The organism is Flammeovirga sp. MY04, from assembly GCF_001682195.2.
Taxonomy (GTDB): domain Bacteria; phylum Bacteroidota; class Bacteroidia; order Cytophagales; family Flammeovirgaceae; genus Flammeovirga; species Flammeovirga yaeyamensis.
The window spans coordinates 57,672-115,342 of the sequence record NZ_CP003561.2 but is presented as its reverse complement, the minus strand read 5'-3'; the positions used below and the strand labels follow the sequence as shown (position 1 = coordinate 115,342).

Genomic DNA, 57,671 nt, shown 5'->3' with positions numbered 1-57,671 from the left:
ATAGTTTTGTACTGCTGCATTATCCTGAAAAATAACATCCGACATTTTCGTATTGTTGGTAAACGTCGCCGGGTTTTCTGAGATAGGTAACCACAAGTTTTCTGAATGTGCATTGGGATCGGTGTTTTCTATACGCAACATTTCGGCATATATGTACTCCTCGAAGTTCATAAGGTGTACTCCGTTAGTAATTCGTTGCACTCCGTAATACCCATCGAAATTAATTTTCATCTCGCCTTCATGACCTTTCTTTGTGGTAATTAAGATGACACCGGAAGCACCTCTTGTACCATAAATAGCTGCTGAAGCGGCATCTTTTAATACATCAATAGAAGCAATTTCGTAAGGTGATAACCCTGGGTCACCATCAAATGGCACGCCGTCTACTACATATAATGGTGTACTTGATCCTGTGATAGAGCTCAAACCACGAATCATAATGTTGGCTGTTGCACCAGGCTGACCCGATGAAGCTTGTACGTTCACACCTGCAATTTGTCCTTGCAAAGCACCACCCACATCAGAAGTAGATACATTCAGAATTTCTTCTCCAGAAACTCGGCCTACAGCACCTGTAACTTCTTTCTTTTTCTGTTCGCCATAACCAATCACTACTACTTCGTCCAATGCTTGCACATCCAACTCCATTTTTAGATTGATTATTTTTTTTCCTTCTAACGCTATTGTTTGTGTTTCATAGCCAATAGAAGAGATTTCTAGTTTTGCGTTCTTGTTAAATACTTGCAGCTTGAAGACACCACTAAAGTCAGTGATCGTACCTTTGCTTGTTCCTTCGATTACTACATTCACGCCAGGTAAAGGTTGGTCGTTTTCATCAACTATTTTACCTGAAATTAGATTTTGGTTTTGTTGTGCGGATACCTTAAATGATAAGGTAATTGCCAATAGCAACGTCCATAGATAGAGAGATCTCGAGCACAACATGTTTGTAAAAAATTTCAACATGTTCAGTTAATAATTCATTAAAAATACATTTCGATTCAAATGTAGTTTCACGAAAATTAACAGTACGGAATAATGATTCAGAAATTGTGGGGTAAAAATAAAATCTAAAAAAGGGGGTATTTCTGTTTCATTACCCTCCCTTTCGATGTCGTTTTAAAGGATGTTATACAAATACCCCACTTCTACTTTTCACTAAAAAGTGCTTATTTCTCTTTTTGTTGATGAATACTCGATTCAAATGTGCACAAATCAATCAAAAATTAATGTTTTTGATACGTTTTAGTGGAAATGTTTAGTTCGTGTCTATATCAAATAATTTGATTTTAATATAGTAGTATTTTCCTTTGAATTATAAGAAAAGTGGGGGAAACTCATCAATTTATATACCCCTTGATTTTCCCATTATCCCCCCTCACCACATCACATCAATAGATTGTATTTTTATAAAGAACTTAAGTATTGAAAAAATGAATTTTAAAACACAAACAAAACTTGGCTATCTGCTATTATTCATCTTGTGCAGTAACTTTGGTTGTCAGTCTATAAAAGATCAACCAGAAAATACGTCGGCCTTTCCGTTTATTCTTCCTAAAGAAAAACCAACGGATAGAATGTTAAGTCGATCGATGGAAAGAAACTATTCGTATTCCGCTCCACGACCAGAACACAACGAATTGTATTCTCAATTTAAATACACCGAACTAAAGGGATTCGATTATAACGATCATGATGGTACAATTTCGAGAAGAGACCCATCAAAAGTCATTTTTGAGAATGGTCAGTATTATGTATGGTATACTAAACGACATACACCTACTTCTCCAAAAGGAGCTAAGAATTGTAACGACACTATTCCTTCTAGCGATTGGGATTTATCCGATATATGGTATGCTACAAGTAAAGATGGCTTTACTTGGAAAGAACAAGGTGTAGCTGTCCCTCGTCCTCCAAAACCAAATGTGGGTTGGAGATCGGTCACTACCACAGATATTTTAAAATGGAAAGGAAAATTCTATTTGTATTATCAAGGATTTATGGAGGCTAGTGGAAAGCGTGGTGACGATTGTCCGGTAGCCGTTTCTTACGCCGATTCTCCTGACGGTCCTTGGACACCAGCAAATAAGATTGTGATCCCGAATGGTAAAAAAGGGGAATGGGATCAATACTCTATCCACGATCCATATCCTTTAGTATACAAAGGTAAGATCTATCTGTATTATAAATCGGATTTCGATGGTGATCCAAATTTAGTTAGAATGCAAGGTTTAGCTGTCGCTGATAATCCACTTGGTCCATTCGAAAAGCATCCGCTAAACCCGATCATTACTTCTGGGCACGAAACCACTTTATTTCCTTTCAAAGACGGTATTGCTGCTTTAGTGATTAAGGATGGTAATGAACATTTCACTATTCAGTATGCCGAAGATGGGGTGAATTTTGAGATTGCGTCTATTAGTTCTTTAATGCCAACAGCAGCTGGTCCGTATATTCCCGATGCATTTGATAGTAATGGCAACGGTAGAGGAATCACTTGGGGTATTTCCCATTTTGTAAATGCAACTACATGGTCGCATAACCACTCTATCCTTACTCGTTTTGATTGCGATTTAAGTTTGGATGTGGATGATCCTGATATGAAGAAAACCTTTGAGTATTGGAAACCTGAAACGTATTATAAGCAAGGGTTGACGAAGAAACAGAAGGAGAGGATTTTGAAGGAGAATCAGAAGGTGAAAGTAAGTAAATAAACAATAAAATAAGGCCACAATTCATTGAATTGTGGCCTTATTGTTTCTATAAAAATATAATATTATTCCACCTCCTTCGGCTTCAAATCTTTCACAATCAAAATCACATCTGCTTCTCCTTTCCATGGACGCTCATACCAGAAATCAAAAGGGTTGGTATTGTAAGGTTCTTCATCAGAAAATTCTCCCGTGAGTGTATTGAACCACTGTTGTTTTGCTTCTGAAGCATCAAACTTCTTGACCACATTGGCAACACCTATCCACTGACATTCTTTTGGTGTATACATCATCACTACTCCATCTTTTTTATTAGTGAGGTTGTAACCGCTAGAATTAAACCATGATAAAGGTTCGAAGTTCTCAAAGTTGAATTTCTCGAAAAGGTTGGCCATATGAGTGAAGTATTCAAAATGAGGCTTTTCAAAATCATCTCCTTGTTCAAACGGGTTATGAATTACGACGTTCCATGATGCCGATTGCCAATAATAAGTAGTGTATCCACCTGCAAAAATACATTCGTAGTTTCTTCTTAAACAAGCTTCTGCATTGGTATAGGCTCCAGGAAAGACTTGTAAAGGGGCTTCTTCGTAACCTCCATGTTCAATATTAAAAATAGGTTTCTTCTTAAACTCATTTTTTGCATCCAACATGCGTTGATATAAAGCTCTCTCCCAATTTTGCATCGAAATAAAATCGACTTCATCGGGATGTCTTTTACAGAAACCATAATCGTGAACGGATATCATACGATCGTAGGCATCCAAAGATTTTGCTCTTTGAATCCTTTCTGAGATATACTCATTCGTAGCCCTACCATATAATAATGCTTCCTTAGATACATCCCACACAATGTTTGGAAATGCTTGATACCTTTTGATGACATAATCATAGTATCGATTATCCTCTTCAGTATTCATATCGGGCCAATTGACTCTTTTGTTCCAAACGTATATCATTAAATGACTCACGATTTCATGATCGTGCATTTCTGATATCACTTGATCTAAATGTTGGAAGAAATCGACATTTAAAGTGCTGAAATCAGGTGCTGAATTCGATCCTAAAAACGGGTAAATATCTTCTCTACTTCCATATTCAAACTGTGGGTAATCCTTTAGTTTAGGATCCTTTGGCCAAGAAACATCGTAAGAATAGACGTTCATTACGATCTGATTAAACTTATACTCATTCAGTACTTTCAACAAGTGTTTTGTCTTCGATAATTCTTCTTTTCCATAGTCCAAAGCAAATAACCAATCGCATTCAAAAGCCAAGTTGAAGTAGTGTTTCCCATCTTCGTAAAAGAAATGCTGAGGAGATTCTTCTTTCAATACAATGCTTCCATGTCGGTCGTCTTTCTTGTTTTCTGTGACGATAATTTCGCCTTTTCTTCCATCAAATAGTCGATCTGATGAAGTGATTTTATAAGTATTTCTTCCTATATCACTACTCGAAAAACGGAATACCCACTCTCCATTTCCATTGTAAAATAATGGCACTTTTTTTACTACTGACTGATCATTGGTGACTTCAGCATATACCTCTATATCAAAAGGTGAATCCAATTTCTTTTTCGTCTTAAAGACCAAGTCATTTACCTCCCATTGTGAGGTAGTTATTTTTTTTAATTCATTTTTTGATTTCCATACTTTGATCTGCCCATAACTCAGTGGCATGATCAAAAAGATGAGGAGTGTGAGGATTAATGATCTCATACTTAGTTTAGCTAATTTAAAAATTCTAGCGCAAGAATTTAGCGTAGCGATTCTTGTGCTTTAATAACTTTAGAGGTCTCCCGACCTCGTTTACAATACATAATACCCGAGGTCGGGAGACCTCTAAAGTTTTTGGGTCCGAGTGCCGCTATCGCTTAACACTCGAACCAGAAAAGTTCTTAATTGACTTTCGTCTTGAACGATTTTTTATCGGATATCACTTGCAAGATCATAGAACTAATGTGTCCTCCTCCGTCAGTGAAAGTAACGCTTACTTCATTTTTCCCATTTTTGATCATCGAATGAGGTACTGGAATTTCTAGTACTCCGAAGAATTTCTTTCTGTTGTGCTGATCGTATCCTCTGATAATATCATTTGGTAAATTGACTTTCTGACCGTTAACGAATACCGTAGGCTGCAAGCTTTTTCCTTTAGCTCTTCCTACACCCAATCTTAAAGTTGTACTTCCTTTTGTCCCCGCAGTAACTGATGCAAACTCGAAGGTATTTTTCTTATTGGGTTGAATAGGTTTTAAGTATTCTGAAGCATAATATTTTGCTCTGTATTCTTTCTGTGGTGTTTCAATTTTGTTGTTGAAATTGTAAGTTAAAAGAATCGTTTCTCCATATTCGATATCAATTGATTCTGGTGCCGTCTTTAAGGTTTTATTCACCATTTTTGGCATCTTATTCACATATGTCTTAATACGTTTTACCAATACGTTCTTAAAATCTTGATCGCCTACAACAGATAATGGAATACTTTGCGTTTCTTCATTGAGGTTATTCAAAATCACATACAATTGCTTTCCGTTTACGAAGGCTTGCGTTTGAATATCTACATTCTCCGAAGCAATATTTACACGTTTACCTTTGACTGATTTCCATAACTCAAAGAAGTACTTTCTTGAAGTTAGTTCCCATTCACCTTTATCATTTTTAGTCCATAAACCCGCCTTTGCATATTTCTTTGTGGGATCTTGTTTACCCGTTGAGAAAGGAGTTGTAGTGACTATATTATCTCCTCTTTCCATAAACTGCATAGCTAAATGTATCTGAGATCTTACCGCTTGTGCATTTTCTATCGGATGATAATTGGACGAACCATTGTTCGGTTTCCAGTTGGGTTGATCGTCTACCAAACGTCCATACTCAGTGATAGCGATAGGTTTTACCTCACCTAATTTGATATAACTGTAAGCTTCTATCATATCTAAGATCGCCTCTGCATTCGAACCAGATCGGCGACCACCTGAGTTATTCAATCCTTTTCCATCATACAAGTGAACGGAAAGGATATCCATGTCGGCTCCAGCGATATCAATAAATTGTTTGAATCTCTGATTCCATACGTCGAAATTATTGTGCTCAAACTCTGGCCATGCCGAAGCATACCCTGCCACTTTCATATTCTTTAATTCTGGAACGGCATGAATGGCTTTTCCTATTTCACTTAAAGACTCTGAAATCTTTTTGATAGCGATTTCCGATTTTTCTCCATTTCTTTTTCCAGGATACAAATCGCTTGCATGTACCATAGGTTCGTTGTATGGCTCATAAATAGCAGGCATCTCCTCCCAATCCTTTTTATAAGATTGAGCAATATAAGCAGCCACTTTTTTAGTGTAATCAGTAATATCTTCAACCGAGTAATCTACCTTTCTATCATAAAATAGATCTGTGGCTCTACCTGTTACTACTGTATAGGGTTTCACTTCTCTAACACCAGAATATTTATTCTTCACCTTTGGAATCTTCCCGTTTTTAATCATGTTCATCGGGCTCCAAAACCTTCTCGAACCTTGGTATTCTGGATTGATGTTGTATTTCTTTTTAAATGCTTCGAATTCGGCGTCTTTCTTCTCTCCAAACCACACATGTGCCTGAAGGTATTTATCTCTATCTAAACGTGTTGTTTTATTTCCTAAGAAGCGTTGTGTATTGGGATCTACAGTTACCTTATTTTGTGCAAAAGTAGTCGTCGAGAAGAGTGCAAGTCCTAAAATGGCGGAGCTTACACAATGTTTTAAGTTTAAATTCATTTCATTAGATTTTGAGAGTCCTAGCACAAGAATTTAGCGTAGCGATTCTTGTGTTTTAAAAACGTCAGAGGTATCCTGACCTCGTGTAAAAAAATACACGGTAAACGAGGTCGGGAGACCTCTAACGTTTGTGGGTCCGAGTGACGCTGTCGCTTAACACTCGAACCAGTTTATAGTTCCTTCTTTGATGAAGAAGACAGTTTAGTTTCTACTTTAATAGTAGCTGATTTTAAGCGCTTACCTTTCGCTGTAATTGTGATCGTTCCTTCCACTCCTTCGTTCGCTCTTGCAATCACCAAAGCCATTCCGTTGAAGAATTTCAGCTTTTTACTTTGAGGGACGATCGTAGTAATAGGGTCTCCATTTCCTGTCGCCTCGAACGTTCCTGCTCCTTGAACATCAAATGATAATTCTCCATTGAAAGTAGCACAGAAGTGACCCTTCTCGTCTAAGGCTCTTGCTGTTACATACACTAAATCTTCTCCATTATCAGCTGAAATCACTTGTCTATCTGCTTCTAATGCAATTGATTTTGCTTTTGATGTCGTGTTGATCACCTTTTCTCCAATCACTTGACCATTTTTATAAGCCACGGCTTTCAACTCACCTTCTTTGTAGGGAACATCCCAACGTAAACGGTAAGGTGATTCAAAATTGTTAGGGCCTTCATAGAAACGGAAGCTTACCGGAATGATCGCCTTATCGACACCTTTCACTTTTTTACCTAACGACTCACCATTCAAGTATAACTCTACCTCATCTGCATTGGTGTATACAAATACTGGAATGTCTTTGCCTTCATGACCTTTCCAATTCCAATGAGGAAGTAAATGTACCATTGGTGTATCGGTCCACTCGCTTTGGTAAAGGTAGAAACGATCTTTAGGGAAACCACATAAATCTACTGCACCAAAGTAAGACGATTTCGAAGGCCAATCAGCATCCCAGTAGCCATTTGTATCGTTGTCGCGACCACCGTATGGAGTCGGTTCACCATAATAATCAAAACCTGTCCACATAAACTCTCCCATAATCGAAGGGTTCTCTTTTTGGAATTTGAATTCCATATCTGGAGGATACGCCCAAACTGGACCCACGATATCATAACTTGTTACCTGCTTATCGTCGTGCTTTTTATATTTCTCCAAGAAGGTATCTTGATACACCCCTCTAGAACTTGTTACTGATTCCGTTTCAGAACCATAAATAATCCAATCCGGATGTTGCTCCACTAACTCAGAATATTTGGCTGGCTTGTAGTTGAAACCTACCACATCAATCTGGTCCGTTAATTTATTTTTAATCGAACCGCCATAGTTGTTAAAGCCTGCTGTGTTCGGACGTGATGGATCTTCTTCATGACAAATTGTAGCTAATCTATTCGCTACTTTCCAACCGTCTTTCGATCCTTGTTCTAAAATTTCGTTGCCAATACTCCATAAAATAATCGATGGGTGGTTACGATCTCGACGAATCATGTCTCTTAAATCACGCTCATGCCATTCATCAAAATATTTATGATATCCGTTTTCTATCTTTCCAATTTTCCACTCGTCAAATGCTTCATCGATCACGATTAATCCCATTTCATCACACGCTTCCAACAACTCTCTGCTTGGTGGGTTATGAGAAGTACGGATAGCATTCACTCCCATATCCTTCATGATTTGCAACTGACGTTCCGTTGCTCTTTTATTCACAGCCGTTCCCAATGGACCTAAATCATGATGCAAGCAAACTCCTTTGAACTTGGTTAGTTTTCCGTTCAAGAAAAATCCTTCTTTTGCTGTAAACTTGATGTCTCTTACACCAAATCGAGTGGTGTAAGTATCCATCAATTTTCCTTCTTGGTTTTTGATTTCCGTCACTACCTGATAAAGGTTGGGCTCCTCTTGCGACCATAAAGCAGGTGATAGTAAATTGAATGATTGTAAGGATTGAACAGTAGCTTCTTTTTCAGCGACCGTTTTAGTTTTCATCACCTTGACCACTTTACCCTCTGGCGATATCACTTTATTAGTGATGGATACGATCTCGTCTGATTTTAGGTGATTTTGTACCTCAATGGATACTTCAACAGTCGCTACTCTTGAGGTCACATTATTGGCTTTCACGAAAGATCCCCAATGTCCAACATGAATGGGGTTATTCACATTCAGCCAAACTTTACGGTACATTCCTGCTCCTGGATACCATCTTGATGATAAATCCTCAGGACTTACTTTCACTGCAATAACGTTCTCGCTTTTCTCGTTTAAGTAAGGTGTTAAATCGTATTCAAAACCGATATATCCAAAAGGTCTTTTTCCTAAGTAATGTCCGTTAATCCATACCTCAGAATTATTCATTACCCCTTCGAATTCGATGGCAATTTGTTTTCCTTTTTGTGCTTCTGTTAAAGTAAAATGCTTGCGGTACCAACCTTCGCCATGGAAAGGAAGTCCACCACTTCTTGCACTATATTCTTTTGAGAATGGTCCTTCGATAGCCCAATCGTGTGGAATACGAACCGTTCTCCAATTGTCGTCATTTAGGGCTAGTTTTTCGCCTTCATTTACACTCCCTTTAAAAAACTTCCAGTTTTTATTGAAGTCCATTTGTCCGTCTGACTGAGCCCAAAGCATTGGTACAGCCAACAGCCACATACATAATGTTAGTAATTGCCTTTTCATTTTTTACTTTATTGAAATGGAATAAATCCTTTTTGGTATTTCGAAATTACCGCTAATTATTCGATGATACTTCTCCAAAAATATCCGATTAAGATCTACCCCCTATCAAACCTAAATTTTCCCTCCTGTCATCTTTGGTTGTTGAGTTTTTATCATACAATTAATTTGACTATCACATCATTTCGTCTCACATTTATACTTGATGAAAAATTGAAATGATGATTGTAAACTACTTTAAGAAATGATGAATTATACAACTTCAAACCTACTTACATTTTTTCTATTACTACTTCCTACATTTTCATTTGGTCAAAAGAAACAAGCACCGAATGTTATTTTAATTCTAACCGATGATCAGGGAATCGGAGATTTGGGATGCCACGGAAACCCTTGGTTGAAGACACCGAATATCGATAAGTTTTATGAGCAATCGGTCCGTCTCACCGACTTTCATGTGAGTCCACTTTGTACACCAACAAGAGCTGCAATTATGACGGGGCAATATCCGATTCGTAATGGTGCGTGGGCGACATACAAAGGAAGAGATGCCTTATCAAAAGGACAGCTGACAATGGCCGATGTATTTAAATCGGCAGGCTATTCGACCGCTCTTTTTGGTAAATGGCATTTGGGCGATAATTATCCGGTTCGACCATCAGATAGTGGTTTCGATCATGTGGTGCAGCATTTGGCTGGAGGCATTGGGGAATTATCAGATTATTGGGGCAACAGTTATTTCGACGATGTGTATTATGTCAACAATCAACCCAAACAATTCCAAGGATATTGTACCGACGTTTGGTTTTCAGAAGCCATGAAGTTCATCAATCAACAAGAAAAAGAGCAACCTTTCTTTATTTATCTTCCATTAAATGCTCCTCACGATCCACTCATTGTCGATGAAAAATATGCCGCTCCCTACAAGAAATTTGAGGGATCAGAAATTATTGATGCCAACCTTTATGGGATGATCGCCAACATCGATGAGAACTTCGGAAAGTTTAGAAAATTCCTCAAAAAGAAAGGGCTCGATAAGAATACCATTTTGATTTATATGAGCGATAATGGTACTCGCTTTGGTTATTCAAGAGATGGAAAATTGGGGTACAATTACCACCTCAAAGGAATGAAAGGCGATAAGTTTGAAGGCGGACATCGCGTACCGTTTTTTATCCAATGGATGGATGGTGGAATTGAAGGAGGAAAAGATATTAGATCGCTTTCCGCACATGTCGATTTGATTCCCACTTTAGCAAAATTATGTGGAATACCTCTCCCTAAAAATCAAGCATTTGATGGCATCGACTTGTCGGGTGTACTCACAAAGAATGAAAAACCGAAAGATAGAAGCGTATTTGTGCATCACCGACAAGATTGGCGTCCTCCTTTACAAGAAAAAGGGACTTGCGTTTTAAAGAACGAATGGCGATTAATTAATGGATATCAGTTATATAATATGAAAACGGATCCCCTGCAAACGACGAATGTGGCCGAAGAAAATAAAGAATTGGTGGAGGCACTTTTGGAAGAAAATAAATCATTCTATCAACAAACAAAAACGTATCCTACTTTCTATGAATTGCCTTCTACAGTGATTGGTGCAACTCCTCAAAAAGAAGTAAAGCTTACCATCCAACATGCTATTGGTGAAGATAATGGCATATGGAAATGCGAACAGGTAGCTGATGGGATGAAGAATAAAAACAATACACACACTCTTGAGGTCCAGACCGATGGAGAATATTTGATATCCTGCCGTCGTTGGCCTAAAGAATGTGCTGGTCCAATGCACGGAATTCCTTCTAAAAACCCCAAAGATCTGTTTGACTATAAATCAATCCAACCCGAAAAGGTGAGGATAAAAATTGGAAATCAGATGATAGAGAAAGACGTAAATCCCGAAGCGGATGAGGTGGTGTTTAAAGTGACTTTGGAAAAAGGAAAGACATTGTTAGTGAATGATTTTGTGGAGGGTGATGAGGTGTATGGGGTATACTATACATATATCACGTTCATAAGCGAAATATAATCACAAAAAAATCAAGGGATTTTAAATCCCTTGATTAATATAAAGTCGCAGATCTCAATTCGACCTTTAACATAAAATCATATACAATTTCACCTGAAATATTTTACTTAACGATGGGTTTCAACCCATCGCCTTGGGAAGAACTATTGAAATCTTATATAATAACCCTACTCCACCTCCTCAGCTTCCTCAGCTCTCTTCTCCTTTGCATACTGAGACGGCAACAAACCAAACTCTTTCTTAAAGCAATTTCTAAAGTATTTCAGATCGTTAAACCCAACCTCGTAAGTCACATCACTCACGTTAAATCGACCGAGCTTAAGCAACTGTGCCGCACGTTTTAAACGGATATTTCGAATAAATCCTTTGGCTGTTTGACCAGTTAAAGCTTTTAATTTCTGGTTCAACCTCAAAGTGGTGACTCCATATTCCATTGCCAATTTCTCCACCGTAAATTCAGAATCGGAGATATTGTCCTCGACGATTTTCACTAATCTGTTTAGGAATTTTTCGTCTAATGAAGTGAAGGTAATTTCACTTGGTTGAATATCAATATCTACTCTGAAACGGTTTTGCTGATTCTTTCTGTTTTCAATTAACGTCAGAATTCTGGCTAAAAGCACCTCCGAATTGAAAGGCTTGGTCACATAAGCATCCACTCCATATTCGTAGCCTTTCAGTTTACTTTCTTCTGATTTTTTGGCAGTCAGTAAGATAATTGGCAAGTGACAAATATGATTGTCTTCTCGTATTCTTTGTGTCAATTCATACCCATCCATTTCTGGCATCATGATATCGGAAATGATTAAGTTAGGCATAATCTTCTTGGCCAAGTCTAAACCATTTTTACCGTTATCCGCCAAGTATACATCATAAGTATCTTTTAGTAGATCCTTCATCATTTCTCTAATTGAGAAGTTATCGTCAATCACTAAAATTTTGGCTTTTGTAGACGTTTCCATCATCTCATCGTCTTCTAGAATTGGCGTTTCCGCTTCTTTGGCCGACTCTTCGATGTGATCATGACTGTACATCATATCATCCAATGGGAAGGTTAAAGTGAAGATCGTTCCCTTGTTCACTTTACTGTCCACAGTGATTTCTCCATGATGTAAATCGACTAAACTTTTGGTAAAGGCTAATCCAATACCGGTCCCTCTATGCTTAGCATTTTTCAATTTTTCTACTTGATAGAATCGATCGAATAAGAATTTGATTTGTTCTTTTGGAATGCCGATTCCTGTATCCTCTAAAGTGATTTTCACGAACTCATTCTCCTGAGTCACAGACATGCTAATCTCTCCTTCGTTCGTAAACTTAAAAGCATTTGATAATAAATTATAGAGGATTTTCTCCACTTTATCTGTATCCAACAAACCAAAAATCTTGTCATCAGATGCATGGTAATTTAAAGTGATGTTGGTTTGTTCTGCAAACTCTTTGAAAGAGAAATACACTTGTTCTGCAAACGTACTCCAATTACCACGAGTCAGATGAAGGGACATTTTCCCTTGCTCCACTTTTCTGAAATCCAACAACTGATTCACCAAACGCATCAAATGCTGAATGTTTTTGTGGATCAATTGATACGACTTTTCTCTATCGTATTCCGAAAGGCTTTTCCCTCTCTTTATCAATTGCTCTACCGGAGTATTGATCAATGTTAGAGGCGTTCTTAACTCATGAGAAATGTTGGTAAAGAACTGAAGTTTTAACTGACTCAAATCTTCCAATTTCTCATGTTCGAACTTCACCATTTCTAATTGGGATTTCTTTCTTGCATTAATCACAGTATAGATCGAGAAGAAATACACCATACCAATTACCACAATCACATAGAATAATTTGGCCCACCATGTCAACCAAAGAGGTGGCAATATTTCGATGGATAATTCGATAGGTTTTGGATTCCAAATATGATCTCCATTCGATGCCTTTACTAATAATTTATAGGTTCCTGCAGATAAGTTGGTATACTTCGCTTCTCTTTGCATGGCATCAGAAGTGATCCAATCTTTATCATATCCCTCCAACTTATATAAGTATTTGTTCTTGTTAGGCGATGCATAGTGCAAATAAGCAAACCTTACCGCAAAACTATTTTGTGAAGAGTTTAAGACAATGTGATCCGTATAACGTATAGATTTTTCTAAGATGTTGTTTGATTCAAATTCTTCATTGGTGTTCACTTCTTTATTCAACACTTTAAGATCAGTAAACACTAAATCGGCGATAGTTTTATCATCTACAATTTCATGAGGGTAGAAGACATTTATTCCGTTTACCCCGCCAAAAATGAGTTCTCCATTTCTACGTTTGATGGCCGTTAACTCTCCAAATTCGTTATCCTGAAGTCCGTCGCTTACATCGAAGTTTTTCACTCTTCTGTCATCCAAAGATATTTTACTCAACCCCTTGTTACTCGATACCCAAAGATTGCCGTAATCGTCTTCTAAAATGGCTTTAATCACATTACTTGGTAATCCGTTTTGTGTAGATAAATGCTCAAATTTTAAATCATTGATACTGGATTGAGGCGTGATAATGTTTAAACCACCACCCATAGTACCAATCCAAATTTCTCCATTGGACGCTTCGAAAATTGGTAAAATATAATTGTAGCTTAACGACTGATCATCATCTTTAAGTGATGAAAACAGTTTACATTGTGGATTTTCAAGATGTTTCTGAGATTTTGATATAAACAGCAAACCTTGGTTCGTACCTACCCAAACGTTTCCTTTTTTATCAACTAAGATATTTCTTACCACTTCGATCGGATCCTTGTAAGCTTCCTTTCGAGCAATCTTAATGCGTTGCCAATCTAAATTTCCATCCTCCTGAACAATCCCTCGAATTAAACCTCCTCCATAAGATCCTAACCAAATCACAGAATCACCTTCTGTTTCTGTAATGAATACTGAGTTGGTTAGAAAAGGTGGAGCAATAGAATTACCTCTTAAATTTTGTCCAATTTTATCTGCTTGATCAATAGATTTAGCTACGATCTTTAAAGGATAACCGACTCCAAGTATCAAATTATTTCTAAACTCATTGATATCATAAACGGTATTCTGACTTCGTTTATCTACTTCCAAACTGATCTGCTTGAAACCATTTTCATAATCTTTATTATCAGCTAGTAAATAGTTTAAACCACCTCCTTCGGTTCCTACCCAAAGTCGATTCAAAGTGTCTTCATACACTGATCTCACTTTATTGTACGAAAGACTTCCTTCTTCATCTTCTCTTTGGATATGTCTAAATTTCTTTAACCTCGGATTATATTTTTTGATACCACCACCTACAGTTCCAATCCAAATAATTCCTGTCTTATCTTCGTAAATTGTATGAACAATATTAGAATTGAGGTATTCATCTTTATTGTAATGATCTAACTCGATTAATTTTTCTGTAATCAAATCGTACTTTAAACGGAACAATCCCCTTTTAGATCCAGCCCAAAAAATGCCATTCACATCTTTAATAATCACATCACACTTTAAATTTGACAGTCTTTTTAACGATGAGTTTCGTCCGTCTTTATCTACTTTTAGCTCATAGATACCATCAAAAAATGCGATGATGATAGAGTTTTCTCCTTCTGTCATGGCCATCACCCCTCTTCTTTTCTTCAAATAGATATTCCAATCTTTGAACGATCCGTAATCATCTTTTCCTGTCGGAGGCATATACTGCTGCAAGCCACTTCCATTCGCCACCAAAACTCTCCCTTGACTGTCCACCAGAAGATCTCTGATGATATTGGCGTGTAAACTTTCCTGATTGTGTTTATTGTGTCGGTATTTATTTACCTTAATTTTCTCCTGATTTAAATACTCCTTTTTCACACAGTTCAACCCTTTGGTATTCCCAAACCATAGGTTGCCTTGTTTGTCCAAAACCATACGGTAGACGTTGTTTTTGGTAATTAGTTTTGGAGTTTCTGCTGTATTTCCGAAAGTGGTAAATACTTCTGTTTTCAGGTTAAAACGACAAAGACCAGCATCGGCCGTGCCCAACCATAGGTTGCCAAAATCGTCTTCTATAATTTTATTGATCAGATTGGATGGAATATCGTGCGTATCCATTCGATAATCTTTAAAAGTGTACCCATCGAAGCTACTTAAACCATCGTTGGTTCCCATCCATAGCAAACCCTGACTGTCCTGAAATAAACAGTTAATATCGTTTTGAGATAAGCCCTGACGAGTGGTATAATGCTGAAAAATAGCCCCACCATCGTTCGCCAATCCATTTATTGTGAAGAGTAAAGTTGATAGTAATAGCCCTAAAGCTTTTGTATAGTAAAGTAATGCCTTCATATTTTGGACAGTTTAAATCTTCTAGAATTACAGAATTTCAAATCAAGTATTTGATATTTACCATTTAAAAAAGTACACATTGTTGTGTGCTCTGTATATTTAAAAAATTAGTCAGATACTATTTCACATCATCGGCTTCAATTTAGGAAATGATGAGGTGAAATAAAACTAATCTAAAGGTTACCCTTTAACTTCAATCGATAATCGTGGGCCCCTTCCGCAAAGTTGCTTCTAAACACTTTGGTGCCATCGGCTTTCTTTCCCCACTGCACCTCTACACGGTTATCTCCCAATACGATATCAATCAGTTTCTTTTTCATAACTTTTGTAATCGATTGGTATTTCTTATCGTAGGCGAGGTTATTCACCTCTTTGGGATCATCTTTGACCGAATACAAACACATATCCAATTCTTTATCACTTGCATTTCTAGCCCATTCCATATTTTCTCCTCTTTTTTTATTGGGGCGAACCTTTAAGGAAAACATATACTCTTTTGTTCTAATAAATGCTCTTGGACCTGTTACAGCATGACTTTCACCAATCACATAATCTCTTTTGGGAGCCTCCTCTGCCGCCACTTTTGCTAAGTCCAATCCATCTAAATAGTTAAAAGAAGCATCCTCAAGATCTGCTCCACCCGAAGCTAAAATCGTAGGTGCTACATCCACAAATTCGGTGAAATTTTTCACCACTTTTCCATTCGGAAACTTCTTCTTATCAGATGATACGACTATAATTGGATTATGCACATCCACTTCCCAAGGCGAAAATTTGGATACCGATCCATGATCATTCAATTTCCAACCATGATCTCCACAGACATACACAATCATCCATTCCTGATTTCTCTTTTCGCTATAATCGATAAAAGCATCGACCGACTGACCAATTAATTGATCGCCATAAGCACAGAATGCATAATAATATTGGATCATTTTTAATTTTTCTGCATCCGTAAAATGATCTGTATAGGCTTGTTTTACTTGTTGTTTCAATTGCTTTGGCATCTTCTCGAACTCGGATTCATCAAATTGAGGAATTTGATAATCGTATTTTTCAAAACGTTCTATATATTCTTTTGGTGGAAGCACTGGCGTATGTGGGAAGTCAAAACCAATATGACAAAATAGAGGTTTAGACTCATCGATCTTATCAAATGATTGGCTACCGATGGTATAATCACCCTCCAAATTATTTAAGTAGGCTTCAAATATTTGAGCATAAAACCCATCTCTTGTATTCCCCGATTTTCTTGAACTCACCCCTGCCAAAATCCCAGGCGAGAAAGGCGTTTGCGGTCCTTTTTTCTCGTTGTATTGTCTAAGAAGATCGTATTTTTTCATAGCAGCAGCACCCGATCCTTTGTACTGAGGTCTGCTTTCTTCCAATTCTTTGGAGACATATTCGAATTTTCCATCTTCAGTAACAAAGAACTCTAAGTTTTTGATGGGAGTGTCTAGCTTTTCTCCTTCCACTTCTTTGGCCCACATTTTACCCCAATCGGTAAATCCTTCTTCGGCTAATTTCTTAAAATCTATATCTGTTTGATAAATCTGATGCTTTACTGCTTTCCCATTTTTTAGGGTTCTAATTCTTACCCCCAATTTCCCAATATGTAAAGTCTGATACCCCAATTGCTCCATTTGTTCTGGAAGGGTGGGCTGAAAGTGTGCTGCTTTATTGTTATAATATTCGAATTCAAAAATGCCTGAACGGAAAGGATACCTGCCCAAATGCATGGCCGTTCTTGAGGGTGCACAGGCGGGCGACTGACAATACGTATTGATGAAAGTTGTCCCCATCTCTGCCAAACGATCGACATTGGGAGATTCTACATACCCCAATTCACTCATCTCTTTTCCTGTCGTCATTTTATTGAATGCTCTAATCGAATCGAAGCGTTGGTCGTCCGTGAGTACCCATAAAATGTTTGGTTTATTTTGAGCATTGACCCCATTGTAAAAAGGGGACAAAACTGTTAGTAATAGTAGTAATACAATTTGATGTTTCATTTCAATTCCATTCGTTTTCATCAAAGGTATTGGAGGAAGGGGGAGGAATAGAAATTTTTCTCTTAAAGTAAGTGATTTTCGGATTTCCCTCTGTTTATTTGATATAAAACCCCCACTATTTATCTTGAGTATATCCCTGTTTTATATCAAATACGAAGGTTAGAAAGGAGAATTCAACTGATTATCCCCCTTAAAAAGTCAGTTTAAAAACTCTTTTTATTCAAAGACCTGATTTACGCTATTATCAAAAAAGCGATTCGCAAAAACGATCTTTTGTAGTTCTACAATGGAAGTACAATTCAATTTTTTGACAATGCTTCTTCTGTGATTTTTTGTGGTGTTGATACTGATAAAAAGTTTGTCGGAGATATCCTGATTGGAAAGACCTTCCGAAAGGTAATTGGCAATATCTTTTTCTCTATGGGTAAGCTTTTGATAATTACCTTTACTTCTTTTATAATTCTTATGAAGCTTTTTATAGTGCTCAAAAATCTTCTTTTCTTTTTTACCTGTAACCGGAAAACAAGTGATAATTAATCTTTGACATCTCGTTTTTTCCCAAAGTGTGTAAAAAATTAATTCTTCATCGAGATTTATCAAATAGAAATAGACGGGAATACTCATGACGTTCCTAAGATGATCACTTAGAAATTCTGTTGCTTCTGACTTTATCAAAAATGATTTTGAAATAAGATCATCCTCATCAATACCACATAAAGAAGTTGCAATTAATTGATTTAATAAGTATTCCTCGAAATTAAGGAGGTTAAATTCCTCAACCTTCGAGGTATACTGTATAAGGGCTGAATCTGTATTTTTTGTTTCTTTTGTAGTTAGCATTCTAATGTAACTTTTACTATTCAGTAACCCTGATGTGCTGAAAAAAACAATCAGTGTATAGTAATAGAATGTGTGGTTTAAGTCAAAAAACCCTAAGATGTAACAGTTTTTAATTTATCTATTCGACAGTTATGATTTGACTTAATGACTCATTGTAAAACACAAAAAAAGTCTTTACACTCTACAATGTAAATAGCTACATTTTGCCTTTTTAGTAAATAACTCTAAATACAATCTAGAAAATGGAAAGCTCCGTTTCTGTGGTGAATCGTTCCAGAAACTTCATTCCTCTATGGGAATTTCCATTCTCGTTTAGATTTGGACTCCATACACAAATACAATATTTTTCGGGGTGAACGGCCACAATACCTCCACCTACTCCAGACTTACCCGGCAATCCTACTTTGAAAGCAAACTCTCCGGATTCATCATAAAAACCACAGGTTTGCATAACGGCATTGATACGTTTAGACTGACTTAAATTCAAAACTGAACTACCATTTTTGGTCCTGAATTTCCCATCCATTAAAAACTCGAAAGAGTGAGCCAATTGCTGACAATCCATTTCGATGGAACACATGTGAAAGTAAAAATCGAGGACCTCATTAGGGTCATTATCAATATTCCCGAACGATTTGATAAAATTACAAAGCGCAATATTTCGATACCCCACAGAAGCCTCCGATTGTGCTACCGTTTCATTATAGTACACTTTATCACTCCCACTTACCTCACGCACAAAAGAAAGAAAATCGAAAAGTGGGTTCTTCAATTGTGATAAAAGCATATCACAAATCACTAAGGCTCCACCATTTATAAATGGATTTCTAGGAATACCATTATCCGTTTCTAATCGAACTAAGGAATTGAAGGCACTACCCGAAGGCTCCACACCTACACGTTTCCAAATGGAATCACCCAACATTTGATAAGCCAAGCTTAATGAAAGTACTTTCATAATACTCTGAATAGAAAACTTCGTCTGCCAATCTCCTATACCATAAGTATCATTTTCAGTCGACATAAAATACACACCAAATTGATTGGGATCTACTTTAGCCAACTCTGGAATATATCCGGCCGGAGCACCTAAATTGTCTCCTGTAATTATTTCTTCGTAGATCTTATCGATGATCTCTTTATGGTTAGTAATTCTGTGCATGTGTTATTATTTCATTTAATGGTATTCAAATGACAATGTTCAGGTTTTGTAAAAATTCCTGTACGGATGTTGCAGTACAACGCCCCTACGAATGTAAGTAAGTAATTATATATTACATTATTGATTAAATTTTGAAATTAAACTTAAATGCCACAAATTCGCATTTATAAATGGCTCTTTATATACTAAATCTAGTGTCAATTTCGTCATATTACTAAACACATAACCTATAATTATGAAAAACTTCCTGAGCTTGATAGGCGTTATGCTCCTATCTCTAACTTCGTTTGCTCAAAATCCATTATGGTTACGCTATCCTTCCATCTCTCCCGACGGAACTCATATTGCATTTGCCTATCAAGGAGATGTCTATGTTGTACCGACAAGCGGCGGTGAAGCAAAGGCAATTACGACTCATGTGGCTTACGATTTTTCTCCGGTATGGGCACCGGACAGTAAGCACATCGCTTTTGCATCGGATAGGCATGGTAACTTCGATTTATTCCTAACTACTGTGGATGGTGGACATCCTCAACGTTTAACATACAACTCTACTTCTGAAATCCCATCATCATTTACTCCCGATGGCAAGCATGTTTTATATACTGCTCAGATTTTAGATGATGTGAAAAGTGCTCAATTCCCTTACGGTCGTTTAGGTGAATTGTATAGCGTTTCTGTGGGCGGTGATCGTCCAGAACAAGTACTGACAATTACTGCAGAACATGCACAATACAATGCGGATATGTCTAAGATCTTGTATCAAGATAAAAAAGGATATGAAGATCCATGGAGAAAGCATCATACGAGTGCGGTTACTCGCGACCTTTGGGTGTATGATGTAAACACAAAGAAACATACACAGATTTCTGATTTCAAAGGTGAGGACAGAACACCTGTTTTCTACAGCAACGACAGCAAAGTGGCTTACACAAGTGAGGTAGATGGAACTTTGAATGTTTGGACAATGAATGCAGATGGTTCGAATAAAAAGCAGATCACTCAACTAAAAAATCATCCGGTGAGATTCTTATCGGCGGCATCAAATGATTTGTTCTGTTTTGGATATGATGGAGAAATTTACACTTTAAAAGAGGGTGAACAACCTAAGAAAGTGGAAATTAGCATCAATTCAGATCATAAAGTCAACAATATCTCTTTCCAGAAAAAATCGAGTGGTGGTTATGGTGTATCCGTATCACCGAATGGTAAAGAGGTCGCATTTATTCTTAGAGGTGATGTTTTCGTGACTTCTACAGATTATAGAACAACTGTTCAAATTACGAATACTCCAGAACAAGAGCGTTCGGTTTCTTTCTCTCCTGATGGTCGTTCATTGGTGTATGCTGGTGAACGTGATGGTAGCTGGAACATCTACCAAGCTAAATTAGGAAATGAAGATGAGTTATATTTCATCAATGCAACTGATATCCAAGAAGAGATTGTTACTGCTGAACCTGCTGAGGAATTCCAACCGAAATGGTCGCCTAAAGGTGATGCCATTGCTTATTTGGAAGAAAGAACAACGCTTAAAGTCATCAACTTAGAAACGAAAGCGAAGAAAGTCATTCTTCCAGGTACTTTTAATTATTCTTACTCAGATGGAGATCAAGCATTCGATTGGTCACCAGACGGTAAATATTTAGCGGTTCAATATTCTCCAAACCTTTGGACATCTACTGACATCGGTTTAGCACAGGCAGATGGTGAGGGTGAAATTATCAACCTTTCGCAAAGTGGTTACAATAGCTACAATCCTCGTTTCGTGATGGACGGTAAAGCCATTGTCTTTGCCAACGATCGTTACGGTTACAGATCACATGGTAGCTGGGGTGCTGAATCCGACGTTTTTGGTATCTTCTTAACGAAAGATGCTTTCGATGAATTCCAACTTTCTAAAGAGGAGTATGAATTGATGAAGGAAGCGAAAGAGGAAAAAGAAAAGAAAGAAAAAGAGGCGAATGAAGAAGTGGAAAAATCAAAGAAAAAGAAAAAAGGAAAGAAAGACGCTGCTGAGGAAGAAGAGGAAGAAGACTTAAAAATTGATTTCGATGGTATTCAAGATCGATTATTGAGATTGACGATCAACTCTTCATTCTTATCTGATTTCATCTTAACAAAAGATGGTGATAAGTTATATTACATGAGTCGTTTTGAAGGTGGATATGACCTTTGGAAAAAAGATATCCGTAAGAACGAAACGAAGCTTGTATTGAAATTGAACGGTGGCGGAGGTAACCTTCAATTTGATAAAGACGGTAAGAATATTTTCTTCGAGACTGGGGGAACATTTGCTAAAATTGATGTAGCTTCTGATAGCAGAAAAAACATCTCTTACAGTGCAGAATATTACCTAGATCATCAAGCAGAACGTGCTTACATGTTTGAGCATGTGTGGAGACAAGTGGATAAGAAATTCTACGATCCTAAATTACATGGCGTAGATTGGGTATTCTATAAAAACGAATATGCGAAATACCTTCCTTTCATCAACAACAATTACGATTACTCGGAAATGTTGAGTGAAATGTTGGGTGAATTGAACGGATCGCACACAGGATGTCGTTTCTACCCGAGCAGCAAAGACGGTGATGCTACAGCTACACTTGGCGCGTTCTACGACGCTAATTACTCAGGTGATGGTCTAAAAATCGTTGAGATCATGGAAGGTTCACCACTTGCTCAGATCGAAACTGAGATCAAAGCAGGTATGACAATTACTTCTATTGATGGTCAGAAAATCGTGGCTGGTCAAGATTACTTCCGTTTCCTAAACCACAAAACAGGTAAACCTACTCGTTTGGAATTAGATGATAATGGCAGTAAGAAATTAGTCGTTGTAAAACCTATCAGTAAGGGCAACGAAAGCAACTTACTTTACAAACGTTGGGTGAAGCAAAGAGAGAAAGAAACAGAAGAAGCATCGGGTGGTAAAATTGGCTACGTTCACGTTAGAGGCATGAACAGTTCTAGTTTCCGTACGGTATACTCGGAAGCTTTAGGTAAAAACTACAAAAAAGACGCTTTAATCGTTGATACTCGTTTTAATGGCGGTGGTTGGTTGCACGATGACTTGGCTACTTTCTTAAGCGGTAAAGTATATTGTACTTTCGCTCCTAGAGGTCAGAAATTTGGTATAGAACCAATCAACAAATGGTCGAAACCATCGGCAGTGTTGTGTTCAGAGGGCAACTACTCAGATGCACATGCCTTCCCTTACACGTACCAAACACTTAAAATCGGACCACTAATCGGTATGCCTGTTCCTGGTACGATGACAGCCGTTTGGTGGGAACAACTTCAGGACGGTTCATTGGTATTTGGTATTCCTCAAGTGGGTGTTCAAGACTTGAACGGTAACTACTTAGAAAACCAACAAGTGGAACCTGAATACAAAATCGCACAAGATAAAGATGTGGTTGTTGAAGGTGAAGATCAGCAGTTGAGAAAGGCTGTTGAGGTGTTGATGAAAAAGTAAGATATATTATTTGATATACATGGAAAGGCCGTCTGCTCTTTGGGAGTGGGCGGCCTTTTTCTTTTGCTTAATCTCATAAATTAATATATTTGTGCTACAAAAAACTTTACTAATTACTCACCAATTATGAATAACGATATTCTGACTTCTAAAAGTGACTCTAAACTGCTTGAATTTTGTAAAAATATCCCTCATCTCAATCAGAGTTTGAATGTGAATATTATTACTGAATATCGAGTTGAAATAGACCAAAACCTTTTTAAGCAAGCTTTATTAGATTTAAATCATAAACATGAAAGTTTGTCTCATCTCTATCAAAAAGTAGAGGATGAATTTTTGAGATTTCCGAATTTAAAAATTAATGAAAGTGACTTTTTCACTTTTATAGATTTATCTTATGACCCTGAACCTCTTCAATATTTTGATATTGAATATCAAGAACATACGCAAAGAGAATTTGATTTAATGATAGAGCCGGGTGCTCGATTTATTCTTTTTAAACTCAGTGAAAAACACTATCGAGGCTTATTAGTAGGACATCATTTAATATGTGATTATATCAGTGGAATTATCTTTATCCAAAGTATTTCAGAGCATTATGATCGACTTCTTAATGGAACAGATTTATTAAATGAAAGTAATGATTTTGAAGCAATTCGAATAAGCAATATTAAAACAGAAGAGTTTAAAAACGATCTTCTTATAGATGAATTAAGGCAATATGATTCTCCTAATTTGGGTAGACAAGATTATCAAATGTATGATATGTGCTCTACTGTATTTGATATACCTAAAGAAAATAAAAATAAGGTAGAATCATTTTGTATTGAAAGAAATATTAAACCTTTCCATTTCTATTTAACTGCCTTTCAAGCCTACATTCAAATAAAGGCAAATTCTAAAAAATTCATCGTTGGTCTCCCTATAGATTTAAGGTCTAGTAAAAAGTACAATAAAGCTGTTGGCTATTTATCTAAACCTTATCCACTTCAGGTAGATATTTCTGATACAACCACTTATTTAGACCTACTTAAGCAAAACACCAAAAGTATAATTAAGGGTATCAGAAATAAATATATTAATTATAACGATAAGACTTTATCTGACAACTCCTTACCCAAGATAAATACGCTATTTAATTATTTTGAAAGTACTCACCTAAACGACCCTCAACATTATCTTCAATTTGATATTATTCAAAAGGGTTTTCCAAAAGCAACTACTGACTTTTGGTTATCAATTGATCAAAAATTAGATGGCTTTTCTATAAAAGGAGAGTTTAACAAAAGTTGTTTTGATGAAACGGAAGTTAAGCAATTTGAAATTGATTTTTTAGACATCATAACCACTATCATAGAAGATACTACATCACCAATACTCCAAGAAGAGAAAGAATGTAAAATGATTATTTCGAGTTCATTTTCTATCAATCCTCTTGATGAAATGACAATGGAGTTAAAAGAAGTTTTCCCTTTTAATTATACATTCCATCACACTCCCTATAATCAGGTGATACAGTTTCTATTAGGAAATAATATAGACATATCATCAAACGATAGTGTTTGCTTATTTCTTCGGTTGGAAGATTTCTACTTCTATGGAAATGATGAAAGTAGGAGTTATTCTTTCACTGTCAATCAACTGACAGAAAGTCTTGACTATTCTATTGAAACGAAAGGAGTGATGCACACTATCATTATTGCTCCAACAAAAGAATCTCAAGATTTAAAAAAATATTACAATCAGTTTATTACTGCTGTTAACTCCAAAGAAAGTGTAAATCTCATCGATTTAAGAGATAATTATGATGACAGTATCTTTAATGATGAAACAAATAAAATAGCACACATTCCATATCAAAAAGACTTTTATAAAGAGCTCGGTAAGACTATTTTAACCGATTATTATCTTCAAAAAGCAAAACCAATTAAGGTGATTATTTTGGATTGTGATAATACACTTTGGAAAGGTATTTTTGGTGAAGATGGAAAAGAGGGAATTCAAATCACTCCTCATCATAAAAGATTTCAACAGAAGATCATCGACTGTTATCACCAAGGGATCCTTATTGCTTTAGCTTCTAAAAATAACGAAAGTGATATACTTCATTTTATCGAAAACTCTAAAGAGATGTTGTTGAAAAAAGAGCATCTTGTGACCCATAGAATCAATTGGAATGAAAAAACAGATTCGTTAATCAGTATTGCAGAAGAGCTAAATTTGGGCTTAGATAGTTTTGTTTTTATTGATGATAACAATGTAGAAGTTGAAAAAGTGAAACTTCAATTAGCAGGAGTTCTTACTTTTCTTTTTCCTTTAGACGGACATCAAATAGATCGATTTGTTGATGAAAATGTCGTATTTAAATTATCAAAGAAAAAGTCATCTCTCGTTAATAGAACACAGCTTTATCAAGAAGAAAAACAACGTAAGGTAATATCATCAAAATATTCTTTAAAAGAGTATATCCAACAATTGAACTTAAGCATTGAGCAGGAAGAAATCAATAGTGATAATGCTTCTAGAGTAAGTGAATTAACACAGCGAACGAATCAATTTAATTTGAGTTTTCATCGTTTTTCTGAGAGAGAAATAATTGATGGAATTCAGAATAAAAAGATAAGGGGAATTCTAATCTCAGCTAAAGATAACTATGGGGATTATGGAACAATAGGGCTAATTCTTTATGGTATCGAAGGAGATACTTTTGAGGTCATCAATGTATTATTGAGTTGTAGAATTTTAGGGAGAGGTATAGAAGTTCATCTAATAAAACTGCTAAAGGAATTAGCTAATGATCATTGTTGTAAGCACATCACATTTAGGGTAAGCGTTCAAGATCGAAACCTGCCAGCGCAAAACTTTATTCAATTTTTAGGATACAATGTTAGTGATGGTAAAAACAAGTTTACCATTTCAAAAGAGGATTTCAATAACATAGATGTGAATGAATTTTTAGAAATAAAGAAATCATCAAATAAGAAAAAGGACAAGATATTAGTGCAGACGAATCGAAAATTAGAGAATCGATTCTTGGAATATCTGATAGATAATAAGAAGAACAAAAAAGCAGATATTTTACCCAATAAACAATTGGAAAGCATTTGGTTAAAAGCTACAAAAAGTGATTCCATTGATCCAGATATTTCATTTTTTAATCACGGTGGAACTTCTTTGGAGGCTGTTTTCTTACTTATGGAAGTCAATAAACTTTTTAAGTTAAATCTTTCCATAGGAGAAATATATACACATAATACTTTTAACAAACTGAGTGCTTTAGTTCAGCAAAATCAACATCAAATAGTAGATCATCCTTCTTCTCTTTTAGAGGAAATTCACAAAGACATAGACCTCGATCTTCAAGAATTTCCTTTTAAAGACAATTCAAAAAAACTAGTGAAAAACTATTCTGTTTTTGTAACAGGAGGAAGCGGATTTGTGGGTATTCATCTTGTGAAGCAACTTTTATTAGATGAAAGATATACTGTTTTCTGTTTGATGAGAAAAGGGAATTCGGTAAGTCTTCAATCGAAATTCAAAACATATTCTGAGGAATATAAAGTTCCTTTTTCAGAGAATGAGTTAAAGAGAATACAATTTATTGAGGGGAACCTTGGAGTGGAGAAATTCGGATTATGCGATAATAAATGGAATCATTTAGCAGAAAACATCACTGAAGTAATTCATTGTGGAGCCAATGTCAATTTCTTCGAACCTTATCAAAATGTTCGGGAGGTGAATGTCTTGTCTAATCTTGAGTTATTAAAACTATGCGATACTGGTACTCACAAAAGAATTGTCTATGTCTCATCAATGGGTGTTTTTCATAGTACGAATAACACAAAGTTGGACTATTTGGATGAGTCGAATATGACGGGTAACCCTCAAGATCTTCATACTGGATATCAGCAAACAAAATGGGCAGCAGAAAAAATTTATTCTAGAGCAATTGAAAGAGGTTATGATATTACTATAGTTCGATTAGGAGTAGTCTCTCCAAATACCAAAACTAATGCTTATAATCGGTCTGACTTTTTTGTCTACCTTCTAAGTACAATTTTAGAATTAGGAATTGTGCCCGATATGCGACCTATTGACTTTATCGATGTTCAAGATGTTTCGAAAGTTATCACTTCACTTATACATCAAGATAATTTTAACTCGGGGGAATTTATCAACCTTGTAAATCCTTCTACTTTATCAGTTAATCAGCTTTCCAATCTTTCAAGGTTTTATGGTGAAAAGCTTGAAGTAGTAACGTATCAAAAGTGGTTAGAAGTATTATTTAATTTTCTTGAGAAAAATCCTGAACACGAATTAAATAAATATTCAGTTTTCTTAAAAAGTGCTGATTCAAATGACTCTTTAATTCACTCTATTTTATATGCTCCAAAGGTAAAATCATCGAATTTGACTTCTATTCTACATCAAAATGATATTGAATTGAAAGAAGTTAGCTTTGAGCAATTATTTCAACTAAAAGATACTTTTAGAGCTGTTGATTTAATTAAAAGCAACTCCACCAAAGAGTCAGCTAATGAAAATAATTTATTTGGTTTTAAAGAAAAGATGAAAGGTGATATTGTTCTTGATACCAAAGAACATCTTCATGTAAAAAGCACAATCATTTTAGATTTAAAAGGGCACATTGCTGATATCGGTGAATTATTAGTAAAGAAAAAAGTGTATTTAAGCGGTGCTGTTTTCATAGAAAAAATTAGCCCTAATGAACTTGAAATTAAAAATGGTTTTCTAGAAATATTACCATTCAACGGTTATACTCCTTTCCATAAAGATGCCTTGGTTTTTATAAGATATCAATTAGAATTAGAGACAGATAATAAAACATATATTCTTAAGGGAGATAAGCTTAACCGATATTTCTCGGATATTTTTTATGAGCTTTCGACTATACACCTCACTTTGCAAGAACCTAATAGAAAAACATGGAAAGGCATGGCGTCTATCCCAATTCAAGAAATATTTAAGGAACAGACTAAACATTTAGAAACGCGAAAGGATCTAAATCACAAAGAAAAATTTAAGGTAAGTATTCTATGGATGGGCTTTTTAAGTTACTGTGCTCTAAAGAACTATTTGAACTTGTATTTAAGAAACCCTATACTCGATGGTAAAGACTTTAAAGAAATGTTGAAATATATTCCTCCTTTAAAACGGAATATTGACCTCTATTTTAGAATAGTAGACAAATTTAAAGGCTCCCAAATTCTATCAAAAGTAATCAAGTTTCAAGGAAAAAAATGGCTAAAATAATGACTGACTTCAAAACATATAACATTAAAACTCAAGATGGTATATCACTGACTTTAAAAAGATACTGTAAGTCCAAAAAAGGAGATAGTGTGCTCATGCTTCATGGTTTAACAAGTAATTCTAAAACATTCGATAGTGGTTACTTTAAAAATATGAAAGACTACTTTTTAGAAAACGCATACGAAGATGTTTGGATTTTAGATTGGAGAGGGAGTAGTATTTATAAAGATAAATACACTAACAAAAACCACAACATCGATGAAGTTGCCAATTATGATATTCCAGAAACTGTTGAGTTCATTCAGTCAATCATAGGCGATAATAAATTACATATCGTCAGTATTTGTATTGGTTCTATGGCACTTGCGATGTCATTAGTCACTAATAAATTAAAAAATATTGAGAGTGTAACTTTAGCCACCATGGGGTTATATCCCAAATTGCCTGACAATGTTTTATACAAATTATATGCAATTCCAACTATTGCCAAAAAGTTGTTAAATTTAAAGAAATTAGAAGTAGTTGATAAAAAGATATCGTTAAAATCAGGAAACTATTTACTCAGTTTGATGGCTAAGTTAAATAACAAATGCCCTAATGCTACCTGTAGAAATCTAAATTATTTGTGGGGAGACGGGAGTTACAACACTTTATTTAACCATGATAACCTAACTAAAAAAGTGCATGATAATCTCCATGAATTTTTTGGTGCTGTTTCTCTATCCTATTTCCAACATATTAAACTGATGTTGATGAATGCAAGCGTTGTTTCCCAAGATGCGTCTATCAATTATCTCGACTTATCGAATAATTTCAATACTCGAGTTTTGTTAATCACCGGAGAAGATAATCATGTTTGGTATGATTCCTCTCAAGAATATTTCAAAATATTAGAGACCTATTTCACTACTGATAGTTTTGTGCTCAAAACTTTCCCAAATTATGGACATTGGGATATTTACACTGGGAAAAATGCCTATAATGATGTTTTTCCTTCTATTCTAAAGTTTATGAATACTAAGATTGAAGATGTCATAACTAAAGTCGAAGTAAACGAATTTTCGATCTAACAGGTGAAATCTATAGATAAGTGGGTATATCAAAATACAAGCGCTAGACAGAGTATCAAACCTTAATTAGTATACATATAAAGAGGCGGTTACTACAAAGAAAGTAACCGCCTCTTCTTTTTTATTCATCTGTCTCTCTAATCACATCATGATTGGTAAAAGGCATACCACATTCCCTTGCTACTCTCTTCCCTCTCTTGTTATAAATAACCCGACATTTATTGACATGCATATAATTTTCTTTCCCGTACTTATCCCTTATCTTCCGACAACCGGGACCAATTTTTTCATTGTTGCAGGATGTTAGGAGTATTATCGATAATACAATACTTAAGTTCTTCATGGTTTCATTTTTAGCTGAGTTATGATATGCTTTCTGTTAAGAAGGGTGATAGATGAGCAGTATCCCTACTTTTGAATTAATTTTGAGACCGTGAGACGTTCTGAGGTGGATGGAGAAGGGAAGCCTTATCCGTTGTTGCATATGGAGTTGAAGGGATAAATTGCTACTAAAATTTCCTCATTTGAAATGATTGATCTGTTTAAGTTTTCTTTAAATTGAAAGTTGGAAATTAAATTTTATGGAAAATTCAATCACAGATTATAAAAACACATTGCTATCTATAAAAGATAGAGTAAAGAAAGCCCAATATAAAGCATACAGTCATGTCAATTCTGAAATGATTTTGACTTATTTGGATATTGGAAAAGTGTTATCAGAAAAAACAAAAGTTGGTTGGGGCACTTCTGTTATCAAACAACTATCTAAAGATCTTCAAGCAGAATTCCAGGGAGTAAAAGGTTTCTCTGACCGTAATCTACGTAGAATGACATTAATCTATGAAGAATTGACTGTTCAAGAAATTTGGCCACAAGCTGTGGCCAAATTACATTGGGGACATATTGATCTGATTTTTAGAAAGATAAAAAACAAAGAAGAGCGTTTGTTCTATATTGAAAAAACACAAAAAGAAGCATGGAGCAGAAGTATTTTAGAAGAGAAAATTAGAGGTAATGTTTATCATTCACATCAAAATTTCCAACATAATTTTGATAAATCTCTTACTTCTAAAGAAGTTGTCAATTATACTTTACAGTTTAAGGACGAATACGATCTATCTTTCCTAAACTTACCGGATCATCATTCTGAAAAAGAGCTTGAAAATGCTTTGGTCAAAAACATCACAAAATTGATTGGTCAATTTGGACACGATTTTGCTTTTATGGGACAACAATTCAGGTTAGAACTAGATGATAAAGAGTATTTTATTGATTTACTGTTTTATCACCGAAAACTTAAATCGATGGTAGCTATAGAACTAAAAATCAATGAGTTTAAGCCGGAATATTCCCAACAATTAAATTGGTATCTTCACCTGTTAGATAAAACGGTAAAGTATCCTGAAGACAATCCGAGTATTGGGATTTTATTATGCAAAACAAAAAGCAAAGTTACTGTAGAATATGCTTTAGAATTAGCCAATAAACCAATGGGTGTGGCCACCTATCATTATACCGATCTTCCAAAGGAATTTGCAGAAAACTTACCTAATGAAGAGGAACTCAAACTGATTTTTGGTGATGATGAATAGAAAAATTAATGATTATTTTTATTCTGGTATCTTCTTAAAATTTAATGAAAGAAGCATTAAATTTAAACCTTCTCGCATTCATATAGGATAATAATGGACAAAACAAAAATCAAACAAAGACAAGCAGAATTAGAACAAATGATTTCTGAATTTTGCGACCAACATCTTAACGAAGAATATAAAACACTGAGTATAAAACTGCTTCAAAAGTTAGGTAGAAAACGAGATGTTCCTTTTTCTAGAGGTAAATTAGAAATTTGGTCTACTTCCATAATTTATACTATTGGTTCAATTAATTATCTTACTGATCCTTCATTCGAACCATATATGTCATTAAATGATATGTGTGAAATAATGAATTTGAAATCAAGCACAGTGGGAAATAAAGCAGGGGCAATACGTAAATTATTAAAATTAGAAACTTTTGATGAAGAATTTAGCACTCAAAAAATAATGGATAATAATCCCTTTAATAAAATGGAAGAATTATATTCATTATTTGCCCCTGTTCTAGTTGACGATGAGTATGTTGATTTCCAAAGTCTTCCGGAGGATGTACAAGAACAAGTTATAGAATCTAGAAAAGCAGGTGATGATATTGTTTTTACTACTTATAGAAAATAACTATTAAAAATGATTGACATTTTTACCTTTATTTAATTTCAAAAAATGAGATAATTAATATTTCATGGTATCTTAGTATTCTAATAAGCAATAAGATAATTCATATAATTTAAGATAAGTTTAAACCACCTGATTATACATTCATTATGGTTATGTAAAAATGGCTAGGCGATATTGAGAATACTATCTATATATGAAATACTATTTTAAATAGCTGTTTTTTAGAATATATTTTAAAGGAATAATTAAGAACAAACGTGTCAGAAATAGCTAACAACGTAGACCACAAAGGTCAATTAGAGCGACAGTTATGGAACATCGCCAATGAGTTAAGAGGAAATATGGGAGCCGATGAGTTCCGCGATTATATATTGGGTTTTATCTTCTACAAATACCTCTCGGAACGAATGGAGATTTTTGGGGATGAGTTGTTGGAAGAGGATGAAATGAAGTTCTCAGACATTAAGGAAAGTTCTGAGGAAGGTAAAGAATATTTAGAAGCAATTAGAGAGGAAGCTTTAGAGTCTTTGGGGTATTTTCTATTGCCAAGCGAACTGTTTAGGGTTTTGGCGGAAGATGGTCAGGAACAGGATTCTTTTATTTTAGAAAAGCTTCGTGATGTATTAAACCACATCGAGCAAAGTACAATGGGTACGGATAGTGAAGAAGAGTTTAGCGGTTTGTTTGAAGAGCTAGATCTTACTTCTTCTAAGTTGGGAAAAACGGAGAAGGCAAAAAATGAGTTGATTTCAAAGGTGCTTTTCCACTTAAACCAAATCGACTTCCAACTCGGTAATACGGAAATAGATGTATTGGGGGATGCTTATGAATATCTGATCGGTCAGTTTGCGTCTGGAGCAGGTAAAAAAGCAGGTGAGTTTTATACGCCTCAATCTGTTTCTCAAATCTTGGCTCAATTGGTAACGGTAGGTAAAGACAAGCTACAATCGGTGTATGATCCTACTTGTGGCTCTGGATCATTACTACTTCGAGTAGCGAAGCAAGTGGACGAGGTGGCACATTTCTATGGTCAGGAGTTGAACAGAACGACTTACAACTTGGCACGTATGAACATGATCCTTCATGGTGTACGTTACAATGAGTTCGATATACAGCAAGAAGATACGTTAGAGAATCCACAGCATAAAGACTCGCAGTTTGAAGCCATCGTAGCCAATCCTCCTTTCTCGGCAAAGTGGTCGGCAAATCCCATTCATTTATCGGATGATCGTTTTAGTGAGTATGGAAAGTTAGCCCCTAGTTCTAAAGCTGATTTTGCTTTTGTACAACATATGATTCATCACTTAGGTGAAAACGGAACAATGGCGGTGGTACTTCCTCATGGTGTATTGTTTAGAGGTGCTGCAGAAGGTCATATCCGTAAGCATCTGATTGAAGAGAACAATTACTTGGATGCGGTGATCGGTCTTCCTGCCAATATTTTCTACGGTACGAGTATTCCAACTTGTATTTTGGTCTTCAAAAAATGCCGTAAGAAAGATGATGATATTCTTTTTGTAGATGCTTCTCAACACTTCGAAAAAGCGAAGAATCAAAACTACTTACGTCAGGAAGATGTGGAGAAAATCATCTCTACGTATGCAGAAAGAAAGGAGGAAGAGAAATATGCTCATGTGGCTTCATTGGAGGAAGTAAAAGAAAACGATTACAACCTGAATATTCCTCGTTATGTAGATACTTTTGAGGAAGAAGCACCTGTAGATTTAGATGCTGTTTCGGATAGACTTCAAAACTTAGCTATTGAAATGGAGGAAACAGATACAACGATCCAAGATTTCTGTAATCAGTTGAACATTAAAACACCTTTCTAAGCCATGACAGCAATAAAAAATAATATTCCTGTATTGAGGTTTCCTGAGTTTAGTGGGGAGTGGGAGGCTAAAAAACTTTCAAACTGTATAAAAAGTCTAGAAACAGGTGTGAGCGTTAATTCTGAAGATATTTCTGTTGATAAAAATGAGTTTGGCATTCTTAAAACAAGTGCAGTATCAAAAGGACTTTTCATCGAGTATCAAAACAAAAGAATTATCAAAGATGATCTTAAAAGAGCTAAACTTAACCCAACAAAAGATTCTATACTTATCAGTAGAATGAACACACCAGAGTTAGTAGGTGAAAGTGGTTATATCTCAAGGGATTATCCAAATCTTTTTGTTCCTGATAGACTTTGGAAAGTTTCAACATATGATAACACAGTCATGAAGTGGCTAAGTTATTTCTTGACAACTCCAAAGACTAGGTATTATATATCAAGTAAAGCGACAGGTACTAGTGGTTCTATGAAAAACATTTCAAAGCCAAGTCTTTTATCAATAAATGTAGTTCTACCAAAATCAGGAGAACAACAAAAAATCGCCGACTTCTTATCCTCAGTAGATAAAAAAATCGGACAATTAGAGGAGAAAAAATCGCTTTTAGAGGAGTACAAGAAAGGCGTCATGCAAAAGATCTTCTCTAGGGAGATTAGGTTTAAAGCCGATGATGGTAGTGAGTTTGAGGAGTGGGAAGAGAAGAAGTTGGGGGAATTTATGGAAGAAAGGAGTGAATACCCAATTAAAGATCTTCCTTTATATAGCTTAACCATTGAAGAAGGGATTGTACCAAAATCAGAAAGGTATGAAAGAAGTTTCTTAGTTAAGGATGAAAAAAATGCTTACAAAGTTATGAAAGAAAATGACTTTGCATTTAACCCCATGAACTTGAGATTTGGAGCGTTGGCAAGACATAAGAATGATTTTGATGTATCAGTGTCTAAATACTACAATATCTTCTTTATCAATTCTAGAGGTGACGCAAAATACTTTGAAGATTTTCTTACAAGTTATAACATGATCCAATATTACAATAAAATGTCTACAGGATCTTTAGAAGAAAAGAAAAGAGTTCATTATTTGGAGTTCATCAAGTTTAAGCTATTGATTCCGTCTTTACCCGAACAACAAAAAATCGCCAATTTCTTAACTTCTTTAGATAGGAAGATAGAGGTAGTTGGTAAAGAGTTGGAAGGAGTTAAAGAGTGGAAGAAGGGGTTGTTGCAGGGGATGTTTGTATGATTATCTTTAAATAAAAAAACGCTAAACTATAACAACTAAATAATGACTAGATTAGAAGTTGACCAAATTATTAAAGTAATAAAAACATTTTCAGAAAAGAGTGACAATGTTATTGACTTAACAACTGGAGGTAAAAGTATTAAAATTGAAAAGTTGTTAACTTTAAACTCACATTGGTCTGATATAAAATGGAGTATATCAAAAAGCAAAAAACATATTGGAAAAGTAAGTTTAAATTGTCGCATTATTAATGATAATATAAATATTTTAAGATTAGATACTGACCCTTTAAACAGGCACTATAATCCTAAATATATTGAAGGAGAAACACCCCGTTTCTTAGAAAAATATTCCGAATTAATGATAGAAGATCAAGCTCATCTTCATATATTTGTAGAAAACTGTGAGCTTAATTGGGCAATTCCCCTCAAAGATGTTGAAATATTTTCAACTTTAGAGATTAAAGATATCCATGATGTTGCTCTAATTATTCAAAACTTTGCAGATTATATAAACTTAGAGAGTGAAATCTCAATAATAAAACCACTATTATAATGAATGATCTTAATTTATTAGTGAATGATTACTATTCGTGGTTACAAGATAATACTAGAACTTTAAAAGAGAAAAACTCTGAATGGGGTAGAATTTCTACTCCTTACAAGGCATTAAATAATGATTTTATTACTTTCTCTATAAAGTCTGATAAAGATCAAATTACTATTTCAGATGATGGTGATACTATTAATAATCTTAACCTTTTAGGTTTAGAATTTAATAAAAGATCAAAAACACGTTTAGTACTTAAGAATAAAATCCTTAAAAGTTATAATATTATTGATGATGAAGGCGAATTGCTTTCTTCATTTGATAAAGAATTTTTCCCACAAAAAGCACATGACTTTTTACAGGCAATAAAAGAATTAAATGATTTATCTGTACTTGTTAAAAATAATGTAACATCCCTTTTCCTTGATGATGTTAGATCTTATTTAGATAGTAAAGATGTCGTTTATTCTGAGGATATTTATCTAAAAAGTAAAGATGGCTTATCAATTAAGTATGACTTTTTAATACCTAGAAAAAAACAAGATATCTTAATATCATCTTTTGGAAAGTTTCATGAAGGATTTTTAAAACAATTTATTTATGATGCTGAAAATGTATCAAGAGTAAGGAGAAAAGAATGTAAAACAATTGCATTCTTAAATGATCAACGCTTTAAGATCAATAAATCTATTTTACAATCATTTGATAAAATAGATACTATTGATTATGTATTATGGTCAGAAAGAGAATCAGAAAAAAGTCTATCAATATTAACCGCATAGGAGATTTTATATCTCCTATTTTTTTATATCATGACTACCCAACCAGAACAAATACTAGAAAACAACCTAGTCAAACAACTTCAGCAACTAGGCTACGATCAGGTACAATTACCCGACGAAGCTGCCTTACTGTCTAATCTAAAAAGCCAACTAGCAAAGCATAACAACACTGATTTCTCTGATACTGAATTTAAGCAGGTACTAAACCACTTAAACAAAGGTTCTGTATTCGATAAGGCAAAGATCTTACGCGATAAAATGCAGATCAATAAAGACGATGGAAGCAGTGAATATATAGAGTTTATCAATCAGAAGCAGTGGTGTAAAAACGAATTCCAAGTGGCACAGCAGATCACTATGGAAGGAGAATACAAAAACAGATATGATGTCACTTTGTTGATCAATGGCTTACCGTTGGTACAAGTGGAATTGAAGCGTAGAGGTTTGGAGCTGAAAGAAGCATTTAACCAAACCAACCGCTATCAACGTCATTCTTATGGCTCAGGACAAGCACTGTTCAATTATATCCAACTGTTTGTGATTTCCAATGGGGTCAATACGAAGTATTACGCCAATAACCGTAAGCAATCCTTTAAGCAGACCTTCTTCTGGGCGGACAAAGAGAATAGAAACATCACAGAATTGACAAAGTTTGCTGATGCTTTCTTAGATCCTTGTCACCTTTCCAAGATGATTACCAAATACATTGTGCTGCATGAGTCAGACAAGATATTAATGGTGCTTCGTCCTTATCAGTATTACGCTACGGAAGCCATTGCGGATAGAGTAAAAAAGGGAGTGAAGAACGGCTATATATGGCATACCACAGGCTCAGGAAAGACCTTGACTTCTTTCAAAGCTTCTCAGATCATGATGGAGCTACCGGAAGTACATAAAGTCATTTTTGTAGTAGACCGTAAAGACCTCGATTACCAAACGACAAAGGAGTTCAATCACTTTTCATCAGGGAGTATAGATGGTACAGACAATACCAATAAGCTGGTAAAACAGTTTACAGACGATACCAAACTGATTGTAACGACTATTCAGAAACTGAATACAGCGATCAGTAAAGAACGTTACACCTCAAAAATGGAAGACCTCAAAGACAAACGTCTGATCTTTATTTTTGATGAGTGCCACCGTTCTCAGTTTGGAGATACGCACCTAGCGATTACCAACTTCTTTAATAACAAGCAGATGTTCGGCTTTACAGGTACGCCTATTTTTGCTGAAAACTCTGCTAAAAACGAGCTAGGAAGACGTACAACCAAAGACTTATTCGATGACTGTCTGCACAAGTATGTAATTACTGATGCGATTAAGGACCAAAATGTATTGAAATTCTCCATCGAATATGTGGGTAGATACCGTCAGAAAGATTCTATGAACGAGATTGATATCGACACCGATGTTCAGGTGGAAGATATTGATACCAAAGAACTCATGGAGTCAGACAAACGACTCACTAAAGTAGTGGATTATATCATCAATAATCATGACCGAAAAACGCATAATAAGTCGTTTACAGGTATGATGTGTGTGAGTAGCGTTCCGGTACTGATCAAGTATTACGATATCCTACAGCAAAAGAAAGAAGCTGGAGAACACAATCTAAAAGTAGCGACCATTTTCAGTTATTCAGCCAATGAAGACGATAAAGATGCGAACGGTTATTTTGGAGAGTTTGAAGGAGCAATGGCAGCAGAGCCAAAATCAGCCTATGGAAACCTTCATACAAGAGAAATCCTAGACAAGTACATTACCGACTACAATACAATGTTTGGTACTAGCTACTCTACAAAGGATTCTCAGTCGTTTTACAACTACTACAATGATATAGCAAAGAAAGTCAAGAGCAAAGACATTGATATACTATTGGTCGTAAACATGTTCCTTACAGGTTTTGATAGTAAAACACTCAACACCTTGTACGTAGACAAGAACCTAAAGTATCATGGTCTTATACAAGCTTTCTCTCGTACCAACCGTATTCTAGACGAAAAGAAATCGCAAGGCAATATTGTCTGCTTCCGAAATCTAAAGAAAAATACAGACGATGCTATTTCTCTTTTCTCTAACAAAGATGCCAATGAAATTATTCTATTAGAACCTTATGAGAATTACATTAAGTACTTTAATGAGGCACTAAAAGAATTACAACATTTAGCTCCTACCGTTGAAAGTGTCGATGAACTTATAGATGAAGAAGCACAACTTCAATTCGTCAAAGCCTTTAGAGAATTAATGCGATTGAAGAACGTGTTAGGAGGTTTTGCAGACTTCGAGTTTGATGACTTAGAGATGTCAGAGCAAGATTTTGAAGATTATAAAAGTAAGTATCTGGATATACATGATGGCACAAAGGGAGAAGGAAAGGAAAAAGTATCGATCCTCGATGATGTAGATTTCGAGTTAGAGCTTATACATAGAGATGAAGTCAATGTACATTACATCTTAACGCTTTTAGCAAAGTTACATCAAGCAGAGGGGAATAATGCCGAAAAACAAAAGAAAGTCATTATCGATGCGTTAACTTCAGAAGCTCAATTAAGAAGCAAAAAAGAATTGATCGAAAGGTTCATTGCCGAAAACCTACCTCTTATTGAAGATCCTGAGGACGTAACTGAAGAGTTTGAAAAGTTTATAGAAAAAGAAAAGCAATTGGCCTTCCAACACTTAGTCGCTGAAGAACACTTAAAAGCCGATATTGCAGAGAAAGTCATCAGCGATTATTTATTTACCAACCGTAAACCTCTTCAAGCTGATGTTATAGATGCTTTTGAAGAGAAACCAAGGTTGTTACAGCGTAAGAAGTTGGCGAAGAGAGTTACGGATAAAATGGTGGGGTTTGTGGAGACTTTTATTAGTGGGTTATAGTTTTTTATTTTCTTTTTTACTAAATATCATTCAACTTATTTTAGCTAAAAAGTGGTCTGGCTTTTAAATCAGATAAAAACACAATTACATAAGTAAAGTAATAATCAACTATATTTAAACATTAAAGTAAACAACAAACTCTATGACCAAAGAAATACAGGAACAAATCAAGGAAAGATTAAAGAATCCATTTTTCGGCAGTTTCATATTTATATTTTGCATTTCTAACTGGGATATCTTTACTACTCTGATATTTAGAGGTTTTGAGGATCCGAATATTACTGAAACTATTAAAAATAGGTTGTCTGAAATTGATCGTTATGATTATGCACTTTATCTTTTCTTTACTATCATTTATACATTTATTAAAGACCCAATAACCACTTTTGTAATAAAAGCGATAAAACTTTCCAACGAATCTTCCGAAGCTATTTTTGATTATTTAATTGGAAGTAAAATGGAAAAATTTAACTTAAAACAATTAAGAAATAGAAACCAATTATTCAAATCCAAGGTTGCATTAAATAATGGACTTAATTCATATAAAGAATTTGAAGAAGAGTTTGAAAGACTAAAAGAAAATTATGAATTTTTGGAAAAAAACTATAGTGATTTATCTACACAAAAAACATCTTTAGAAAAAACCATAGATAAAGTAACTATAGAAAGTATAGAAGCAATGCAAGCGATTATTCAAATTTATGAAGAAGATGCTACAAAATATTTTCTTAAAGAAATTATCAAAAAACATAAAATTGAAAAAGAACCTTATAATGGTCCTTTAAAGCTTAAAGATTTAAAAATCAATGTCAAAAAATTAGAAACTTTCCAAATAATTATTAGTAAGAAAGATGAAAAAGGAAATCTTAATTATTACCTCACTGAATTAGGTAATATGCTTATTCAGGTATATAATGATCAACATTCTCAAAAGAAGTCTGAAATAATAATGAACTGAGAAAGAAATTAAACTCTGAATTAAAAGATTACACTCCCACTTTAAAAAACAACCTGCTATAAAAAACTTTATAGCAGGTTGTTTTCAAATTTATTATACAGTTGTATTCTACTCCAACCCAATCTCCACCACATCACTCCTCAACTCCCCAACACTCACATACACTTTCCCGCTCCCCACTTTATCCTTCGCTCTCACCATCGCCAATGCTCTACCTTTATGCGATTTTACATGATCGGTAGTATGAGGAGATACATTCATCTCCGAGCCGTTATCGACACCAAGCAAGTCGAGTTCTTCTGATACGTGGAATTTCACTTCCTCTGTCGAGTTTTTGATTTCGTATCCATTCTTATCGAACATTTTCACAGTGATGTGAGCCACATCGTACTGATTGGCACTCATTTGTGTTTGATCTGATGATACTTCAATTTTGGCTATTTTACCTACAGTGTGAAGTACATATTCCTCGGCTTTTTTGCCTTTGTTGTAACCTACCACTTTCAATTCACCTTTTTGATACGGCACCAACCATTTGATAATATTGTCGGTTTCTGCAAAATCGGATAGCGACTGTTTACCCAAGCTTTTGCCATTTAGGAAAAGTTCGGCTTCTTCGCAATTGGTGTAGGTTTGTACAACGATTTCCTCTCCAGCTTTGTAGTTCCAATGCTCGTTGACCTTGTACCACTCCCATAATCGAAGTTCAGCCCAAACCGGCTTTTCTTTTAATTGGATATCGAATTTCCAACCACCTTTCTGAGTGTAGGAGAATTCCGATTCAGAAGCTGGGGTCGTTACCATATACACCTTAGGATCTTCTTTCCATAGGCATTCGAAGAAATGACCTCTTGGGTTCTTGAAACCTGCAAAGTCGAACATTGAGATGTTTAAACCCTTTCTTGGCCACAACCCTGCCTCACCTAGGTAAGCAAAGCCTGTCCATACAAAAATACCTGGGATGAAGTCTCTTTCTTGCACGGCTTTCCACTCCGAATACGCTACCCAATTTTCAGATCCTAACATCATTTTGTTCGGGAAGGCTTCGTGAGCGGCATCGTAATCGATCTCTCTGTAGTTTAATCCTAAAATATCTACGGCATCGGCATATCCACTTGCAAAGGCGATCGATGGACGAACACTTCCACAAACGGTCGGACGGGTCGTATCTTCTTCTTTCACCCACTTCGATAATTGATGGGCGATGATCGATAGGGAATCTACTCCACCAGTTACCTTTTCGAATACAGGTTTAATTACGGTTGTGTCGAATGTCGGTGTATCCTCATACTCTCTGATGCCCTTTTGAAGCTTTGCATACGTCTGAGAATATGCTGGGAAAGTCCATTCAATCTCGTTACCGATACTCCACATTATTACCGAAGGATGGTTATAATCTCTTCTAATCAAGTCTTTCAGATCGCGTTCTGCCCACTCTCTAAATACTTCAGGATAGCCCTCTGATATATCAATTGGTGCTTTTTGTCCACCTAAGCAGGTGAGCATTTTTGCCTTAGGAACGTACCATTCATCAAATGCTTCGTTCATGACTAAAAAGCCCATTTCATCACACAAATCCATTAATAATGGAGAATGCGGATTGTGTGCCATACGGATGGCATTTACGCCCACCGATTTCAATTTCTTCAAACGGAATACCCAATGATCTTTCACTGCTGCTGCTCCAACTGCTCCAACATCATGATGCAAATTGACGCCTTTGATCTTCACATTTTTTCCATTGAGAAAGAAGCCTTTTTTCGAGTCGAACTCAAAGTCTCTGATACCGAATCTTTCTTCTGTTTCATCCACCAATTGACCGTTATCAAATACCTGAAGTTTTGCAGTGTATAGATGTGGCGAATCTATATCCCAACGTTTTGGTTGAAGTACTTGAAGTTTCTGATCGACTACATCACCCGTTAAAGCTTTGGCTTCACTTTCGGCAATTACCTGCTGGTTTTCGTCCATCAGGCTCACCTTCACAGAAGTACTATTTGATGCTGCTTTGATGCTCGTTTTCACACGAACGGTCGCTTCTTTATCAGATACTTTGGGGGTTTCGATTTGCACGCCCCATTGTGGGATATGTGTTTTCGAAGTCTTCACTAAACGCACATCACGATAGATGCCCGAACCTGTATACCATCGAGAATCAACAAAGTTGGAATGATCCACTTTAACGGCAATCACATTTTCCTCTCCAAAGTTGATATGCTCCGATAAAGCATAAGAAAAGCTCGAATATCCGCTAGGTCTGAATCCTAATTTTTTCCCATTGATAAAGACGGTAGAATTACAATACACACCATCGAACTCTATCCATATTTCTCTGTCTTTATCTGATGATGGAACGGTAAAAGTCTTGCGGTACCACCCGATGCCACCTTCTGTAAAGCCGGTACTCGAAGCACCTTTGTCTTTTTGATAACCACCTAAGATACTCCAATCGTGAGGCAATCGGATGTCTTGCCATTCAGCATCGTCAAAAGACGTATTTTCTGCATTTTGGAGATCGCTTTTAATAAACTTCCAATCGAAGTTAAAATCGTCTACCGTTCTCTTTTGGACTTGCGTACAAGATGACAACGATAAGAAAAGAGTAATAAAAAATACTATTGGTTTCATACTTTAATTCATCTGTTAGTTGAGTTTCGCTTTTTTAATCTTGAAAGCAAGGTAAAAGAAATACCCTCCCTTCGAGTAAAAATATTTATTCAAAAGGGAGGGTATTTATCTATTTAATTAAAAAATCCGCTTATTCTGTAAGCGTTTTTGTATCCCAATACTCTTCAACAATTGCCGAAATTTCTGGATAATTCTCATCCGTCTCATTCAACTCTTCTCTTTGTTGTTTCAATTCTGTTTTCAGCTTCGCGATAATGTCTTGGTACTTCGGATCGTTATATCTGTTATGTAATTCTTCCGGATCGTTTTTCAGATCGTAGAATTCCCATGTATGAGGCGTTTCTCTTTCGATTCCGTGGTATTGCTTCGCCCAATAGTGTTTCGCAAATTCCGACTCAGGTAAATAGTGTTTTCCGTAGTAGAACACCAACTTGTAATCTTTGGTACGCAAGCCAAAGTGAGCCGGTACGTAATGGTGAATAATGTGCATCCAATAGCGATAGTAAGTGGCCGTTCTCCAGTCTTTTTCTTCCTTGCCTTTTAATGTTCTAGCAAAACTATGTCCTTGCATGTATTCCGGTGCTTTACCGCCAGCCATTTCGATTAATGTTGGAGCGAAATCCGTATTGTTAATCAAAAGATCTGTTTCTCTACCTTCCTCGATCATTTTAGGGTAATGTACAATAAACGGCATACGCATCGACTCTTCGTAGATCCAACGCTTGTCCTGTAAATCGTGCTCACCCAACATCATTCCTTGGTCTGCAGTATATACAATGATGGTATTTTCCCAAAGTCCTTCTTTTTTTAAATAATCGAATAAACGACCCAAGTTATCGTCTACACCTTTTACACAACGAAGGTATCTTTTTAGGTAATCCTGATACGCCACGTGTGCAGAATTTTGTCCTTCTAAAGAATCCTTATGGAAAAACTTATTGTAGTTTCTGTACATATGACGGTCAGAAACCGATGTTCCGATATAGTTCGTTAAAGAATCGTTGGCTCCTCTAGTCGCTTCCGATCCCCAGTTGGGTTGATAATACAAACTCGATGGTTCTGGAATTTCTGTATCGGCCAAGTAGTCTTCGTAACGTGGTGCATACTCAAAGAAATCGTGAGGTGCTTTATAATGATGCATCAAGAAGAAAGGCTTCGTCTTGTCTCTGTTTTCTAAATAATTAATAGTAACATCAGTAATTACATCACTAGAATGACCTTCTGATTTCACTTTATTGTTTGGCCATTCGCCCTTTCCTTTCTCGAGGAAAGAAGGGTTAAAATACTTTCCCTGACCCGGTAATACTTTGTAGTAATCAAACGCCGATGGCTCGATGTGCAAGTGCCACTTTCCTACAATTGCAGTGCTGTAGCCCAACTTTTTCATCTCTTTTGGTAAATATTGCTTTTCGGGATCCAAGTGGATATCCAAATCCAAAACACCATTGGTTTGTGGGTACTGACCCGAAATTATCGAGGCTCTACTTGGTGTACAAATAGAATTGTTACAAAAGGCATTCGAAAAACGGATACCTCCATCGGCCAATTTATCTAAGTTGGGAGTTGGATTTAAAGTGGATAATCTTCCGCCATACGCACCAATTGCATGTGCCGCATGGTCATCCGACATAATATAAATGATATTAGGTTGCTTTTTTTTCTGAGCAATTGATATTGCCGAGGAGAACAAGAATGCAAGTAACATTCCCGTCTTTAAGAGTGTTTGATTGTTAAACCTTTTCATTATTATTTCTTATTAATGTCAATTTTTTGATGTTAAGTATATCGCCCAATCTCAATGAGCTCTTTTTCCTCCTCAATCAACAATGGAGGACATTTAATTTTATAAGTAATCGTGACCAACAGCTTTTTAAAAGCAATAATATCTCCATTTGAGTCAAAATATTTATAGATTCCCAATAGTCATTGATGTTATCACAAACGTCTCTACGAAGTAAACTAACTTGTAGAGACGCTTGTTAAAAACATCAACTTATTAAGATTCTTTATTCCCAGAGAAACTGATTTTAAACACATAAGCATGCTCACATGGTTTGTCTTTTGGAAGCTTCACTTTTAATGCTCCTTCAGTTCTTTCCCATTTTAACTTACCTTCATGTCCAAGCATTTCAATATCTTTTACTTTAGAGTTGTATGCCATTAAACCTAAAGATTTAATTGGTAGTTCACCAGATTCTGGCCAACCCAAAGCAATAGCATATAACTGATCACCTTTAGTGGTAAAACGAATGTCTTCTTCTCCAAAACCATCAAATTTGGTATCTGCTAAGTGACCGCTTTTTGTTTTTGTTGGGCCTTCACCATAGATTAACCAAGGACGGCTATCGTAAATCGCTTCTCCGTTTACTTTTAACCATGCCCCCATCTCTAATAGACGGTCTTTTTGTGCTTGTGGAATACTACCATCTGGGTGAGGTGCTACGTTTAACAATAAACAGCCATTCTTACTCACGATATCTACAAGATCATCAATTAGACGGTTGGTAGGATAACACTTTAGATCGGAAGTCCATGACCAAGATGCTTTAGATATCGATGTGTCTGTTAACCATGGATCAGGATAAATATCAGGCATACGTTCACGCTCTAAATCGACTGTACCGACACCTAGTGGGAAGTCCGGACGCTTAAACGTAAATACTCTTTCTACATTATTTTCTGCACTGTGGTTATGTACATAAGCCACCATTTCTTTTCTGATATCTTCCGAAAGGATGCGTACACGGTTGTCGAACCAAAGTAAATCCGGCGAATAGCCATCGACTACTTCTTTTACTTTTTCTAACCAGATTTTCTCGAATTCTGGACTAGGCATAGGGTACGAACCTTTTTCCTCTCCAATTTTTAATAAACGAGAAGATTCTGGAATTTTTGGACCGTAAAGCCCCGCAAATTCAGGATTGGCACAATCGGTATTTTCGTCCCATGTTGGGTACCATCCCCACAACCAAGAGTGGTGCATACTTACTACGTATTTCATTCCCCTCTTTTTCACGGCTTTCTTCATCTCTGCGACCACATCGATCTTAGGACCCATTTTCGTCGAATTCCAAGGGTTAACTTTCGAATCCCACATAGAAAAACCATCGGCATGTTCGCCTGCAGGTCCTGCAAATTGTGCTCCCGCGTTTTGGAATAATTCAGCCCACTCGTCGGCATCAAATTTCTCTCCTGTTAACTGAGGAATTAGATCTTTATACCCAAATTCTTTATGATCACCGTAAGTTTTAAGGTGAAACTTATAGTTTGGATGCCAGTCGTTGTACATGTTTCTACCGTACCAATCGGAGTTGCCTTCGGCCATAGATGCTGAGTAAACTCCCCAGTGAGTGTAGATACCAAACTTGGCGTTTCTAAACCATTCCGGACATTCGTACTGACTTAACGACTCCCAATTAGGCTCGAAGTGCTTTTTCTTTTCTGTTGTATCATTGGCCTTTTGTGTACAGGCACCAAGGATAAAAGGTAATAGTGCAAAAAATAAAATTCGTCTCATTTCTGTAGCTATATTCGTTAATTTAGATCATTCCATTAAGTGGAAGGATGTGTCTTGATTGGTAATTATCATTTCTCATAGTATAAACTAAATCAATTTTACAATTTATAGAGTGCGGTAAAAAAATTACTCCCCTCTTAATCGTTAAAATTTGCACTGTAATTGACTAGATTTTAATTGAACAATGGGAAAAATCACGAGAAGAGGAATACATAATAATCCTTTCGAAATGCAAGAGGAGCCACATTTTACTCGTACTTTTGAGGTAACACCATCATCATAACTATGTTGAAGCTATTAAAGAAGATCAATATTTCCCTTACACTTTCTGTGTTCTTGGCCATTACAGGAATCTCTGTAATGCTCGTCTTTTTCCTGGATTATCATCTCTATGAATCTTTCTTGGGTGTAGACATGGAAGTGCTTAGTAAGTATGGATCTTTCATAGCGGGAACAATTGGCCCCATCTTCTCGTTGGTAGGTTTCATCTTGATTTATGAGACCATTAAATGGCAAAGAAAACTCTTCGAAAGACAACAATTCGAAGTCAAGTTTTTCGAGATGATGAAGTACCACAGGGAGAATGTCGAATTGCTTAGACATAAAGACCCTGCTTCTGAAGAACTCATTACCAAAAAAGGAAGAGAGGTGTTTATTGCTTTATACCAACAGTGTAATCAATTACAAAAAGAGGTGATGCAGTTGCTCCCTAAAGGTGATGAACAAAGCGAGAAAGAATATCATGAACTAACGTTGAATATTACCTATTTGATATTTCATTTCGGCTTACAAGAACATGGTGAGGAAGCTTTGGTGTCTATCCTAAATAAGTATGTTCCACATCAAGCAGAACATTTGATAACGGAACTAAAAAAGAAGAGAAGTAAGTACAATGCGGAAGTGCCTTTCTATGTCGGTCACCAATCGAAATTGGGCAATTATTTCCGTCATCTATACCATACCATAAAATATGTAGATCAGACGAAGTTCTTAACAGAAGACGAAAAGCAATCTTTTATTAAAATGTTAAGAGCACAGTTTACAACCTACGAACAGGCCATCATTTTCTATAATGCAATGTCTGTTTTGGGCAAAAAGTGGAGAGAAAACCGATGGATCGAAAAGTACGAACTGATTAAGAATATCCCTCCTAAGTTTTTAGGAGAGATTGATCCTAAAGAGTTCTTTGAGATGAGGTTTGAGTATGAGGGGTTGTAGGTTTAACTTTTGATTGAAACCAATACATAGAAAACCAAAAAATCTTTACATACCACAAACCTATATAAAGAAAATTGCAAAATCTTTACATAGATATATTAGTATGTAAAGAAAATGACAAATTCTTTACACTAAAACTCAAGCCAATCACCTTATGGTAAATGGAAATCTAGTGGTTTAAACCACTAGATAAGTGTTAGTCTTTACACCCAATCCAATTAATAAGTAACTCAAACTACAATAAGCATGGGTGGAATATTTTACTCAACGATGGGTTTCAACCTATCGGATTTGATGATGGTATACCCCAACGACTCCAAGAAATCATCTGTATCTTTCAATGTCCTTTTGTAAAACGTCTTATCCTTTTTACTATAGTTGAAGAAACCATGCTTGCCCCCTTCGTATACTTTTAAATCACATCTACTACCTACCTTTTCCATAATGTGTTGATAGTATTCCACAGTAGTTACAGGAATTAAATGGTCATTATCTCCAATGAGAATAATTGTAGGAGGAGCACCCGCTACAATATTATGAAGTGGCGAAAAGCTTTTATAAGCCATTCCTACTCTATCAAAACCATAGCCTCCGGGTCCATTATCAATCACTGGATTGAACAGGACTAATGCGTTTGGTCTACAGCTATACGATAGATCATCTGTTGGTTCGTTATACCCTTCTATAGTGGCTGTTGCTGCGGCTAAGTGTCCACCTGCAGATCCTCCAGAAGCAATAATTTTTGTTGGATCGACTTGTAAATCCTCAGCATTCTTTCTAATAAAACGGATAGCCGATTTTGCATCAGTAAGAGATTGAAAAGGGGTAGAATTATTTCTTTTGGTGACTCTGTATTCTGCCAAAAAACAAATAATTCCTTTCTCGGCATAATGTATTGCTTGAGTTTTAAACTGATTGGTAGAACCACTGACCCATCCACCTCCAAAATAAAAAACCATGGCGGGATAGGCTTTCCCTTTCTTCATTTTTTCTGGTCGATAGACTTCTAAATGAAGGTCTAAGGAATCGATATTTTTAAACACTAATTTCTCTTGTGCAAAAGTAACTTCAAGCACAAGAAAGCCCATTAATAAGAGAATAAATTGTTTGTTCATTTCACTATTTAATTAATATCTGATATTCACCACTTGGCATTTACAAAAAAGGAGAAAGTTATACCTCCAACGTACTCCTTTCTCCTTTTTCTCTTTATACATTTTGCTAATTACTGCTCTTCTGCCAAGTATTTACTCACCCATCTTTCCCCTTCAGCATTTAAATTACCGTTGGTTAGATCTACTCCTTTCCAACAATCGTAAAGCACCAAACCGTTTACACCTGCGTCTATGGCCGCTTCGATACGAATTGCACGATCTTCGTACTTTTTATTCATGTTGGTTTCCGAATCCCACACTTTCATTCCATCCGCTGAAGCGATGAACTTCTCCCATTTCTTATGTTCAAAACCTAAGTTATGAGAAGTGGCTATAGAAATATATTGTTTGATATCTGTCTGATTTAAAATCTTAGTACCAGAACCAATACCCCATGTACAAGGACCCACCAAAGTGGCATTCCCCAATTTACCATAGATACGTTTGTACGTTTCGCTTATTTGTTCTGCCGTCCAATATTTTCCAGGGTGGCCGTCTTCATTAAACGGACAAATCCATTCTGCGGGGTATTCCTTAGAAAAAGCAATGATTCTATCGACCAATACCTGAGTCGCTTCCATATCGCCTAAAACCTCTTTACCCGTATCCTTTCCTTTATTGATTTTATTCACGATACGTCTTGCTCCCTCCCATAAAGCAGGATTGGCAAAAATCTTAAAGCCTCTTTTTCTTGATTCTTTGTAGAGGTAATCAAAAAGTTCGGGATTGGGATTGACACCATCTCCGAAAATAGTAATACGAACGCCATCTACTTTCATCTTCTCAAATCCATCCAAAAGGTGATCCACTTGAGTAGAGTCTTTCAATTTATTATGGATCTGCATTTGCTTTACATCTGCAATTACTAACTCTAGATTGCCTTTGTATTTCTTCTTTTCTGTTGGTGTTTCGTCGTTACTTTTTGTTGCTGTAGCACAACCACAAAAAATAGAAAGTAGTACACACATCAATAATGTTTTTCTTATCATCATTATACTTTTTTTTGAAGGGTAATCTTTATTCTTCGGTATAAGCCTCTAAAAGTGTAGGCTCACTTTCGAAAGAGTTGATATACAAATACCTGCTCTCTCTTGATTTATTATCTGTTTTGTTTTTCTGACTTTCCTCCCAATGTTCCCTAAGCGTTTTACTTTGGTTCTTACTCAAAATCTCTTTCTTATCTGCCCAGAATCTCTGATAAGCCCGCTTTTTAATTACTACATCTTGATCCAAAGTCAGAGATGTATCTTGAGCTGCATACTCCAAAGTCTTGAACAGTTCAGATAATGTTTTCTGTAACTCAAAATGCTGATGTTTTGTAATTTTAATGTGCTGCTTATATTTTCGAATCTCCTTATTCGCACTCTGATGTGCTTTCCAATCAATAATCTGTGTAGAAGTTAGAATTTCCCCTCTCTCTTTAAAAAACTGATCATATCGCTTTTTATATTGTTCACTCCCCTTTCCATAAAAATGAATATTCACTTTCTGATCCTTTAAAAGGGAAAGACGAATTTCCTTCATTTGTCTCACTTGTTTTGAACTCAGCCCCAACACTTCACTCATTTTATCTACACTCTTTTCTATCCCCTCTTTCTCATTCTTTGTGATTTTTTCATAAGATTCCGTTTGTGCAAACAAGGATGTGATTGTTATAGGAATACTTAACAATAAAAATAGAATTAGCTTTCTCATTTTTGATTACTTTGATGGTTGATAGTTAGGATTATGAACAGGCATTTGTGCGTGGACTTCCCTTTTCCATGTCTCCATTTTTTTCAATAGTTTCTTATAGACTCCTTGATGAGAATCGATACAATTATTTTTTTCTGATATATCCTCCTTCACATTATAAAGCTCATACTTATCCAATTCGATATTATGAATTAGCTTCCAATCTCCATCGAGGATAGCCGTATGAGGCACCGCCCCTTGCTGATGATAATGAGGATAATGCCAGAACAATGGTCGATCAACTTCTTTTTCATTTGTGACCAGATTTGCAAGAGAAGTACCATCCCAATCTTTCTTCACTTTTTTATTCACATTCACCCCTGCCAAATCCACCAAAGTTGGCAAATAATCAATACTTGAAATCGATGTTGATTCGATTCGTGCATTGTGTTGTGGGTGATAAATCAAAGTAGGAATACGTATCCCCCCTTCGTAGATCATTCCTTTTCCACCTCTCAAAGGATAATTTGATGTCACCGGTCGCTTTTTCTTTCCGTGCAAACCACCATTATCAGAACTAAAGATGATGATGGTATTTTTCATCAAATCCAACTCTTCTAATTTTGAAAGTACAATCCCTGTCGCATCATCAACGTGTTCCACCATCGCTGCATAAGTAGCATTATGATGATGTTCCCCTTTCTCTTTCTGCTGATAGTGATCGACTTTTTCTTGTTTTGCCTGAAGTGGTGTGTGCACATTGTAAAACCAAAGGTTCACAAAGAAAGTAGTGTCTTTATTTGCTTCGAGAAACTGACATACATCCGATGCTAAACGCTCGGTTAGGTATTCTCCTTCCGGTCCGTCTTCCAATCTAGGGTTGCCGTATGGAGCAAAATAGCCGTTGCTTCCTGCTTTTTTATTTTTGTTAGGAGCACCTTTTCTCCATCCGCCATGGTTCTCATCAAATCCATGATTTTCTGGCCAATATTTTTCTGCTTCCCCTAAGTGCCATTTTCCAAAATGAGCCGTTTTGTACCCATTTTCCTTAAAAATTTGTCCAATCGTTGGAATACTAGGATCCAAATACATGGTCCATTCCGGTGGTAAAAATTTAGCTTTCGGATACTTCCAACCTTCAATCCAATCGGTTAGGTTTAAAGAAGCGGGATATTTCCCTGTAACAATACTTGCTCTTGTTGGTGAACAAACATTACAAGAAGCATAAGAATTCGTGAATTTAATTGACTTATCCGCCAAAGCATCTATCGATGGCGTTTCGTAATAATCACTTCCGTAACACCCTAAATCAGTCCACCCCAAATCGTCGACTATAATTTGTACGACATTTTTCTGAGCAAACAAAGAAGTAGTGAAAAGAAGGAATAGAAGTACGTTGAGTAGCTTCATAAGTAGTTTATTTAATAGTTATTATTTGAATGTTTTTTTGGTGTTGGGAAAGTCTAAAATAAACTCCCCCAACACCTATCAATAAAGACAGTTAGTTAAAGATCACTTTTCTAGTCATTTGACCTTTCGTTGTATTTAGTTTTAAGATATACACTTTACTCTTCTCAAATTGGTATTGGACAGTTTCTACTGCATTTGCGGACAGTTGTATTTCTTTATTTATCAATTGTTTACCTTCTAACTGATATATACCCAAACTTACTGTTTGATTGGTTTGAGATTTATCTTGTAAGACTACTTTAGATGACATCACTTTCATATCAATCACACTCGCTAATTGATCTTGGATTCCGGTAATCTGACCATTGGTTACTGTAATTGTTACTGTACCAATATTACTTTCTAGTTCTCCATCATTGGCTGTGTAAGTAAAGGTATCTTCTCCTTCAAAACCAGCATTTGGATAGTATTCTATCTGGTTATCAAATTGATCCAAACGACCGTTTTCTACCGTTTTTATCACATGGTAGGTCAAAAGATCATTATCTTCATCTGTACCTAATAATTCAATTAATATAGACTCCGTATTCTCAACTGAAACCGATATATTTTCTACGGTTGGAGGAGTATTATCAGACCCACCCTCACCAATATCTCTAACATTAAATGTGATATATGCCACTTCACTATCATCTGTTCCATCATTGGCTACAAAAGAAAGTTTATCTTCCCCATGGAAACCAAAATTTGGTGTATAACTCAAGTTTGGAATATCTCCTTCAATTACACCGTTTTCAGGTTGTGCTACAATTCTGAATGTAATCGGATCATTATCATCGTCGGTAGCTGTTAAAGTAAACTCTACTTTCTGACTCTGATTGATCAAGAAATCTTGATGATCTGCCACTGGCTTGGTATTAACAAACTCAATAACATTTACCGTAACTGTTGCTGTATTACTGTAATCTTTACCATCAAATGCTTTAAAAGTGAAGGTATCTTCTCCTAAAAATGCTGCATTTGGAGTATATGTTAGGTTAGGAATATCACCTGATAAAATACCGTTAGATGGTCCATCCACCAGTTCAAAAGTTAACTCGTCATTGTCAGCATCTGTGGCAGTAAGAACGATATCCACCTGTTTGGTCGTCATCACTTCTAGTGATTGATCTTGAGCGACTGGAGGATTGTTTGGGATAGGCGTTACTGTAATTTTTACTGTTGCAATATTACTGAAAGCACTACCATCGAATGCTTTAAAAGTAAAGCTATCTTCTCCTTCGAAACCAGCATTTGATACATACGTTACATTTGGAGGAGTACCGGTTAACTGACCGTTTGAAGGTTGATCTTCTACAAAATAAGTAAGTGCATCTCCGTCAGCATCTGTGGCTTCTAAAGTGATGGCTAACGATTCTCCAGACATAATTTCAAGATCTTGTTCTTTAGCTACTGGAGCTGTATTTCCATCGTTAATTACAGTCACTGAAACAGTACCTTCATTAGAATCCTCACGAGCATCGTTGGCTACATAAGTAAAAGAATCATTTCCTACATATTCCGCATTTGGAGTGTAGTAATATGCGCCATCAATCATAGAAACACTACCATTTTGAGGTTGCGTTTTGATTTCGAATTTCAATAAATCATCGTCTGCATCTGTTCCTTCTAATGTAAACTGAGCTGCACCGTTTTTAGAGGTTTCAATACTCTTATCTGTGACCACTGGAGCAACATTGCTTCTGCTATTGGTGTTGTTTCTAAAATGCTCATTCAACCATTCTACATAAGTGAATTTAGCATTTAACTCTTCAGCAGTTTTCGACTCATCGAAAGCTACATCTACAGCAATTTGAAGCTCGTCTTTGTAACGATTGACAATTTCTTGTAAGTACTCGTCCGCTCCGCTTCCAATTACTGCATTCACAAATAAATCCTGACCAACCAAGATTTCTTGATACAAAGCATCGGCATTTTCTGGAATGGCCGTACCACGAATCGTAACATGGTCGAAAGTGAAATATTCTCTAAGCTGAACATTATCCGTTTTACCTGTTCTGTTTAAGCCGATCATAAACGAATAATCCCCATCGAAAGTCAGATTGTCTGTAAAGAAAGCCGACATATAATCGATGTCTCTGATGTTATCACCATATTTTTCGACACCTGCAAGTACATCTGCTTGATAATAATCCACTCTTGTGCCTGAGCCATCTCTACTTTTATCATGATAAATTGAGGCTCTATAGGCTCTTGATTGACTATACTCACCAGAACCTGCAAATTTCAATTCATAATTATTGATCATTGCCTTATAACCATCGGCGACATTCATATCATAGATAAAACCAACATTACCAAATCCTAAATTATTAGTATTACTGGCTAAACGGATACTAAAAGTTCTGTCTTGTTTCCACTGAGATTCACCGCCTTGTCTTATCATTTCTGTGGCACTTACAGCAGCGTGAGTGGATACAGCTGTCATGTCTCTATCGTCTAAAGCATAATCCACTTCAAAAGTTGGAATCGAAAGACCCGCTACATATTCACCTTCGATAATCACTTCGTCTACTGTCCAATCGAAGATATCGTCTTCGTGAACTCCTCCACCGTCTTCATCAGGGATGGAGGTTCCTCCTACACGTTCTCCTCTACCTGTTAGATAAACCGATACGTATTCTCCATTTTTCACTGAGCTATATGCTGCCCCTGGAGTATATTCTGTTTCTTCTAACACATCAGAAAATAAAAGATTCTCTGATGATTGTTCCGGATCAGAATTCGAGATTGATGCACCATTTAGTTGTGTACCCACTCTAAAAAGATAGGTATTACCACTACCACCTTCAGCAATAGCATCAGGATCTCCGGCGTGCTCCGATTTCTGAATTACTCTAACTTTATTGATTTTAAACTGAGTTCCTTTACCAGTATAAATATCAAATCGGAAAAAAGTATTATTATAATTTGTCGCATTGTTGTTGACAATCTTTGTGACCGCCATATTATCAACAATACCTTGATTTTCTAGTCTAGAACCACCTACAATTGCTCGCTGAGGATATAAAACATTATCCTCTACTCCAGTAGTTGATGCTTTAAATCCATATTGAAAATTATAGGTAATTGTTACAGGTTCCTGTGCATACGAGCACAAGGACATAAGTAATAATAAGACGAAAGTTAATTTGCATTTCATGTTCATAGGATATAAGTGTTAGTTAGATTTCAATATTTTGCCTACATATACTTCCTCGTTGTTGTAAACATTCACGATATACATACCATTGTTCAAGAATGATAAATCAAGATCAATAGCGATTTTCTGATGAAGCTTTTGCTGCACGACTACTCTGCCCATTACATCGTGAATCATAAGTGTTCCACTTACTGCTTTTGGCAAGGCAACATGTATTCTACTCTGGAAAGGGTTAGGCGAGATGTTTAAGGCTTTTCTTTCTAATTCAATTCCTGTGACATCGTCGTTGTAGTTCTCGTTTTTATATAGTCGAGCATGTCCCATCCCTAAATTGATACCTAATCCTTGATTTGGTTTTGTCTCAAAACGTAATTTCTCTACACCTCTAACATCTACACTGATGTATTCTAATGGAGTGTTTTCCCCAATTGGTAACGATTCGTAGATCAATTCGTCATCACCAAAGATTTTTAGAATAACGCTACCACCGATAAAGTTATCCTCCAAACCAATTTCTGCTTCAAAGTAATCGAAGTAGTTTTTGATATCGTATTCTGCTTCTGTATTGTAACTTAAAGTCACTGAATGATCGTGTTGTGAACCATTGATTACCAATACTGAATCCTCAGAGAAACCGTATTCATTACTTACTTGTCCGTAACTAATTTTTGGTTGAATATCATGTAGATATGTAATTTCTTCTTCATCTGAAACCGACCACTGGTAAACGGTTACTGTATATGGATCTACCTTGTCGAACTTAAAGTTCTTGGCATCGTCAATTACAAATGGACCTTCTAAACGCACATTATTTGGAACATCAGAAGTATTGTCTACACTCAGATTATCTGATAATGCCACCCATTTCTTAAGTACCACATTGTCGTCTTTATCGAAAGGAAGTGAAGCAAAATCGAAAGTGGTTTGTAATTGCTTTCCATCCGAAGTGTTAGGAATAACAATTGTTGCTACTGTGTTGTCTTCATTTACTGATGCTGTTGGATACGTATTCCAAAGTTCTACATTATTATGTGTGTACTTCTCTCCTTCAAAACCTGTTTTTACAAAGTTGTTTTGGTGCAAGTGAGTGAAGATGTGATGTGCAAAACCTTTGGCCATCAAGAAGCCTCCAAAACGCGTTTCTACCATAGTAGTTCCATCGTTCTTAAAGAAAGAGTGGGTCTGAATTCCCAATAATTCTTTTTGATAATTGTTCATCATTTGATGCCATAGGATCATCGCATGAGGAATAGCAGAGAAGTTTCTTGGTGTGCCATATTCTGATAAGAATTGTTGTACTTCGATACCATTTAAACCTGTATTGTCGTACTTCTCTAAATAGTTTTTAAAATCGTCTACTCTAGAATTGTATTTGGCTATTTGAGATAACTCGAAAATAAATTCTTGTCCTGCATTTGCAGTACCTCCTGGATAATAGTGACGGGCTACAGCATCATAAGGCTCATTGATGTCGGCCATATGTTTAAAGAAGTCTTCTCCTTCGTAGCAACTTACCACAGTAATGCTTGGGTCTACCGCTTTCATAGCTTGGTAGTAAGCACTAAAACCTGCATGAGGGCCAGTAGTATAGTCTAAAACAACATCACCTAAACTTTCTGGAATAGCACCGTTTACCCCGTCTCCGAAAACGAAAGTACCGTTTTTAGCACTTGTCACAACGTAGTGTTTATCCGTTGCAGAGGAGTTATCAAAGTTTAAAACTTCTGTCCATTCTTCTCCTTCAATCATCACTTTAAAGTCCCGTGACATATCTATAGGAGGGAATTTTACATAAAACTCTTGATCGGGTGAGCCATCTAATTTACATTCGTCAACGACCCAAGTCGATTGTTTTACGGCTCTTTGGTTGGTAAATCTTTCTGTACCACCATATACATAGAAACTAGCATCGCCTTTACGAATTGATTCTCCACCGCGGATATCATCTCCACTTAATGGGTAGTTCATTACTGATAATTCCCAATCGCCGAACAACTCGTTACCAATCTCCCAAACTTTAATATTATAAGGTTCATACTGACCATTTTTCGCTCTTTCTAAGGCCCAATCTTTTCCTCCATTTGGATTTGCTCCTACCTCTGCGTTCATGTATTCCACAAAATCGGCTGCATCTTGAGGCGTTCCGTAAGCGAAAGGAACTACAATTGAACCATCTTCTAAATAAGTTGTATTTAATAATTTACCAAACTCGTCTGGTCCAAAGTTGTTATGGAAAGCTTTACCATCGTTGTGAGCGTCTAGGTTATCGATTCTATCGCTTGTTGGACCAATTGCTCTTTTCCAATTGTATAAATTGGCCATTGTTCCACCAGGGAATCTAAAATAAGCGGAACCTGTATAATTCGCTAAATCAATCACTCTTGGTTCGAAGTCGTCCATATCTGGATTCCATAAACCTTGTCCATCAGCATTATAAGTAGAATTAGCTCCAAACCATTCTGCTTTTCTTTCCATCAAAAGTTCGTTCCAATTAACAGACACTGTCACATCCGTAGGAATAACGATAATCTGACCTTTGAATTCTTCCAAAGCTTTATCCATTTCAGCAGCAGCAGCATCCATTTCTTCTTGAGAAATACTACAGTCATTCATTGTTGCCTTTGCTTTAGCGATATCTGCTTTTAACTGATCAATCGCTTCTTGAGGATATTGACCTGATGATTCTTTTAGTTCTAAAAAGTTTTCAGCATCGATAATGCTTTTAGCAATAAGATCTTTATTAAGTTGTGGACCTTCAACTGTTTTAAAATAATCGAAGAAAGTGATCACACCATTGTTTAACGATCCTTGAGAGTACATTTTTACCGTCGTGATCGGAGAACCTTTCACCACTTCTGGTAACGGAAGGTTAGCAAACTTCAATACACCATCCAAATAAAGTGATACTTGATGGTCGGCATTAAATACCATACGTACATCATACCATGTATCCGCTAGATATTCACCATCTAATAATGAGTTTTCACTAGGGAAATTACTACCACCTGGCGTATTACCATTTTCAAGAATATCCCAACGAAGATCCCTGTTACCATAGTCAGGATATTTTAGT

The 57,671-nt window shown here is 36.0% G+C and carries 31 protein-coding genes (2 of these 31 cut by a window edge); 14 read left to right on the top strand and 17 right to left on the bottom strand.

Annotated elements, in window-relative coordinates; translation table 11 throughout:
- Positions 1–966, bottom strand: the 5' end (the start) of a protein-coding gene (locus MY04_RS20660) for a SusC/RagA family TonB-linked outer membrane protein (RefSeq protein ID WP_205960543.1). The gene continues 2,214 nt to the left of window position 1, outside the view; only the first 966 of its 3,180 coding nucleotides appear in the window; the start codon lies at positions 964–966; the stop codon falls past the left edge of the window.
- Between the two features lie 467 nt (positions 967–1,433).
- On the opposite strand from MY04_RS20660, the gene MY04_RS20655 reads away from it, so the two are divergent.
- Complete coding sequence (locus tag MY04_RS20655; protein WP_084006033.1) at positions 1,434–2,714, top strand: glycoside hydrolase family 117 protein; 1,281 nt, start codon at positions 1,434–1,436, stop codon at positions 2,712–2,714.
- A gap of 62 nt (positions 2,715–2,776) precedes the next feature.
- Here MY04_RS20655 and MY04_RS20650 read toward each other — a convergent pair whose 3' ends face one another.
- The 3 genes from MY04_RS20650 to MY04_RS20640 all read right to left on the bottom strand — a co-directional run bounded on the left by MY04_RS20650 (position 2,777) and on the right by MY04_RS20640 (position 9,143).
- Positions 2,777–4,429 (bottom strand): apiosidase-like domain-containing protein, encoded by a 1,653-nt coding sequence (locus MY04_RS20650; RefSeq protein ID WP_066213692.1) that lies wholly within the window; start codon positions 4,427–4,429, stop codon positions 2,777–2,779.
- Between the two features lie 179 nt (positions 4,430–4,608).
- Positions 4,609–6,471 carry a hypothetical protein gene (locus MY04_RS20645; protein ID WP_066213689.1) on the bottom strand — a complete coding sequence of 621 codons (1,863 nt, stop codon included), beginning with the start codon at positions 6,469–6,471 and terminating at the stop codon, positions 4,609–4,611.
- 170 nt (positions 6,472–6,641) lie between these two features.
- The gene (locus MY04_RS20640) at positions 6,642–9,143 is read right to left on the bottom strand and encodes a glycoside hydrolase family 2 TIM barrel-domain containing protein (protein WP_066213686.1); all 2,502 of its coding nucleotides are present in this window, start codon (positions 9,141–9,143) and stop codon (positions 6,642–6,644) included.
- 241 nt (positions 9,144–9,384) lie between these two features.
- On the opposite strand from MY04_RS20640, the gene MY04_RS20635 reads away from it, so the two are divergent.
- The gene (locus MY04_RS20635; RefSeq protein ID WP_236941121.1) at positions 9,385–11,172 is read left to right on the top strand and encodes an arylsulfatase; all 1,788 of its coding nucleotides are present in this window, start codon (positions 9,385–9,387) and stop codon (positions 11,170–11,172) included.
- 167 nt (positions 11,173–11,339) lie between these two features.
- Here the strand turns inward: MY04_RS20635 and MY04_RS20630 are convergent, their stop codons facing one another.
- The 4 genes from MY04_RS20630 to MY04_RS20615 form a co-directional block, all read right to left on the bottom strand.
- Positions 11,340–15,497 carry a two-component regulator propeller domain-containing protein gene (locus MY04_RS20630; RefSeq protein ID WP_066213684.1) on the bottom strand — a complete coding sequence of 1,386 codons (4,158 nt, stop codon included), beginning with the start codon at positions 15,495–15,497 and terminating at the stop codon, positions 11,340–11,342.
- A 173-nt stretch (positions 15,498–15,670) separates the two neighbouring features.
- Positions 15,671–17,512, bottom strand: a complete 1,842-nt coding sequence (locus MY04_RS20625) for a sulfatase-like hydrolase/transferase (RefSeq protein ID WP_066216653.1) — start codon at positions 17,510–17,512, stop codon at positions 15,671–15,673.
- Positions 17,513–17,728: 216 nt separating this feature from the next.
- Positions 17,729–18,352 carry a response regulator transcription factor gene (locus tag MY04_RS20620; protein ID WP_066213682.1) on the bottom strand — a complete coding sequence of 208 codons (624 nt, stop codon included), beginning with the start codon at positions 18,350–18,352 and terminating at the stop codon, positions 17,729–17,731.
- A gap of 235 nt (positions 18,353–18,587) precedes the next feature.
- Positions 18,588–19,514, bottom strand: a complete 927-nt coding sequence (locus tag MY04_RS20615) for a glutaminase (RefSeq protein ID WP_066213679.1) — start codon at positions 19,512–19,514, stop codon at positions 18,588–18,590.
- A gap of 235 nt (positions 19,515–19,749) precedes the next feature.
- Here MY04_RS20615 and MY04_RS20610 point away from each other — a divergent pair, with 235 nt between their 5' ends.
- The 11 genes from MY04_RS20610 to MY04_RS20560 all read left to right on the top strand — a co-directional run bounded on the left by MY04_RS20610 (position 19,750) and on the right by MY04_RS20560 (position 39,795).
- Complete coding sequence (locus MY04_RS20610) at positions 19,750–22,992, top strand: S41 family peptidase (RefSeq protein ID WP_066213676.1); 3,243 nt, start codon at positions 19,750–19,752, stop codon at positions 22,990–22,992.
- 126 nt (positions 22,993–23,118) lie between these two features.
- Positions 23,119–28,266 (top strand): thioester reductase domain-containing protein, encoded by a 5,148-nt coding sequence (locus MY04_RS20605; protein ID WP_066213672.1) that lies wholly within the window; start codon positions 23,119–23,121, stop codon positions 28,264–28,266.
- A complete protein-coding gene (locus MY04_RS20600) occupies positions 28,254–29,336 on the top strand; it encodes a hypothetical protein (protein WP_066213669.1) in 1,083 nt (360 codons plus the stop codon). Before MY04_RS20605 ends, MY04_RS20600 begins: the two co-directional genes overlap by 13 nt.
- A gap of 581 nt (positions 29,337–29,917) precedes the next feature.
- On the top strand, positions 29,918–30,928 hold the full coding sequence (locus MY04_RS20595; RefSeq protein WP_066213664.1) for a PDDEXK nuclease domain-containing protein: 1,011 nt from the start codon (positions 29,918–29,920) through the stop codon (positions 30,926–30,928).
- Between the two features lie 93 nt (positions 30,929–31,021).
- Positions 31,022–31,552: a DUF6398 domain-containing protein gene (locus MY04_RS20590; protein WP_066213662.1), complete on the top strand. Its 531-nt coding sequence runs from the start codon at positions 31,022–31,024 to the stop codon at positions 31,550–31,552.
- Between the two features lie 257 nt (positions 31,553–31,809).
- Entirely contained in the window at positions 31,810–33,384 is a 1,575-nt protein-coding gene (locus MY04_RS20585) for a type I restriction-modification system subunit M (RefSeq protein WP_236941120.1), read from the top strand.
- Positions 33,385–33,387: 3 nt separating this feature from the next.
- Positions 33,388–34,626, top strand: coding sequence for a restriction endonuclease subunit S (locus MY04_RS20580; RefSeq protein WP_066213660.1), 1,239 nt, complete (start codon positions 33,388–33,390; stop codon positions 34,624–34,626).
- A gap of 42 nt (positions 34,627–34,668) precedes the next feature.
- Complete coding sequence (locus MY04_RS20575; protein ID WP_066213657.1) at positions 34,669–35,181, top strand: DUF6978 family protein; 513 nt, start codon at positions 34,669–34,671, stop codon at positions 35,179–35,181.
- The gene (locus tag MY04_RS20570; protein ID WP_066213655.1) at positions 35,181–35,957 is read left to right on the top strand and encodes a DUF1828 domain-containing protein; all 777 of its coding nucleotides are present in this window, start codon (positions 35,181–35,183) and stop codon (positions 35,955–35,957) included. Before MY04_RS20575 ends, MY04_RS20570 begins: the two co-directional genes overlap by 1 nt.
- Positions 35,958–35,987: 30 nt before the next feature.
- On the top strand, positions 35,988–38,837 hold the full coding sequence (locus tag MY04_RS20565; protein ID WP_066213651.1) for a type I restriction endonuclease subunit R: 2,850 nt from the start codon (positions 35,988–35,990) through the stop codon (positions 38,835–38,837).
- 142 nt (positions 38,838–38,979) lie between these two features.
- The gene (locus tag MY04_RS20560) at positions 38,980–39,795 is read left to right on the top strand and encodes a hypothetical protein (RefSeq protein WP_066213648.1); all 816 of its coding nucleotides are present in this window, start codon (positions 38,980–38,982) and stop codon (positions 39,793–39,795) included.
- A 108-nt stretch (positions 39,796–39,903) separates the two neighbouring features.
- On the opposite strand, the gene MY04_RS20555 is transcribed toward MY04_RS20560, so the two are convergent.
- The 3 genes from MY04_RS20555 to MY04_RS20545 form a co-directional block, all read right to left on the bottom strand.
- On the bottom strand, positions 39,904–42,423 hold the full coding sequence (locus MY04_RS20555) for a glycoside hydrolase family 2 TIM barrel-domain containing protein (protein ID WP_066213646.1): 2,520 nt from the start codon (positions 42,421–42,423) through the stop codon (positions 39,904–39,906).
- A 130-nt stretch (positions 42,424–42,553) separates the two neighbouring features.
- Positions 42,554–44,167: a sulfatase family protein gene (locus MY04_RS20550; protein ID WP_066213643.1), complete on the bottom strand. Its 1,614-nt coding sequence runs from the start codon at positions 44,165–44,167 to the stop codon at positions 42,554–42,556.
- Between the two features lie 252 nt (positions 44,168–44,419).
- Positions 44,420–45,940: an alpha-L-fucosidase gene (locus MY04_RS20545; RefSeq protein ID WP_066213641.1), complete on the bottom strand. Its 1,521-nt coding sequence runs from the start codon at positions 45,938–45,940 to the stop codon at positions 44,420–44,422.
- A gap of 285 nt (positions 45,941–46,225) precedes the next feature.
- On the opposite strand from MY04_RS20545, the gene MY04_RS20540 reads away from it, so the two are divergent.
- A complete protein-coding gene (locus tag MY04_RS20540; protein WP_066213637.1) occupies positions 46,226–47,158 on the top strand; it encodes a putative phage abortive infection protein in 933 nt (310 codons plus the stop codon).
- A 260-nt stretch (positions 47,159–47,418) separates the two neighbouring features.
- Here the strand turns inward: MY04_RS20540 and MY04_RS20535 are convergent, their stop codons facing one another.
- The 6 genes from MY04_RS20535 to MY04_RS20510 form a co-directional block, all read right to left on the bottom strand.
- A complete protein-coding gene (locus tag MY04_RS20535) occupies positions 47,419–48,273 on the bottom strand; it encodes an alpha/beta hydrolase (protein WP_066213635.1) in 855 nt (284 codons plus the stop codon).
- Between the two features lie 110 nt (positions 48,274–48,383).
- Positions 48,384–49,304, bottom strand: coding sequence for a hypothetical protein (locus MY04_RS20530; RefSeq protein WP_066213632.1), 921 nt, complete (start codon positions 49,302–49,304; stop codon positions 48,384–48,386).
- 25 nt (positions 49,305–49,329) lie between these two features.
- Positions 49,330–50,007 (bottom strand): hypothetical protein, encoded by a 678-nt coding sequence (locus MY04_RS20525; RefSeq protein ID WP_066213629.1) that lies wholly within the window; start codon positions 50,005–50,007, stop codon positions 49,330–49,332.
- 6 nt (positions 50,008–50,013) lie between these two features.
- The gene (locus tag MY04_RS20520; RefSeq protein WP_066213626.1) at positions 50,014–51,396 is read right to left on the bottom strand and encodes a sulfatase; all 1,383 of its coding nucleotides are present in this window, start codon (positions 51,394–51,396) and stop codon (positions 50,014–50,016) included.
- Positions 51,397–51,487: 91 nt separating this feature from the next.
- Positions 51,488–54,604 carry an Ig-like domain-containing protein gene (locus MY04_RS20515; RefSeq protein WP_084006032.1) on the bottom strand — a complete coding sequence of 1,039 codons (3,117 nt, stop codon included), beginning with the start codon at positions 54,602–54,604 and terminating at the stop codon, positions 51,488–51,490.
- A 12-nt stretch (positions 54,605–54,616) separates the two neighbouring features.
- Positions 54,617–57,671, bottom strand: partial view of an NPCBM/NEW2 domain-containing protein gene (locus MY04_RS20510; RefSeq protein WP_066213621.1) — the 3' portion only. Its footprint extends 356 nt past the window's final position; the window shows 3,055 of its 3,411 coding nt (coding positions 357–3,411); its start codon lies beyond the right edge, outside the window — the gene reads right to left on this strand; it ends in the stop codon at positions 54,617–54,619.

Bases quoted from the DNA above. Each gene is read 5' to 3' on its own strand.
- MY04_RS20655 (WP_084006033.1), top strand. From the start codon at position 1,434: ATGAATTTTAAAACACAAACAAAACTTGGCTATCTGCTATTATTCATC.
- MY04_RS20650 (WP_066213692.1), bottom strand. From the start codon at position 4,429: ATGAGATCATTAATCCTCACACTCCTCATCTTTTTGATCATGCCACTG.
- MY04_RS20645 (WP_066213689.1), bottom strand. From the start codon at position 6,471: ATGAATTTAAACTTAAAACATTGTGTAAGCTCCGCCATTTTAGGACTT.
- MY04_RS20640 (WP_066213686.1), bottom strand. From the start codon at position 9,143: ATGAAAAGGCAATTACTAACATTATGTATGTGGCTGTTGGCTGTACCA.
- MY04_RS20635 (WP_236941121.1), top strand. From the start codon at position 9,385: ATGATGAATTATACAACTTCAAACCTACTTACATTTTTTCTATTACTA.
- MY04_RS20630 (WP_066213684.1), bottom strand. From the start codon at position 15,497: ATGAAGGCATTACTTTACTATACAAAAGCTTTAGGGCTATTACTATCA.
- MY04_RS20625 (WP_066216653.1), bottom strand. From the start codon at position 17,512: ATGAAACATCAAATTGTATTACTACTATTACTAACAGTTTTGTCCCCT.
- MY04_RS20620 (WP_066213682.1), bottom strand. From the start codon at position 18,352: ATGCTAACTACAAAAGAAACAAAAAATACAGATTCAGCCCTTATACAG.
- MY04_RS20615 (WP_066213679.1), bottom strand. From the start codon at position 19,514: ATGCACAGAATTACTAACCATAAAGAGATCATCGATAAGATCTACGAA.
- MY04_RS20610 (WP_066213676.1), top strand. From the start codon at position 19,750: ATGAAAAACTTCCTGAGCTTGATAGGCGTTATGCTCCTATCTCTAACT.
- MY04_RS20605 (WP_066213672.1), top strand. From the start codon at position 23,119: ATGAATAACGATATTCTGACTTCTAAAAGTGACTCTAAACTGCTTGAA.
- MY04_RS20600 (WP_066213669.1), top strand. From the start codon at position 28,254: ATGGCTAAAATAATGACTGACTTCAAAACATATAACATTAAAACTCAA.
- MY04_RS20595 (WP_066213664.1), top strand. From the start codon at position 29,918: ATGGAAAATTCAATCACAGATTATAAAAACACATTGCTATCTATAAAA.
- MY04_RS20590 (WP_066213662.1), top strand. From the start codon at position 31,022: ATGGACAAAACAAAAATCAAACAAAGACAAGCAGAATTAGAACAAATG.
- MY04_RS20580 (WP_066213660.1), top strand. From the start codon at position 33,388: ATGACAGCAATAAAAAATAATATTCCTGTATTGAGGTTTCCTGAGTTT.
- MY04_RS20575 (WP_066213657.1), top strand. From the start codon at position 34,669: ATGACTAGATTAGAAGTTGACCAAATTATTAAAGTAATAAAAACATTT.
- MY04_RS20570 (WP_066213655.1), top strand. From the start codon at position 35,181: ATGAATGATCTTAATTTATTAGTGAATGATTACTATTCGTGGTTACAA.
- MY04_RS20565 (WP_066213651.1), top strand. From the start codon at position 35,988: ATGACTACCCAACCAGAACAAATACTAGAAAACAACCTAGTCAAACAA.
- MY04_RS20560 (WP_066213648.1), top strand. From the start codon at position 38,980: ATGACCAAAGAAATACAGGAACAAATCAAGGAAAGATTAAAGAATCCA.
- MY04_RS20555 (WP_066213646.1), bottom strand. From the start codon at position 42,423: ATGAAACCAATAGTATTTTTTATTACTCTTTTCTTATCGTTGTCATCT.
- MY04_RS20550 (WP_066213643.1), bottom strand. From the start codon at position 44,167: ATGAAAAGGTTTAACAATCAAACACTCTTAAAGACGGGAATGTTACTT.
- MY04_RS20545 (WP_066213641.1), bottom strand. From the start codon at position 45,940: ATGAGACGAATTTTATTTTTTGCACTATTACCTTTTATCCTTGGTGCC.
- MY04_RS20540 (WP_066213637.1), top strand. From the start codon at position 46,226: ATGTTGAAGCTATTAAAGAAGATCAATATTTCCCTTACACTTTCTGTG.
- MY04_RS20535 (WP_066213635.1), bottom strand. From the start codon at position 48,273: ATGAACAAACAATTTATTCTCTTATTAATGGGCTTTCTTGTGCTTGAA.
- MY04_RS20530 (WP_066213632.1), bottom strand. From the start codon at position 49,304: ATGATGATAAGAAAAACATTATTGATGTGTGTACTACTTTCTATTTTT.
- MY04_RS20525 (WP_066213629.1), bottom strand. From the start codon at position 50,007: ATGAGAAAGCTAATTCTATTTTTATTGTTAAGTATTCCTATAACAATC.
- MY04_RS20520 (WP_066213626.1), bottom strand. From the start codon at position 51,396: ATGAAGCTACTCAACGTACTTCTATTCCTTCTTTTCACTACTTCTTTG.
- MY04_RS20515 (WP_084006032.1), bottom strand. From the start codon at position 54,604: ATGAACATGAAATGCAAATTAACTTTCGTCTTATTATTACTTATGTCC.